General features: G+C 65.5%; 48 protein-coding genes (2 of these 48 cut by a window edge). 18 read left to right on the top strand and 30 right to left on the bottom strand.

Features of this window, described 5'->3' with window-relative positions:
• The 3 genes in view from PCA31118_RS03430 to PCA31118_RS03420 are tightly spaced (at most 24 nt apart) and all read right to left on the bottom strand, a layout consistent with a single transcriptional unit that may run on beyond the window.
• Nucleotides 1-609, bottom strand: the 5' portion of a protein-coding gene (locus PCA31118_RS03430; protein WP_150622944.1) for an MBL fold metallo-hydrolase. 273 nt of this gene lie to the left of the window's left edge; only the first 609 of its 882 coding nucleotides appear in the window; its start codon is at nucleotides 607-609; the stop codon falls past the left edge of the window.
• Between the two features lie 24 nt (nucleotides 610-633).
• A complete protein-coding gene (locus PCA31118_RS03425; protein ID WP_150622943.1) occupies nucleotides 634-960 on the bottom strand; it encodes a hypothetical protein in 327 nt (108 codons plus the stop codon).
• 1 nt (nucleotide 961) lies between these two features.
• Nucleotides 962-1,492 carry a sugar ABC transporter gene (locus tag PCA31118_RS03420; protein ID WP_150623705.1) on the bottom strand — a complete coding sequence of 177 codons (531 nt, stop codon included), beginning with the start codon at nucleotides 1,490-1,492 and terminating at the stop codon, nucleotides 962-964.
• A 150-nt stretch (nucleotides 1,493-1,642) separates the two neighbouring features.
• Here PCA31118_RS03420 and PCA31118_RS03415 point away from each other — a divergent pair, with 150 nt between their 5' ends.
• Nucleotides 1,643-2,602 (top strand): LysR substrate-binding domain-containing protein, encoded by a 960-nt coding sequence (locus tag PCA31118_RS03415; protein ID WP_150623703.1) that lies wholly within the window; start codon nucleotides 1,643-1,645, stop codon nucleotides 2,600-2,602.
• On the opposite strand, the gene PCA31118_RS03410 is transcribed toward PCA31118_RS03415, so the two are convergent.
• Nucleotides 2,577-3,293, bottom strand: coding sequence for a sulfite exporter TauE/SafE family protein (locus tag PCA31118_RS03410; protein WP_150623701.1), 717 nt, complete (start codon nucleotides 3,291-3,293; stop codon nucleotides 2,577-2,579). The two genes, PCA31118_RS03415 and PCA31118_RS03410, sit on opposite strands and share 26 nt — an antisense overlap.
• Before the next feature lie 208 nt (nucleotides 3,294-3,501).
• On the opposite strand from PCA31118_RS03410, the gene PCA31118_RS03405 reads away from it, so the two are divergent.
• The gene (locus PCA31118_RS03405) at nucleotides 3,502-4,473 is read left to right on the top strand and encodes a LysR substrate-binding domain-containing protein (RefSeq protein ID WP_150622941.1); all 972 of its coding nucleotides are present in this window, start codon (nucleotides 3,502-3,504) and stop codon (nucleotides 4,471-4,473) included.
• Here PCA31118_RS03405 and PCA31118_RS03400 read toward each other — a convergent pair.
• The 8 genes from PCA31118_RS03400 to PCA31118_RS03365 form a co-directional block, all read right to left on the bottom strand.
• A complete protein-coding gene (locus tag PCA31118_RS03400; protein ID WP_246190028.1) occupies nucleotides 4,406-5,314 on the bottom strand; it encodes a helix-turn-helix transcriptional regulator in 909 nt (302 codons plus the stop codon). The two genes, PCA31118_RS03405 and PCA31118_RS03400, sit on opposite strands and share 68 nt — an antisense overlap.
• Before the next feature lie 93 nt (nucleotides 5,315-5,407).
• Nucleotides 5,408-6,250, bottom strand: a complete 843-nt coding sequence (gene tam / locus PCA31118_RS03395; protein ID WP_150622937.1) for a trans-aconitate 2-methyltransferase — start codon at nucleotides 6,248-6,250, stop codon at nucleotides 5,408-5,410.
• Between the two features lie 44 nt (nucleotides 6,251-6,294).
• Complete coding sequence (locus PCA31118_RS26940) at nucleotides 6,295-7,143, bottom strand: anti-sigma factor family protein (protein ID WP_174990315.1); 849 nt, start codon at nucleotides 7,141-7,143, stop codon at nucleotides 6,295-6,297.
• Nucleotides 7,136-7,792 (bottom strand): RNA polymerase sigma factor, encoded by a 657-nt coding sequence (locus PCA31118_RS03385; protein WP_150622936.1) that lies wholly within the window; start codon nucleotides 7,790-7,792, stop codon nucleotides 7,136-7,138. The genes PCA31118_RS26940 and PCA31118_RS03385 overlap by 8 nt, the downstream gene beginning before the upstream one ends.
• Nucleotides 7,793-7,931: 139 nt before the next feature.
• Nucleotides 7,932-8,306, bottom strand: coding sequence for a cupredoxin domain-containing protein (locus tag PCA31118_RS03380; protein WP_150622934.1), 375 nt, complete (start codon nucleotides 8,304-8,306; stop codon nucleotides 7,932-7,934).
• Nucleotides 8,307-8,321: 15 nt separating this feature from the next.
• Nucleotides 8,322-9,332 (bottom strand): metallophosphoesterase family protein, encoded by a 1,011-nt coding sequence (locus PCA31118_RS03375; protein WP_217431242.1) that lies wholly within the window; start codon nucleotides 9,330-9,332, stop codon nucleotides 8,322-8,324.
• Between the two features lie 174 nt (nucleotides 9,333-9,506).
• Complete coding sequence (locus tag PCA31118_RS03370; protein ID WP_174990314.1) at nucleotides 9,507-10,325, bottom strand: M23 family metallopeptidase; 819 nt, start codon at nucleotides 10,323-10,325, stop codon at nucleotides 9,507-9,509.
• A gap of 347 nt (nucleotides 10,326-10,672) precedes the next feature.
• Nucleotides 10,673-11,866: an acyltransferase family protein gene (locus PCA31118_RS03365; protein ID WP_217431233.1), complete on the bottom strand. Its 1,194-nt coding sequence runs from the start codon at nucleotides 11,864-11,866 to the stop codon at nucleotides 10,673-10,675.
• A gap of 260 nt (nucleotides 11,867-12,126) precedes the next feature.
• On the opposite strand from PCA31118_RS03365, the gene PCA31118_RS03360 reads away from it, so the two are divergent.
• A complete protein-coding gene (locus tag PCA31118_RS03360; RefSeq protein ID WP_150622930.1) occupies nucleotides 12,127-12,807 on the top strand; it encodes a phosphatase PAP2 family protein in 681 nt (226 codons plus the stop codon).
• Nucleotides 12,808-12,951: 144 nt separating this feature from the next.
• Nucleotides 12,952-14,826: a PHA/PHB synthase family protein gene (locus tag PCA31118_RS03355; RefSeq protein WP_150622928.1), complete on the top strand. Its 1,875-nt coding sequence runs from the start codon at nucleotides 12,952-12,954 to the stop codon at nucleotides 14,824-14,826.
• On the opposite strand, the gene PCA31118_RS03350 is transcribed toward PCA31118_RS03355, so the two are convergent.
• Entirely contained in the window at nucleotides 14,808-15,398 is a 591-nt protein-coding gene (locus tag PCA31118_RS03350; protein WP_150622926.1) for a hypothetical protein, read from the bottom strand. The two genes, PCA31118_RS03355 and PCA31118_RS03350, sit on opposite strands and share 19 nt — an antisense overlap.
• 38 nt (nucleotides 15,399-15,436) lie before the next feature.
• Entirely contained in the window at nucleotides 15,437-16,180 is a 744-nt protein-coding gene (phbB, locus tag PCA31118_RS03345; protein WP_150622924.1) for an acetoacetyl-CoA reductase, read from the bottom strand.
• A 715-nt stretch (nucleotides 16,181-16,895) separates the two neighbouring features.
• Between phbB and PCA31118_RS03340 the strand changes: the two genes are divergently transcribed.
• From PCA31118_RS03340 to PCA31118_RS03320, 5 genes are all read left to right on the top strand, one after another.
• Nucleotides 16,896-18,101, top strand: coding sequence for an efflux RND transporter periplasmic adaptor subunit (locus PCA31118_RS03340; protein WP_150623696.1), 1,206 nt, complete (start codon nucleotides 16,896-16,898; stop codon nucleotides 18,099-18,101).
• 2 nt (nucleotides 18,102-18,103) lie between these two features.
• Complete coding sequence (locus PCA31118_RS03335; RefSeq protein WP_425495321.1) at nucleotides 18,104-21,298, top strand: efflux RND transporter permease subunit; 3,195 nt, start codon at nucleotides 18,104-18,106, stop codon at nucleotides 21,296-21,298.
• Nucleotides 21,295-22,929, top strand: coding sequence for an efflux transporter outer membrane subunit (locus PCA31118_RS03330; RefSeq protein ID WP_150622922.1), 1,635 nt, complete (start codon nucleotides 21,295-21,297; stop codon nucleotides 22,927-22,929). Before PCA31118_RS03335 ends, PCA31118_RS03330 begins: the two co-directional genes overlap by 4 nt.
• Entirely contained in the window at nucleotides 22,926-23,576 is a 651-nt protein-coding gene (locus PCA31118_RS03325) for a TetR/AcrR family transcriptional regulator (RefSeq protein WP_150622920.1), read from the top strand. The genes PCA31118_RS03330 and PCA31118_RS03325 overlap by 4 nt, the downstream gene beginning before the upstream one ends.
• Nucleotides 23,577-23,786: 210 nt before the next feature.
• Nucleotides 23,787-25,040 (top strand): NAD(P)/FAD-dependent oxidoreductase, encoded by a 1,254-nt coding sequence (locus tag PCA31118_RS03320; RefSeq protein ID WP_150622918.1) that lies wholly within the window; start codon nucleotides 23,787-23,789, stop codon nucleotides 25,038-25,040.
• A 78-nt stretch (nucleotides 25,041-25,118) separates the two neighbouring features.
• On the opposite strand, the gene PCA31118_RS03315 is transcribed toward PCA31118_RS03320, so the two are convergent.
• The 8 genes from PCA31118_RS03315 to bcsB form a co-directional block, all read right to left on the bottom strand.
• Nucleotides 25,119-26,054, bottom strand: coding sequence for a universal stress protein (locus tag PCA31118_RS03315; protein WP_174990313.1), 936 nt, complete (start codon nucleotides 26,052-26,054; stop codon nucleotides 25,119-25,121).
• Between the two features lie 276 nt (nucleotides 26,055-26,330).
• The gene (locus PCA31118_RS03310) at nucleotides 26,331-27,329 is read right to left on the bottom strand and encodes an aldo/keto reductase (protein WP_150622914.1); all 999 of its coding nucleotides are present in this window, start codon (nucleotides 27,327-27,329) and stop codon (nucleotides 26,331-26,333) included.
• 197 nt (nucleotides 27,330-27,526) lie between these two features.
• Nucleotides 27,527-29,185, bottom strand: a complete 1,659-nt coding sequence (bcsG, locus tag PCA31118_RS03305) for a cellulose biosynthesis protein BcsG (RefSeq protein ID WP_150622913.1) — start codon at nucleotides 29,183-29,185, stop codon at nucleotides 27,527-27,529.
• Between the two features lie 115 nt (nucleotides 29,186-29,300).
• Nucleotides 29,301-31,958, bottom strand: a complete 2,658-nt coding sequence (bcsA, locus tag PCA31118_RS03300; protein WP_150622911.1) for a UDP-forming cellulose synthase catalytic subunit — start codon at nucleotides 31,956-31,958, stop codon at nucleotides 29,301-29,303.
• Nucleotides 31,955-32,725: a cellulose synthase operon protein YhjQ/BcsQ gene (locus tag PCA31118_RS03295; protein ID WP_150622909.1), complete on the bottom strand. Its 771-nt coding sequence runs from the start codon at nucleotides 32,723-32,725 to the stop codon at nucleotides 31,955-31,957. Before PCA31118_RS03295 ends, bcsA begins: the two co-directional genes overlap by 4 nt.
• Nucleotides 32,726-32,832: 107 nt before the next feature.
• On the bottom strand, nucleotides 32,833-36,687 hold the full coding sequence (locus PCA31118_RS03290; protein WP_174990312.1) for a cellulose synthase subunit BcsC-related outer membrane protein: 3,855 nt from the start codon (nucleotides 36,685-36,687) through the stop codon (nucleotides 32,833-32,835).
• Nucleotides 36,672-37,904 carry a cellulose synthase complex periplasmic endoglucanase BcsZ gene (gene bcsZ / locus PCA31118_RS03285; RefSeq protein WP_174990311.1) on the bottom strand — a complete coding sequence of 411 codons (1,233 nt, stop codon included), beginning with the start codon at nucleotides 37,902-37,904 and terminating at the stop codon, nucleotides 36,672-36,674. Before bcsZ ends, PCA31118_RS03290 begins: the two co-directional genes overlap by 16 nt.
• Nucleotides 37,905-40,265 carry a cellulose biosynthesis cyclic di-GMP-binding regulatory protein BcsB gene (gene bcsB / locus PCA31118_RS03280; protein WP_150622905.1) on the bottom strand — a complete coding sequence of 787 codons (2,361 nt, stop codon included), beginning with the start codon at nucleotides 40,263-40,265 and terminating at the stop codon, nucleotides 37,905-37,907.
• A 296-nt stretch (nucleotides 40,266-40,561) separates the two neighbouring features.
• On the opposite strand from bcsB, the gene PCA31118_RS03275 reads away from it, so the two are divergent.
• The 4 genes from PCA31118_RS03275 (at nucleotide 40,562) to PCA31118_RS03260 (ending at nucleotide 44,840) form a co-directional block, all read left to right on the top strand.
• Nucleotides 40,562-40,861: a hypothetical protein gene (locus PCA31118_RS03275; RefSeq protein ID WP_150622904.1), complete on the top strand. Its 300-nt coding sequence runs from the start codon at nucleotides 40,562-40,564 to the stop codon at nucleotides 40,859-40,861.
• Nucleotides 40,862-40,867: 6 nt separating this feature from the next.
• Nucleotides 40,868-41,518, top strand: a complete 651-nt coding sequence (locus tag PCA31118_RS03270) for an HAD-IB family hydrolase (protein ID WP_150622902.1) — start codon at nucleotides 40,868-40,870, stop codon at nucleotides 41,516-41,518.
• A gap of 121 nt (nucleotides 41,519-41,639) precedes the next feature.
• Nucleotides 41,640-43,526, top strand: coding sequence for an FUSC family protein (locus tag PCA31118_RS03265; RefSeq protein ID WP_246190025.1), 1,887 nt, complete (start codon nucleotides 41,640-41,642; stop codon nucleotides 43,524-43,526).
• Nucleotides 43,527-43,676: 150 nt separating this feature from the next.
• Nucleotides 43,677-44,840, top strand: coding sequence for a methyltransferase (locus PCA31118_RS03260; RefSeq protein WP_150622900.1), 1,164 nt, complete (start codon nucleotides 43,677-43,679; stop codon nucleotides 44,838-44,840).
• Nucleotides 44,841-44,913: 73 nt separating this feature from the next.
• Here the strand turns inward: PCA31118_RS03260 and PCA31118_RS03255 are convergent, their stop codons facing one another.
• On the bottom strand, nucleotides 44,914-46,227 hold the full coding sequence (locus tag PCA31118_RS03255; protein ID WP_150622898.1) for a TIGR03862 family flavoprotein: 1,314 nt from the start codon (nucleotides 46,225-46,227) through the stop codon (nucleotides 44,914-44,916).
• A 277-nt stretch (nucleotides 46,228-46,504) separates the two neighbouring features.
• On the opposite strand from PCA31118_RS03255, the gene PCA31118_RS03250 reads away from it, so the two are divergent.
• Nucleotides 46,505-47,242, top strand: a complete 738-nt coding sequence (locus PCA31118_RS03250; protein ID WP_150622896.1) for a class I SAM-dependent methyltransferase — start codon at nucleotides 46,505-46,507, stop codon at nucleotides 47,240-47,242.
• 83 nt (nucleotides 47,243-47,325) lie between these two features.
• Here PCA31118_RS03250 and PCA31118_RS03245 read toward each other — a convergent pair whose 3' ends face one another.
• From PCA31118_RS03245 to astD, 6 genes are all read right to left on the bottom strand, one after another.
• Entirely contained in the window at nucleotides 47,326-47,517 is a 192-nt protein-coding gene (locus PCA31118_RS03245) for a DUF2964 family protein (RefSeq protein WP_150622894.1), read from the bottom strand.
• 232 nt (nucleotides 47,518-47,749) lie between these two features.
• Complete coding sequence (locus tag PCA31118_RS03240; protein WP_150622892.1) at nucleotides 47,750-47,965, bottom strand: DUF2964 family protein; 216 nt, start codon at nucleotides 47,963-47,965, stop codon at nucleotides 47,750-47,752.
• Between the two features lie 194 nt (nucleotides 47,966-48,159).
• Nucleotides 48,160-48,453 carry a DUF1488 family protein gene (locus PCA31118_RS03235; RefSeq protein WP_150622890.1) on the bottom strand — a complete coding sequence of 98 codons (294 nt, stop codon included), beginning with the start codon at nucleotides 48,451-48,453 and terminating at the stop codon, nucleotides 48,160-48,162.
• A gap of 201 nt (nucleotides 48,454-48,654) precedes the next feature.
• Nucleotides 48,655-49,221, bottom strand: a complete 567-nt coding sequence (locus tag PCA31118_RS03230) for an NADPH-dependent FMN reductase (RefSeq protein WP_150622888.1) — start codon at nucleotides 49,219-49,221, stop codon at nucleotides 48,655-48,657.
• A 60-nt stretch (nucleotides 49,222-49,281) separates the two neighbouring features.
• Nucleotides 49,282-50,664, bottom strand: a complete 1,383-nt coding sequence (gene astB / locus PCA31118_RS03225) for an N-succinylarginine dihydrolase (RefSeq protein ID WP_150622886.1) — start codon at nucleotides 50,662-50,664, stop codon at nucleotides 49,282-49,284.
• 66 nt (nucleotides 50,665-50,730) lie between these two features.
• Nucleotides 50,731-52,212 carry a succinylglutamate-semialdehyde dehydrogenase gene (astD, locus tag PCA31118_RS03220; RefSeq protein WP_150622884.1) on the bottom strand — a complete coding sequence of 494 codons (1,482 nt, stop codon included), beginning with the start codon at nucleotides 52,210-52,212 and terminating at the stop codon, nucleotides 50,731-50,733.
• Between the two features lie 227 nt (nucleotides 52,213-52,439).
• On the opposite strand from astD, the gene astE reads away from it, so the two are divergent.
• From astE to PCA31118_RS03200, 4 genes are all read left to right on the top strand, one after another.
• Nucleotides 52,440-53,498, top strand: coding sequence for a succinylglutamate desuccinylase (astE, locus tag PCA31118_RS03215; RefSeq protein WP_150622882.1), 1,059 nt, complete (start codon nucleotides 52,440-52,442; stop codon nucleotides 53,496-53,498).
• A gap of 527 nt (nucleotides 53,499-54,025) precedes the next feature.
• Nucleotides 54,026-55,672, top strand: a complete 1,647-nt coding sequence (locus tag PCA31118_RS03210) for a hypothetical protein (protein ID WP_150622880.1) — start codon at nucleotides 54,026-54,028, stop codon at nucleotides 55,670-55,672.
• A 93-nt stretch (nucleotides 55,673-55,765) separates the two neighbouring features.
• Nucleotides 55,766-56,950, top strand: coding sequence for an AI-2E family transporter YdiK (gene ydiK / locus PCA31118_RS03205; RefSeq protein ID WP_246190024.1), 1,185 nt, complete (start codon nucleotides 55,766-55,768; stop codon nucleotides 56,948-56,950).
• A 148-nt stretch (nucleotides 56,951-57,098) separates the two neighbouring features.
• Nucleotides 57,099-57,521, top strand: a complete 423-nt coding sequence (locus PCA31118_RS03200) for a hypothetical protein (RefSeq protein ID WP_150622878.1) — start codon at nucleotides 57,099-57,101, stop codon at nucleotides 57,519-57,521.
• A gap of 85 nt (nucleotides 57,522-57,606) precedes the next feature.
• Here the strand turns inward: PCA31118_RS03200 and fahA are convergent, their stop codons facing one another.
• On the bottom strand, nucleotides 57,607-57,671 hold the end of the coding sequence (gene fahA / locus PCA31118_RS03195) for a fumarylacetoacetase (protein ID WP_150622876.1). The gene runs 1,210 nt beyond the window's last position; only the last 65 of its 1,275 coding nucleotides appear in the window; its start codon lies off the right edge, out of view; the stop codon is at nucleotides 57,607-57,609.

Here is a 57,671-nt window from a genome sequence, read left to right as displayed (position 1 = left end):
CGATTCGACCAGATAACCCGTATGCCCTTCGGTGTGCCCCGGGAGCGAAACGGCTCGGATGCCGGGCAGCACCTCGCCCTGTGAGAACGGACGGAACGGACGCAGTTTTTCCCGGTAACCGTCAAACGCTGCCCGTGCGATCTGGAAGTTGCCACGTGCGCGCTCGCTCGCCCGGGCGAGATTCGCGTCGTCCTGCCAGAAACGAAGTTCGCGCTGATCCACGACAAGTTCGGCATTCGGAAACGCCACCTCCCCGAGCGGCGTCATCAACCCGCCGACGTGATCGGGATGCGCGTGCGTGAGTAACACGGTGTCGATGGTCTGCGGCGCAATACCGGCGAGCGCCAGATTGGCGCGCAAGTGTCCGCCCCATTGCCGGATACCGCCTGCACCGCTGTCGATGAGTATCGTTCGGCCCGCGCCTTGCAGCACGTAGCAGTTGATATGAATGGCTGCCGGCGTCTGCTCGCCAGCGCTGCGCTGCATGCGATCGGCCTCGGCTGCGTCGATGTTCGACAACAAGTCGAGGCTGGCCGCGAGATAGCCATCGCTGATTGCCGTGACAGTGAAGTCGCCGACCTGCCGCGTGGGAAACTGATGTTCTGACACCTTTCGACTCCTGATGCGTTGCCGCTAGTGACGTGCGTAAATATGTGACGCGTCGTAACCGAAACACCGGATACGCGCCGTGAGACCGACATGTCGGACGATGGCGTGATCCAGCGCCTCCATGAACCGGGCCATGACCTGCGGCGTACGAAACGGCTCGGCCCGATACTGGATTTCCGCGAAGGCGGGACGCCCGTGCCCGTGCCGAACGTCCACGTACACGACGTGGATGTTCTCAAGCGCCGCCCGAAGCACGTCGGTGCACAGCGCGACACACTCGTTCGAAAGCGCATTGAGCGCGGCGGGCGGCGGCATCTGTCCCGCCGGCAGATAGAAGGTGACGTTCGGCATCTCAGGCCTGCGACCGCGCGCTGGTCAGTTGCTCGCCCATCGGGGCGTAGCAGTGAACGCCTTGCGGCGGATGCGCAAACCGGTGGACATCGCGCTCGGGCAGCACCGCCAGCCACCGCTGTTCCGGAGACTTCTCCAACGCCACCGCCCGCATGGCGATGGGCGCCAGCCCCATCTCGACGAGCGGTTCGGGGCCTTCGGAACACAGCGCAAGGCGCTCCGCGGCACGGACTGCCGGGGCGAGGCCAATATCGCCGTAAAGATTCCGATGCCAGTCCGTGATGTGTTGCTGCCACCGGGCGAAGTTGCCGCCGCCCTTGTGGCGATATTCGTCCCCGGTAAGTACCGCCAGTGCGTCGATCGTATGAATGGCCAGGTACTCGGGACACCCTCGCGTGACGGCCCGGAAGCGTTGCGATGTGTAGAAACCCGTCACGGAAATCAGGGCAGGCAGCTTTTCAAGGCTGTAGAAGTCGTTCCATTCGGCTTCGCTCGCAGGATCGGCAAAGCTGCATTCCACGGTGTAGATCATCGGCATTCGTCGCTCTCAATAGATGCGCATTCGCGCTTTCATTGCAGTAACGTAATGCTAATCTTCGGATTTCCGCCTTCATAACGAATAAATGGCACCTCTCAGTGACATTTACTCAAGCTAACACAGACGACACGCGACGCCATGTCCATACGACGCAAGATTCCCAGTCACTCCGCGCTGCTCGCCTTCGAAGCCGCCGCCAGACACGGCAGCTTCGCGCGTGCGGCCGATGAGCTGGCCCGCACCGAGGGGGCCGTGAGTCGGCAAATCGGCCGACTGGAGGCGTTCCTGGGCGTCGTTCTTTTCGAGCGCGTGGGGAACCGGGTGCGGCTATTGCCCAACGGCACGCGCTACGCCGTACAAGTCCGCGAGATTCTGGACCGTCTGGAACGAGACAGTCTCTATCTGATGGGGCAACCCGTCGAGGGCGCGAGCCTCGATATCGCCGCAACGCCAACGTTCGCCACGCGCTGGCTGATCCCGCGCCTGAAGCACTTTCAGGACCGGTATCCGAATATCACGGTGCACATCGCGCAGTGCATGGAACCGTTCCTGCTGGCGGGAAGCGGGTTCGACGCGGCCATTCATTTCGAGCATCCGGCATGGGCGGGCATGCATTTGCATCCGTTGCTGGAAGAAGTCCTGATTCCCGTCTGTAGTCCGTCGCTGTTGGCGCAGGCCGGGGCAAACCCCTCGCTGGACGATCTGCCACGCCTGCATCGACGCCAAAACCCGGACGCCTGGCAGACCTATGCGCAGGCCGTCGGTATCGCCCTGACCAATTCGGCCATCGGGGCGCGGTACGACCTTCACGGCATGCTGATCGAAGCGGCGATAGCCGGACTGGGGGTGGCACTCGTGCCGCGCCTTTACGTGGGCGCAGAACTGGAGGACGGCCGGCTGGTCGCGCCATGGCCGGAAGATACGGCAGTGTCGAAAAACTTCTGCCTCGTACTCCCCGAGCCCATGGCACTAAGTCAAGGGCCGATCCGGGCGTTTGCCGAATGGCTGCTTGGCGAGGCCCACGGGAGTGAAGCGCCTGCGCCCGGAACGTGCTCGCGTGGCGGCGGGCGTCCCGGCGTCATCGCCACGCCGCACTCAGCATGACCCCGCCCGAGACGATCAGCATCGTGTCGAGCAGGCGCTGAAAGACGTTCGGGCGCATGCCTAGCACGAAGCGTTTGCCGAGCATCGTGCCCAACATGAGCGTCATACCGACGATCAGGCCATTGGCCCACGCCTGTGGCGGCAGTGCGCCGAGCCCCGAGAACATCGCGACCTTGGCCACGTAGATGAAAACCGAGCTCGCGGACTCCGCGCCGAGGAACGCGCCGCCCGACAGGCCATACGCCGCGAATGCGGGCACGCTCAGCGGCCCGGTCGACAGTACGATACCGGTCAGAAAACCGATGAAGGCGCCCACGAGTGCCAACTGCCACAACGACAGGCGCCACTGGCGGCGACGCAGGTAGTGGCGTGTCGGCACCATCGCGATGAAGAACACCCCTAGCGCGACATCCACCACGGTCGACGGCAAGCTCCACAAGGTTTTTGCCCCGAGCGCTGCCGCAGGCGCGCCGGGCGCCGAGTAGGCGAGCACCGCACGCCAGTCGATCTCGCGCCACCACGCGAATACCTTGGACAGGTTGCCGACCACCGCTGCGACAGCCATGATCGGCACGGCTTGCTTGGGGCCATACGTATAGACGAGCACGGGCAGCAACATCATCGATGATCCGGTGCCGACCACTCCACTCACCGCGCCCGCCGCCGTCCCCACAATGGCAATCATCACCATGCCCCACGCATGTCCCGCCAGAAGCCCTGCCAGCATCCCGTCCTCATCGAATATCGTTTCGCTCACATCGCATGTCCGCATGTGAACCTCGTCGTGACGATAAAACATGACGTTCGCTCACACCATCGACAAAATCGCCGCCCTTCTGTGATAAAAAGTCACAATAAGTCCGGCCGGGGTCCGGAACGTCGCTTGATATGGGTCGGGAATGTCGCGTCAATTGCCACCGTTACATGCCCTGCGGATTTTCGAAACCGCAGCACGTGCCGAGAGCCTGAGCGCTGCGGCGCAGGAGTTGTCGATTACCCACGGGGCCGTCAGCCGTCAGATTGCGCTGCTGGAGGACTGGCTCGGGCAAACGTTGTTCGTTCGCCAGGGGCAGCGCAATGTCGCGACGGATCACGCGCGTGCCTTCGCCGCCGAGATCAGCGCCGCGTTCGATCTCATCGGCGACGCCGCGCTGCGCTTCGGCAAAGCGCCCCAGACGCGCGTGGTGCGTGTCAATGCGCAAACCACGCTCGCCATGCACTGGCTGATGGCGCGCCTTCCCGGTTTTCACGCGGCGCATCCTGACGTGCAAGTCGTCGTCACCACGTCGAGCAGCGCCGACCCGGCGTTTCGCGGGGGATTCGATGTGGCGATCCGGCGGGATCCGCCGCCACGCCCGGCGTGGGAGCCCTACGACAAGCAAACGCTATTCACCGAGCGCGCGAGCGTCGTAGCCGCCCCGTCGCTGCTGGCCACCCTGCCCGTGAGGCGCTTGAGGGACATCGCGAAACACACGTTCGTTGCAACGCAAACGCGTGTCGGCGACTGGGAAACCTGGTTGGCAGCCGCCGGCGTGAGCGCGTTGCGCCCGGTGCGGTTCCATCGCTTTGATCACTATCACGTGAGTCTGCAAGCGGTGGTCGACGGACTGGGGCTGGGCATCGGCTGCACGCCCACCCTCGATCGCGAACTGGCTGCCGGGCGCCTCGTCATGCCCTTCCCCGAGATTCAGACAGACGGCGCGACCTACGTCACGCTCGTGCCGCGCGACGCCGACAAATCGAAACCGTTACGGGATTTTCTGACGTGGGTCCACGAAGCTGCGCAGGAGCCTCGGTCGAAGATTACGCGCCCGGACGCACGCTCCACTTCCCGGGCGACACGCCGAACGCGCGACGGAAGTGCCGCGTAAAGTGCGACAGATCGTTGAAGCCTTGCGCGAGTGCCACGTCCGTGGCGGACATACCGGCACGCAGCGCCGGTAGCGCACGCGACAAACGCAATTGATTTCGCCACGCGTGGGGGGCCATCCCCGTCTCCCGGGAAAACAATCGCGCCGCGTGAAATGGCGAGAGATCGACGGCTTCGGCCAGCGTCGTGAGCGACAACGATTCCGTGAGATCGGCCGATAACCTCGCCTTCATCGTCTCGACACGTACCGCATCGCGATGCATCGTTGTATGCGGCATATGCGCCTTCGCGTGCCGCACTAGCATCATCGACACGGCCTCGATCAATACGCTTTCAGCCAGCAAGGGATCCGCGCCGATCTGAAGCAGGCGATGCGCTTCGAGCAGGCATTGCATGGCCTGTGTGTCGTAGATGACGTCTTCGCCGAACCACGGCATGGCGTCGTCGGCAGCCGTGGCGTCGACTGCGGCCGTGGTGGCCGTAGCCTCGGACATGCCCGCCAGGGGATTCGTCAACTGCCGCTGCACCCCCTGGACGAATCCGACCGGCAGATAGAACACGCGATAACGCCAGCCGAAATCGGTCTCCCGCGCCCCGGTATGGACTTCGCCGGGATGGATGATGGCAATCGATCCCGCATACGCCACATGTTCTCTGCCGCGATAAGCGTAACGTTCCGCCCCGGCCACGATGCACGCGAACGTATACGCATCGTGCCAATGCGGCGCAAAGGTATGGTCGTTGTATTCGGCCGTGAGCATATCGCCGCCCGGTACGAGCGACGAGCGCCAGTACAACGGGGCGTTGCGAAACGGCTGAAATGGCAGGAGGGGTTGGAACACGGCATCCATGCCCGCTACTTTACACCGGGCGACGCACCACCGCCCGGGGGCTGGTGCGTCACGTGCATCGGCGCGCGCCGCAGGCAGGGTCGATCAGCGTGTCGCCACGACGAAGAGCCTGGGGAATGGCAGCAGGACGGTGCCGTCCGCCAATGCCGGATAAGCCTTCGCTACTTCCTCGGTGTATCGGTCAAGGAAGGCGTGGCGCGAGGCGTCGTCGAGCCGGGCAAGGAACGGGCGCAGCGCGCTGCCCTTGAACCATTCGACCACTGCCGGGGCGCCGCCTGCGAGTGGGTGGTAATAGGTGGTGCGCCAGATGTCGACACGCGAGCAAAGCGCACGAAGCATCGGAAAATAAAACGAGGCGCCGTGACGCGCGGTGCGCTCGGCCCCTTTGAGTTTGCCTGCCCAGCGCGGGTCGGCCGCGACCTCGCGCATCAGACGATGCGCAGGCTCGTCGAGATTGTCCGGTGTCTGCACCGCGAGGGAACCACCGGGCGCCAAACATTCGATCAGACGCGGGTACAGCGTTTCGTGGTCGGGCAGCCACTGCAGGACCGCGTTCGCCAGAATCACGTCGAACGGTCCGTCGTTCCATGTGCCGATATCGGCAATGTCGGCCACGTCGAAGTGAAACTGCGGCAAACGCTTGCGTGCCGCGTCGACCATATCCTGCGAGCTGTCCAGGCCATGCACTTCGGCCTGCGCATAGCGCTCGGCAAGCACTTCGGTCGAATTGCCGGGGCCGCAGCCGATATCGACGACACGCGCGACGGCGCGGCCGGGAAACTCGGGAATGGCGGCGACGAGATCGCGCACGGGACGTGTGCGCTCGTCTTCGAACTTGACGTACTGCGATGCCTGCCACGCCGGATTTGCCGGCGCGCTAATAGTGTTTGAGGTGTTCGAGGTGACAGCGGGCTGGTTCTTCGACATGAATCCACTCCATCGGGGGCTGGGCACGAGCAGCCGTCACGATATCAGTTCGCGGCCTGCAACGCCTCCACGAAAACTCGCAGATGCGACGGCTCAGCGTCGGTAATCGCCCAGTAGGTCATTCCATTGCGTCGCCAACGCGCAATCGCGTAGCCGTCCGCCCCCGTGATCGTCGGGGCGGCGGACGCCTTGTCGCGCGCGGGGAACACGTAAAGATCGATGGGATGCTGGTCGGTGCGATAGACGAGCACGGCCACCGTGCGCCCGCCGACGTAGTCAAGACGCCCTCCTGCCAACGCAAAGCCCTTGTCCGCGAGGTCGACGACCGGCGGCGCGTAATCGAGACGCCCGTTGAACCACGGTTTGACCGTGTGCCGGTCGGTCGAAACGACGTCGAGCGGATGCTGCGACAACAGCGCGCGAACGTGACTGGACACGATTTCCTGCGGTTGCAGGCCGGTCGGCGCCTGAGCCTCGGGAGCGGACGCTGGCGCCGGAGGACGTCCGACGAGCAACGCCATCGCTACCGCAAGTCCGCCAAGGATCGCGCCGCCCGCACCGCCGAACAACCACGGCGCGAGGCTTGGCCCCCATGCGGCGTCAGTGGGCTGTGCGGGCCGTACGTTCCCTGTGGGCTGTCCGGGCTGTACGGCCCCGGGGGGCGGCGTCTCGCGCTGCGGCGCTGTGTTCGACGATGACGTCGACGCTGCCTGATCCGCCATTCGCCCCGCCTTGACGAGCTCGTCCCGAAGGCGCACTCGCAGCGCGTGCGGCGGTTTGTGGTGTAGCGAACCATCGCGCAACATCTTGCCCAACGTCGTGTCGCCGCTTGATGTCGTCGATGGTGTCGATGGTGTCGATGGCTTGTCTTTCGCGTCGTCGGGCTTATTCATCGTGTGCTCCCCCAGAGGTGCCGTCCAGCGGCAGACGTGCAAGACGAGTGACCTGGGCGGATGCCGATGACGGTGCAGCCACCGATTTGTCGCGCGCCGCCAGCACGGCGGTCGCGAGCATTTGGCGGGCGCGCGCCAGTCGCGACATGACGGTGCCCGCCGGCACGCCGACGATCGTCTCGATCTCCCGGTAGCTCATATCCTCCATCTCCCGCAGGACCAGCACCTCGCGGTACAGCACGGGCAACGTGGCAAGGGCGTCGCGCACCAACGCACATTCGTCTCGACGCAATGCGAGCATCTCGGGGTCCCCCGATAAGGCATCGTCCCAGCCCGGCAACCTCACGTCGTCGTGCGCACGCTGCGCGGCTTCGTCGAACGGGGTGCCGTCCGCGGCGTCGGAGCGCCGCCGCCATTCCGTGAGCCACGTGTTGCGCACGATCGCGAGCAGCCACGCGCGTGCGTTCTCGCCCCGAAAGCCGTCAAAGAAGCGCAATGCCCGCAGATAGGCTTCCTGCACAATGTCATCGGCGTCGCTCGCGCTGCCCGATAGCCAGCGCGCGAGGTTGTACGCCGCGTCGAGGTGCGGCAAGGCCAGTGCTTCGAAGCGTCCTGACGCCTGAGCGTCCGGCTTGTCTGCGTCGGTCACCGGGATCTCCCGTATGCAGGCTGCTGCACCCGCGTGAGTGGAACTGTCGGCACGGGGCCGTCAATGTGGCTGACAGCTACGCAACGCCAGTAGGCCCATTGAATCACATCTGTCGGCTCACGTTCGCGTCGGCGGTCCGTTATTTCACGACAATCACACCCGTCATGTGGGGATGCACGGCACAGAAGTACGGATAAGTCCCCGGCTTGTCGAACGTGAATGCGAAGGTAGCGTCGGTATCGAGCGCACCCGAAGCAAATGTGCGAGGCGTGGACGAACTGGTCACGGTGTGCGGCTCGTCGTCCCGATTGGTCCACGTCACCCGGGTCCCCGCCTTGACGGTGAGTGTGGCTGGCGCAAACGTGAAGTTCTCGATATGAACGGTCGGCGTGGCCTCGGCCGCGCTCACCGGCCACGGCGAGGCGGACGTCAGCACGCTCGATAGGGTGATGGCGAGACTACCCAACCACACGCGATGTCGCGCCGCATGCGTACGCAAATGAGGGGATTTCATCACGCACCTCCCGGATCACGAAGCCAATGTGGCATCGCCGAGCGATGGCGCGCCGTCGAGCGAAGTGAAATCGACGCGCCGAATGCCTAGGGTTCGGCCCAGTTGCGAGGCCTCGACCTTGAGTGGCCCCGGCCCCGGTCCGACGCCTGGTGCCGGTTGCGGAAAGGCCGTCGACATGGCGGTTTGCAGCCGCACGCTGCCCTCCACCTTTTGCAGCACCTGATGGATATGGCCGTTGAGCACCGTAACCGACCCGAACGGACGCAACAGCGCGAGCGCACGGTCGCCATCGTCCGTCCCCCAGCCCCACGCGGGATAGACGGACCAGAGCGGCATGTGGGCGAACACCACGAGCGGCGTGCTGTGGGTGCGGCCCTTGAGGTCGGCGGCGAGCCATTCGAGTTGCGTGTCACCGAGGTAGCCCATGCCGCCGGCCTTGAGGTTCAGCACGTTCACGAGGGCGATGAAATGCACCCCCTGCTGATCGAAGCTGTACCAGCCGGCGCCACGGTTCTCGGGGGAAACGCCCGATAAGCGAGCAGAGGCGCGAGCGGAGACGCGAGCCGAGAAGCGAGAGAAGAAAGCGCGACCGTCGTCGCCAATGACATCGTGCTCGCCCGGCACGTAATGCGTCTCCAGGCCCGCACCGTTCACGATCTGTTGCGCGATGTCGAACTCTTCCGGGCGCGAGAGATGACTGACGTCACCCGTGTGCAGCATGAATGCAGGGCGCTGCGCGGCGCTGCGAATGCGCTCGATCGCCGCTTGCAGCGTGGCGGCCGGGTCCGGGTTCGGCGCCTTGTTGAAACCGATGTGGCTGTCGCTGATCTGCACGAAGGACAGCGTGTTGCCGGAGAACCCGGCGATCGCGCTCGAGCCCGGCTGAGCGGCGGATGCCTGAGCGCCGCCGAGCGACACGCCGCGCGGCACCCCGCCATCGAGGGTCCACAGGATGCCGGCGCCCGCCCATGCCAGACACGTCATCGCCCTGCGGCGCGACATCAAGGGCGACATCAAGGGCGACATTGAGGGCGACATCGGGGGCGTGGTGCCCTCGCCAAGCGCTGCGCTGTCCTCTCGTTGTGCTCGACGGCTCATGGTTCACCTCCACACGGGGCGCGGCCCGTTCGTCCCCATGACGAAGTCTGGCGCGCCGTTATCCGTAATACCGGTGGAGGGACCGTTTTATTCCCGACAGACTCAAAGCGGCGAGTAGATCCAGCGCGCCGGCGTCGGATTGGCGCTCGCGTGAGCGTGGCTGTCTGCGTGCGCTGATCCGCTCACATGCCACGACGGCACGGCATGAAGGACATTAAGGACGCTCTGGCAGCCATTGCCGCTGAATGTCGTTGCGTCGGACCGAGGATTCACGCCGCCCTTGCCCAGCAGCGGTGTCGGGTCCACCGGTACGCCTTTACGACGCAATTCGAAATGCAGGTGCGGCCCCGTCGCCATCCCCGACTGTCCGACGGCGCCAATGGTCTGTCCGGTAATGACGGCATTGCCCACGCGCAAATCACGCGCCAGCGACGATAGATGCGCGTAGACGGTCTCGCTGTCGTAACGGTGGGATATCACGACGTACCGCCCGAAACCGCGTCGCTCGTTGCCAATATGTTTCACCTTGCCGTCGGCGGCGGCGACGACCGGCGTGCCGGTGGGGGCAGCGAAGTCGATGCCATTGTGGCTGTGCGACACGCGACGGATCGGATGACGACGATGCCCAAAGTTCGACGTCATCCGCGCGTTGACCACGGGCATGATGAAAGTCTTCGCGGCGTGCGACATCTGCGGGTTCACGAGCGGCGCAAACAGGCGCGAGCGCCCCATGGCGCTCGACACAGGTGTCGGTGCAATCGTCGAGATCGTGCCGCAGACGGACTGGCGCAGAGCGACGGGTGCAGTCGTTACGGAAGGCAACGCGTGGGCGAACGCGGACGCGACTGTCAATCGCGGATGTGCGTGCAGCGGATCGCCAGCGGCCGCCAGCGCAGGCATCGGGGTGGAAAGTGCAAACAAGACCCACACGGCACGAGCACGCGTGCGCTGCCCTTGCTGGCCCCGTACACCACCATCCGACGCGGTGCAACGGCGCGCCGCAAAAGCAGAAGAGGAAAACATGGCTCGATAGACGAAATCGGAAACGACGCAGTCTACGGGCCACGCGAGCACTATTTTGTGGGAAAAGCCCTAAACAGCACGCAAACAGCGGCCAAAATTCCCCATTTTGGGACTTCGCCCGTTAAAGGGAACACGGCCGTCGCGATGCGATGGTTCATGCGCTCGCTCATGCGTTCACACATGCGGACATCGGCATCAGGAAAGGCGTCGGCGTGGTACCCATGCGCCGTCGTCGTACCTCGTCGCTACGCACCTGCTGGAGCGGCCGTCACCCGATCTCGCAGCAGGCGCCGCGCTGCCGGCGCGCTCACATGTCGATGCAGCGCGCCGCCAAGCAGCGTGCAGACGATCAGCACCGGCACGTAGACGAGGAACGTCCAGCGCATGTCACCGTTGGCAACCGCCAGATACGCCGGTGTGACCGCGAGCACGACGAACATGTGACTGAGATAGATTTCGTAACTCCACCGCCCCATTTGCGTGAGCCAGCGAAGACCGCGCGGCACGACACGTGTCGAGCCGTGGGCGGCAGCGAGCCAGAGCGCCGCGCTCACGCAGAGCAACGACATGACGTGATCGTGCATGAGGGGCCACAACACGTCACCATAGAAAACGACGGCGAGCAGACCCGCGACACCCAGCCCGGCAAGCGCCCGGGCGACCTGGCGCGGCAGCGTCACGCGCTGCATGGCGAGTGCCGTCAGCACGCCCCAGGCGATGGCGGCCATGCCGGGCAGATAGGCCTTCTCCTGCCAGATTTCGTTGCCCTGCAACGCTGAGCGTGTCCACGGCAGCGAGAGCGCAAGCGCCATGAGCGCCAGCACACGCCACGGTCCGCGCAGCAACAGGCAAAACACGGGGAACACGAGATAGAAGCACTCTTCGATGGACAGCGACCAGAGCACGTCCCATCCCCCCGGCAACCAGTTCGTGCGACCTTCGTACCAGTTCAGGGTCATGGTGAGGGCCGAGGCCAACGCGCCGGCCACCGATTGCCCCGGCTTGTCGATGACGAAGCTCGGCACGCCCAGCAGATGCATGACGCACAGTACAGCGAGCAAGGGCAGCAGCAAGGGGAAGATGCGAGCGGCACGCAGCGTGTAGAAGTGGCGCCAGCGCATTGCGTCGAGCGAGCCATACCGCGCCAGCGACCGACGCGTAATCACGAAGCCCGAGATCACGAAAAACACGAACACCGCTTCGTAACCGTTGAAGCTGATGCCCTTGATAACGCGGGTCGGCAATACGTCGCCCAGCAGGCTGGGGCCGAGCGGCAGTCGAAACTTCAGCGCGAGGTGATGAACCACCACGAACAGGATGGACAGGCCGCGCAAGAGGTCGATACCGTCGTTGCGCGAACCCGGCCGCGTCGCGTTCGGAACGGGCATGGGGGACGTGGCGGACGTGGGGGAGGTCCGGGACGTCCGGAAAAAAGCCATGGAAACTCCGGGAGTGGTGTGCGGGGGGTCACACCGCAGATATCGTACTACGGTCACCGCTCGGAGACACCCCATCGAATTCGACGGGGGTCGAGCGTGCACAGCGCGCCACTCACCGCGCGCCGAACGAATGGACAGCGCCGTTGTGCGACGCCCCAGGGTTCGCGCCGTCCCATGGCAATTTGATGACGCCATGACGGCACGCGTAAGATAGCGCTTTCGCCCGGAGCCTTCTGCTCCCGGGCCGTCTTCTGGTAGTCATGTCTAACTTCTGGATCACCATTACCGACTTCGGCAGTGCGGCCGTCACGGTGCCGCTGGCCATCGCCCTCACCCTTTGGCTGGTCTGCGCGCGCGCATGGCACACGGCGCTGGTCTGGGTCGCACTGTTCGGCGCCGGCTCATTCGTCGTGGCCGTCTCCAAGGTCATGTTCCTCGGCTGGGGACTCGGCGTGCGCGAGATCGACTTCACAGGCGTGAGCGGCCACACGATGTTCGCCGCCACCATCTACCCGGTCATGGCGTGGTTGCTGCTGCGCAAGCTTGCATGGCCTTGGCGCGCGCTCGGCGTGCTGGCCGCTGCGGCCGGGAGTGTCGCGGTCGGCGTCTCGCGCATCGCGTTGTCTGCGCACTCGGTCTCGGAGTCGGTCGCGGGGTGTCTGGTGGGCTTCTCGGTCTGGGCCGCATTTGCGTGGTTCACGCGAGGCGACGATACCCCGAATCTCAAGACGCTGCCCATGGCCGCCAGCCTGTTCGCCCTCATGATCTGGCTGCACGGCGAGAGCGTACCGACGCAACGCTGGATCACCGACATTGCACTCGTAATGTCGGGCCGGGAACAGCCGTTCAAACGCTACAGCTGGTTGGCGCGCAAGTCCGCGCCGGTGCCCTCCGCCCCCGCCCTACCGTCGCCGGTCGGCGCCCCTTCGTCCGTGCGGTGAGGCCCCGGCGGCGCGTGGCGATGACCTGTCGGCCCGCGCGCGCAACTTGTCGGAGATCAGAGTAGTCATACGTGGCGTGCGTTATATTCACCGAGACATTCACCGAAACGCCGACACATGTCGTGCGACTGAACGGAGTTCGCCATGCCTGCTCGCAGTGACAAGACGTCCCGGTCCACAAAATCGCCATCGGTGAAAGGCAACGCGGCGACGTCGCCCGCATCACCACGCCCGGCATCGCCTTCGCCTGATCCCGGCCTCCCCGCACCGCCGACATCGCTCGCCGATCACCTGGATCGCGCGGCCATGGCAACGACCGCACGCTTCACCGGCAATGTTTCCCCGGCTGCCGTCGCACTCGCGTGGACCGACTGGGCGATGCACGCCGCAACGGCACCGGGCCATCAGTTGAACGTTTGGAAGGCGTTTGCGGCCATCGACAGGCCGAACGCAGTTCAAGCGCCGCACGCCGCAAATGCCGCAAAAGCGATCGCATCGCACGAGGTGGACCGACGCTTCCGAGATCCGTCCTGGGATCGATTGCCGTTCGCGTGGCTGCGTGAACGATTCCTTCGCGCGCAGGATTTCGTCGACGAAATGACCGGGGACATTCCCGGCGTCGATCCGCATCACCGCGATGTCGTGCGTTTCATGGCCCGACAATGGCTCGACGTGTTCTCGCCAAGCAACCAATGGTGGGCGAACCCCGAAGTGCTCGCCGCAATTCGCGAAACGCAGGGGCAGAATCTCGTCAAAGGTGCCGAGCGCTGGTGGTCCGACGCGCGGGATATGGCAAGCGGCAGCGCGCCGGGCGCTGGCCCGGAAGCCTGCAAAGCGTTTCGCGTGGGGCATGAGATTGCTGCCACACCGGGCAAGGTCGTGTACCGCAATGCCTACTTCGAGTTGCTGCAATACGCGCCGGAGCAAGCCCAGACATGGCGGGAACCCGTGCTCATCGTGCCGTCCTGGCTGTTGAAGTACTACATTCTGGATCTCGAAGCGCAGCACTCGCTGGTGCGCTATCTGGTCGCACAAGGCCATAACGTCTTCATGATGTCGTGGCACAACCCCGGCCCGGAGGCCCGCGACCGGGGGCTCGAAGACTATCTGGAATCCGGTCTGCTCACCGCGTTGCGCGAGGTCCGGCGGTTGACCGGCAATGCGCCGGTGCACGCCTGCGGCTACTGCCTGGGCGGTACGCTGCTCGCTATCGGGGCCGCGACGCTGGCCCGTCAGGACAGCGAGCGCCCTGCGCGCAGTCGCGACAAGGGAGATGCCAATGCGCTCGCCAGCGTCACGCTGCTCGCGGCGCAGACGGATTTCAGCGAACCCGGAGAACTCGGCCTTTTCATCGACGCCAGTCAGGTCGCCTATCTGGAGGCGATGATGTGGCGGCAGGGGTTTATCAGTGGCGAGCAACTCGCGGGCACCTTCCAACTGCTCAATTCGCGCGATCTGATCTGGTCGCGGCTCATGCGCGACTATCTGCTTGGCACGCCGGCCCAGACCACCGACTTTACCGTCTGGAATGCCGATACGACGCGCATTCCCGCGCGGCTGCACAGCGAATGCCTGCGAGCGCTGTATCTCGACAACGCCCTGGCGACGGGTTCACTGCACGTGGGTGGGCAACCGGTCGCGCTGTCGGATATCCGGGTGCCGATGTTTGTCGTGGCGACCGAACGCGATCACATCTCGCCCTGGCGTTCCGTCTACAAGATGCATCTGCTCTATCACGCAGATCTGACGTTCGCACTCGTGTCGGGCGGCCACAATGTGGGCGTGGTCTGCGAGCCCGGGCATGCGCGTAGCCATCATCGGGTGGCCACACGCGCGGCAGGCGCCGCTTACCGCGATCCGCAGACGTGGTTCGACACCACGCCTGCCATGCAGAGCTCCTGGTGGCCCGCGTGGCAGGCGTGGCTACTGGCGCAAGGTAGCGGCAAGTCCGTCACCGCCGCCTGGCCACCGGCAAAGGCGCTCGACGACGCGCCCGGCACTTACGTGCTTGAGCGCTGAGCATGCCCGCCGCGCTTCGGCGGCACGCGGCCGTTGAGCGGCGATTGCTGCGAGACGGCAGCCTCCGTGGCCTGCGCCGCTTCGCTCGACATGCGGCGCCAAGCATCCATCGTGCCCTGCGTCGCATCGTTGAACGCCTGGAACCACTTCTGCAGCGGCGCCTCGGCCGCCTGCGTGGCGGCCCCCGCCGCCGTCCCGGCGCCGATCAGGTCGGGCAAGGTCATCGCGCCGGCCATGCCATGCTGCAACTCTTCCGTCGTCTTGCGGCAGTGCTCGGCCCAGAGCAATTGATTGTTCGCGCATACGGCCAGCCACTCGCGCCAGAACTCGTTTTGCTGCGCAAGTTGGCCATTGAGCAATTGGAGATGTGCGGTGAGCAGTCCATTGAAGTCCTTGGCGCCGCCAAGCGACTGTGCCGCCTGCGAATGGGCTTTGAGCAGGGCTTCGTCGCGTTCGACTTGCAGTTGATGCGTGCGTTGCGCGGCCTCCAGCAGAATCCCGTAAGCACCGAGCGCACTGGCTGTGCCGAGTTTGACCAACGCCAATGCCGGATTCGTTTCCTTTGACATCATGAATCTCCTAAGTAAGTAGTTAGCTGCGTCGCTACGCGTTACTCCATGTGCATGCCGCCATTGATGGCGAGGTTGCTGCCCGTGATGAACCCTGCGTCGTCGGAGACGAGGAAGGCGACAAGCGCCGCCACTTCGTCGGGCCGACCGAGACGTCCCACCGGGATCTGCGGAAGAATGCGCGATTCGAGCACTTCCTGCGGCACGGCAGTCACCATCTTGGTCGCGAGATAGCCCGGCGAGATGGTATTGACGGTCACGCCCGACTTGGCAACTTCGAGCGCGAGCGCCTTGGTGAACCCGTGCATGCCTGCCTTCGCCGCGGCGTAGTTAGCTTGTCCGAAGGCACCGCGGCTGCCGTTGACCGATGAGATATTGACGATGCGTCCCCAGCCGCGGGCGACCATGCCGCCAAAAATCGGCCGGGTCATGTTGAAAACGCTGTCCAGATTCGTGCGCAATACCGACTGCCAGTCCTCGGCCGTCATCTTGCGCAAGGTGGCGTCGCGCGTAATTCCCGCATTGTTGATGAGAATATCCACCGGACCGAAATCCGATTCGATGGCTTTCGCACAAGCCGCGCACGACGCAAAGTCGGCAACGTCGACACGATAGGCGGCGAATTCCCGGCCCGTGGCGCGCATGCGCTCGACCCAGCCCTCGCAGTCGCGATTGTTGGGGGAGCAGGTGACCGCGACGCGGTACCCGGCATCGGCAAGACGCAGGCTGATCGCCTCGCCCAAACCGCCCATGCCGCCTGTGACCAATGCTGTTCGTGTTGTCATGGCTATCCGTCTCTGGTTAACGTCTGTCGTTAAACTTCGGATACATCCAGCATAGTCGTGAACGACCGACTCGCTGTGGCAATCGACATCCCCGCATGTCACTGGCTCGACTTCGTTTGACTTCGATCAAGCCTTAGCGCCGACGCTACCCTGTCTGCACCAAAAAATGCCGCCGCCGGCATCGCTGCTCCGTGCCGCTCGCGTTGTGAAATGCCGGGTGTCTTCGCTACGATGTCGCCAGTCGTTGCAACTGGCCCGAGTGCGACTCGACGCGCATGACAACGTTCCTCGGTTGTGACAATTTGTCCCGGTGACAGCCTTCGCGACAGACGCGTCGGCACACGGACCTTACATGGTGCATTGCATGCAATATGACGATGTGCCGACACTGAATTCGCGTTCACGCCCGATGGCGCTTGCTAGGCATCGTACTCCAAATTAATTTGTTGGTAAGTCGTTCGCGACACGTCTACAACAATCCAATGACCCACCCCCTATCGATAGTCACAGGGGTGCGCAGACAACGTGTCAACGCCCGTTGCAGGGCGTGGGCAATCCATATATCATCGCCCGTAGATTTATTTCGGATCGTCGCATTGCCGCCATGACGCTCACGCGTGCGGGCACCGGCGATCTAGCCGTCAGCATCGTCAAATTCGTCGTAATCGGTTGTTTTTCCTACTGAATCCCTCACTTTGTGGGTCACGAGCGCATGATGTCCTTACTGCCCGATACCGCTCCTCGACGCCGGCTCGTGCTGGCCGTCGCCACCACCGCCATCGCTGCGGCCACGCTTGCCGCCTGCTCGCGCAAGGCGCCCCCGGAGCCGCCCCCGCGTCCGGTAGTGGCCGTTGCTGCGAAGCTCGCGGAGCAAACGCCCATTGCCTCGCTTCCCGGGCAGATCGAGGCGCGTTACACCACACCGCTGTCGTTCCGCGTCGCCGGCAAGATCGTCGATCGGTCGGTGCGTCTGGGCGACGCCGTGAAGGCCGGTCAGGTCGTTGCCCGACTCGATCCCGCCGACCTGTCGAAGAGCGCCGCGAGCGCGCGTGCGCAGCTCGACGCCGCACAGCACCAGCTCGAATACGCGACGCAAACGGTCACCCGTGATCGTGCGCAGGCGCGTGAAAACCTGATCGCGCCGGCACAACTGGAACAATCCGAGAATGCCTACGCGAGCGCGTTGGCGCAGCGCAATCAGGCCAGCCAGCAGGCCGCCCTCGCCGGCGATCAACTGAGCTACGGCAATCTGAAAGCGGATCGCGACGGGGTCATCACCGCCGAGCAGGCCGATACCGGACAAAACGTCAGTGCCGGTCAACCGGTGTACCAGTTGGCATGGACGGGCGATGTCGACGTGATCGCCGACGTGCCCGAAGTCGCGCTCGGCGCGTTCCGAATCGGACAGACGGCGACCGTCTCCTTGCCCGCTTTGCCGGGCAAGACATGGCAGGCCCGCGTGCGCGAGATCGCCCCGGCGGCCGACCCGCTGAGCCGCACCTATCGCGCCAAGCTCTCGCTGCTCTCGCCGGGCCCGGAAGTGAAGCTCGGAATGACGGCCAACGTGGCCTTCGCGCAGCCGTTGCCCGTGGTGGCCGCACCTGACGCCGCGTCCGGGCCCACGGCGGCGTCGGGCGCGCAAGCGTCGCAACCTCAGCAATCCCAGCCCCAGCAACCGATCACGCTGCCCTCCACCGCACTCTTCCACGATGGCAACCAGCCCGCCGTGTGGGTCGTCAAGGCGGACGACACGCTCGTGCTGCGACGCGTGGCCATCGTTCGCTACGGCGAGCGCACCGTCACGGTCGCAGGCGGCATTCAGCCCGGCGAGCGCATCGTCTGGCAAGGCGTGCACACGGTGACTGCCGGCGAGAAAGTTCGTGTCATTGCGCCCCTGCATCCTGAGGACTTCGCGTCATGAGCATGGAAGACGGCAAGCCCCCCGTATCTGCGGCGTCCCACGAGCCACCCGCCGCCGACCCGCAGGACTACCGCCACGAAGAGGGCCGTTTCAACCTCTCGGCATGGGCGTTGCGACATCGCGCGCTGGTGGTCTTCCTGATCGCAATGGCCACGATTTTCGGCATTCTGGCTTATTCGCGTCTTGCCCAGTCCGAAGATCCGCCATTCACATTCCGCGTGATGGTGATCCGCACGTTCTGGCCCGGCGCGACCGCCCGGCAGGTGCAGGAACAGGTCACCGACCGTATCGCCCGCAAGCTTCAGGAGATGCCCAACATCGACTTCCAGCGCAGCTATTCGCGCCCGGGCGAGTCGCTGCTGTTCTTCTCGATGAAGGACTCGGCCCCTGCGAGCGAGGTGCCCGAAGAGTGGTATCAGGTGCGCAAAAAGGTCGGCGACATCGCCGTCACGCTGCCCCCCGGCGTGCAGGGCCCGTTCTTCAACGACGAGTTCGGCGACGTCTATACGCACATCTTCACCCTGGAAGGCGATGGCTTCGGCCCGGCCCAGCTACGCGACTACGCGGACGCCCTGCGCACCGTGCTGCTGCGCGTGCCGGGCGTTGCGAAGGTCGACTACTTCGGCGATCAGGACCAGCGTATCTACGTCGAGATCAGCAACACGCAACTCACCCGGCTGGGGATCTCGCCCAACCAGATCGCCATGGCCGTCAGCGGGCAGAACGCGGTGTCGCCTGCGGGCACCATCGAAGCGCCCAACGATCGTGTCGTCGTGCGTCCGAGCGGCCAGTACCGCAATGTCGACGAACTGGCCGACACGCTCATTCGCGTGAACAACCGCACGTTCCGTCTGGGCGACATTGCGACGATCAAGCGCGGGTATGTCGATCCGCCGGTCTCCGAGATGCGCTTCGGCGGCAAGCCGGTGCTGGGCATCGGCATCACCATGCAGAAGGGGCAGGACGTCGTCCATCTGGGCAAGGCGCTGGAGAGCACCATGGGCAACCTGCGTGCACAGTTGCCCGCCGGGTTGAAGCTCACCGAGGTTGCGAGCATGTCGCAGTCGGTGTCGCATTCGGTCGACGACTTCCTCGAAGCCGTGGCCGAAGCCGTGGCGATCGTGCTGATCGTGAGCCTGGTCTCGCTCGGATTCCGCACCGGCATGGTCGTGGTGATTTCCATTCCGGTCGTGCTCGCCGTCACGTCGCTGTTCATGTACATCTTCGACATCGGCCTGCACAAGGTGTCGCTCGGCACGCTGATTCTCGCGCTGGGCCTGCTCGTGGACGATGCGATCATCGCCGTCGAAATGATGGCCGTGAAGCTCGCGCAAGGCTGGAATCGCAAGCGTGCCGCCGCCTTTGCCTATACGAGCACCGCATTTCCGATGCTCACCGGCACGCTGGTGACCGTGTCCGGCTTCCTGCCGATTGCGCTCGCGAAATCGAGCACCGGCGAGTACACGCGTTCGATCTTCGAGGTCTCGGCCATCGCCCTGCTCGCGTCGTGGCTCGCTGCGGTCGTGCTGATACCGCTGCTCGGTTACAAGATGCTGCCGGAGCGCGCGCGCGAGGCACATCACGCCGACGACCACGAGCACGAGGTCTATGACACGAAGTTCTACAACCGCCTGCGTGGCTGGCTGACGTGGTGCATCGAGCGCAAGATCATCGTGCTCGCCATCACTGTGGTGCTGTTCCTGATTGCGATGGCGGGCTTCTCGCTCGTGCCGCAGCAATTCTTCCCGAGCTCCGATCGCCCCGAGTTGATGGTGGATCTGCGCCTGCAGGAAGGTGCGTCGTATCAGGCCACGCTGCGTGAGACCGAGCGTCTGGAGAAGCTGCTCGAAGGCCGCAAGGAGATCGATCACACGGTGAGCTTCGTCGGCACGGGCGCCCCCCGCTTCTACTTGCCGCTCGACCAGCAATTGCCCACGCCCAACTTTGCCCAGCTCGTGATTACCGCCAAATCGGTGGAAGAACGCGAAGCGCTCGCACAGTGGCTGGAGCCGAAACTTCGCGAGGCGATGCCGGGCGTGCGCACGCGCTTGTCGCGTCTGGAGAACGGACCGCCAGTCGGATTCCCGGTGCAGTTCCGCGTGAGCGGCGACGATATCGGCACGGTGCGCAAGATCTCCGAGCAAGTGGCGGATGTCATGCGCAGCAACGGCGACACCGTCGACGTCCAGTTCGACTGGGACGAACCCTCGCAGCGCTCCGTACGCTTCGAAGTCGACCAGCAGAAGGCGCGGGCCCTGGGCGTGAGCTCTTCGGACATCGCGAATTTCATCGCCATGACACTCACCGGCTACGACATCAGCCAGTACCGCGAGCGCGACAAGCTGATCGCCATTACGCTGCGCTCGCCCAAGGCAGAGCGTGTCGACCCGGCGAAGCTCGCCACGCTCGCCATGCCGACGCCGAACGGTCCCGTGCCGCTCGCCACGCTCGGCCGGGTGGTCGACGAACTGGAGTACGGCGTGATCTGGGAGCGTGACCGTCAGCCGACGATCACCGTGCGCTCGGACGTGCGCGCCGGCAAGCAAGGTATCGACGTGACCGAAGCCGTCTTCAAACAACTCGGCGACATTCGCAAGGCGCTGCCGGTCGGCTATCGCATCGAGATCGGCGGGTCGGTCGAAGAGTCGGGCAAGGGACAGGCGTCGATCAACGCGCAGATGCCCATCATGATCATTGCCGTGCTCACGCTGCTGATGATTCAGTTGCAGAGCTTCGCGCGGACCATGCTGGTCGTGCTGACCGCGCCGCTGGGCATGATCGGCGTGGTCGCCACGCTACTGCTGTTCGGTAAACCGTTCGGCTTCGTCGCCATGCTCGGCGTGATCGCCATGTTCGGCATCATCATGCGCAACTCGGTGATCCTGGTCGACCAGATCGAACAGGACGTTGCCGCCGGCCACCCGCGCTTCGACGCCATCGTCAGCGCCACGGTGCGACGTTTCCGCCCGATTACGCTGACGGCGGCGGCCGCTGTGCTCGCGCTGATCCCGCTGTTGCGCAGCAACTTTTTCGGTCCGATGGCGACGGCGCTCATGGGCGGTATCACCAGCGCGACTATCCTGACTGTATTTTTCCTGCCGGCGCTGTATGCCACGGCGTTCCGCGTGCGTCACGACGAACGTGCCTCGCATGCGCAGCGTCCGTCCGCGCCCAGCCCGCAAGGAGACCGCTCATGACTTTGCGCTTCCCTTTGCGCTCATCCTCGCGCCTGCCCTCGCGCGCCCCGGTGCGTCCCGTGACCGATGATGTCCGGGGTCGCTGGAACATCCCGACAGTCCGGCAGGCCGTGCTGCTGCCAATTCTGCCGATCTTGCCGCTCTGGCTCGGCGCCTGCTCGTTCACCCCGGGCGACACGCCGCCTGCCATGCCTGCGCCGGCGCACTACGGGGTGAACGCCACGCCCACGCAGACGGTCACCGCGCAAGGCGCCTCGCAGCGCTTCGACGTCGGCGCACCGCCGGTGAAGGCCTGGTGGCAAGCGTATCGCTCGGACAAACTCAACGCGCTCGTCGAGGAGGGCCTGCGCAACAGCCCCAACCTGTCATCTGCCGATCACTCGCTCCAGGCGGCGCGCGAGCAGTTGAAGGCGCAGATCGGCTCGTCGTTGTTCCCCTCGATCGACATCGGCGGCGAAGCGGCGCGCGAGCGAAATCTCGGCATCCCGAATCTGCGCCCGCCGACCGCGCTGTACAACATGTTCGTCGGTCAGATTCAGGCGCGCTACACCTTCGACTTCTTCGGCGCGTCGCGTTTTGCCAATGCGTCGCTCGCCGCGCAGGTCGATCAGCAGGCGTTCCAGCTGACGTCGGCGCGTCAGGCGCTCGCGGCAAATATCGTGTCCGGCGCGATCGGCGCATCGGTGCTGGGCGCTCAGGTCAAGGCGACCGAACGCCTCGTCGAACTCGCTCAGGCGGACGCCACCGACATGGCGCGCCGCGAAGCGCTCGGTGCCGTCTCGCGTGCCGATGCGCTGGCGTCGGCGCAGAACGCCGAGTCGCTCGCGGCGTCCCTGCCCGGCCTGCGGGCCCAGTGGCAATCCACGCGTCATGCGCTGGCCGTGCTGCTCGGTCGCACGCCGGACCAGGCGCCGGACGATCTGGCGCTGGGCGAACTCAAGGTGCCCGACACGGTGCCGGTGGTGGTGCCGTCGACGCTGCTGCAATCGCGCCCGGACGTGCAGGCCGCCGAGATGGCGCTCAAGGCGGCGTCAGCGGAAGTCGGCGTGGCAACGGCGCAGATGTTCCCCAGCCTGTCCCTGAGTGCATCGATGGGCAAAGGCGGGTTCAACTGGGCGACGGTCATGTCCAACGCCGGTTCCCTATGGAGCGTGGCGGCGTCGATTTCGCAGCCAATCTTCCACGGCGGCGCATTGCTCGCGCAGCGTCGTGCGGCACAGGCAACTTACGAGGCCGCCGTCGACCAGTACAAGCAAACGGTGCTCACCGCGTTCAAGAACGTGGCGGACACATTGGCGTCGCTCGAAGCCGACAATACGTCGTTGCTGCACGCGGACAACGCCAGCGCAGCGGCCGAGCAGATCTACCGCGATACGGCGGCCCGGGTAAGGCTCGGCGCCTTGCCGGTGTCATCGGCGCGCATGCGGGAGCAGCAGTACTGGAACGCCTATCTGACGACAGTGCGTGCAACCGGCGCCCGTTTGTCGGATACTGCGCTACTGTTTTACGCAATGGGGGTGCCGCCCGAGCCGGTTGCCGATGGGGCAATGCCGGACACCGGGGCGGCAGCCAGCGCAACGGCCCCGGCCGATTCCAGGTCGCCCCCGTCGCAAGACGTAGCCCGACGATGACCGCCACACCCACCACCCGGGGCCGACGCCCCAAACACCTGCCCGATGGCCGCGCCGCCCTGCTCGAAGCGGCCATCGACGCTTTCTCGCGCCTCGGATACGACGGCGCCAATCTGCGCGGCATCGCCGCGGCGGCGAAAGTCGATGCGAGCCTCGTGCGCGTGCACTTCGGCTCGAAGGAGCAACTCTGGCGCGCGTGCGTCGATTCGCTCGAAGCCGCGCTCGCGGCCCCAGTCGCCATGCTCAAGGCGACCGCAGACGACACGACGCGTCCCGTGCGAGACCGCCTGCGCGACGCCATCGCGCTCATTGCGGCCTACGCCGCGCAGCATCCCGAACACAAGTGTTTCATTTCGCTGCATGCCACGGAGACGGGCGAGCGAGGCGCGGTGCTTTACCGCCACCTGCTCGAGCCCGTCTACCAATGCATGGAGAAACTCATCGTCGAGGGCATGGCCGCGGGCGTGATCCGGGCCGAGCATCCCGCGATGTACTTCTGTGTGCTGGCGCACGCACTGCATCCGCCGCCCGGCTCGCCCGTGCTGATGCAGGTGATTGCACCTGAAGTCGGCGGCGAGGCCTTCGGGCCCGCCCTGCTCCGGCAGATCGAGATGGTGTTCTTCACCCCGGCGCACACCGAGCGCTGAGGAGCGCTGAGCCGGCGCCGATCCTGAAGGGACGGCACTGTTGCGAATCGGCCAAACACGCCAAACCACGGCGCGCAAACGCCATCCGGCGGTATCCGGGACGCCGCCGGCGTGCCGATGCATTACACTGACGGCCAAATTCGTTGCGCTGTCAGCGCGCGTGCATTGCGATTTCCTTCCACCCATTGCGCTTCCTTCGTTTTCATCCTCATGTCCGAAGCTACCTCCACCACCGTCATTCTCGGTGCCGGCCAGGCCGGCGGCGAGACCGCACTCGCCCTGCGCCAGCTCGGCTACACGGGCCGCATCGTACTCGCCGGCAGCGAAACGCATCTGCCGTATCGCCGCCCCCCACTCTCCAAGGCATTCCTCGCCGGTCAGGCCGACGAGGCCAGCCTGCTGATCCGTCCGGCCGACGCCTGGGAGAAGGCAGAGATCGACGTGCGCCTGGGCGTCACCGCAACGGCCATCGACCGCGCGGCACGCACCGTTTCGTTCGACGACGGACGAACGCAACACTACGATCATCTCGTGCTCGCCCTGGGCGGCCGTGTGCGGCCCTTGCCGATTCCCGGTGGCGATGCCCCCAACGTCTACTACCTGCGCAATATCGCCGACGCGCAACGTCTTCGCGAAGCGCTTGCACCGGGCAAACGCGTTGTGGTCGTCGGTGGCGGTTACATCGGACTGGAAGTCGCGGCAAGTGCCGTCAAGGCCGGGGCATCGGTGACGGTGCTCGAAGCGGCGCCGCGTCTGCTCGCGCGTGTGGCCGAAGCGGATCTCGCAGGCTTCTTCGCCACACTGCACCGTGAGAACGGAGTGGACGTTCAGGTGGGTGTGGGTGTCACTGCGCTTGAGCAGGGCGCCGAGGGTCGGGTGGTTGGCGTGGTGGCGGGCGAGAAGCGTCTGGACGCGGATGTCGTGGTCGTGGGTATCGGTTTGATTCCGAACGCCGAACTCGCGCAGGCCGCCGGGCTCGCGGTCGACAACGGCATCGTAGTGGACGAATTCGCGCGCACCAGCGACCCCGCCATTCTGGCCGTGGGCGATTGCGCCCATCACGTTCACCCGGCGCTGGGCCGTCGCATTCGTCTGGAGTCGGTGCCCAGCGCCAGCGAAATGGCCAAGGTGGCCGCCAGCGTGATCCACGGCGATGCGCCGAAGGCCGTCGCTACCGCGCCGTGGTTCTGGTCGGATCAGTTCAACGCCAAGCTGCAAATGGTCGGCATGACCGACGGGCACGACGCCGTGGTCGAGCGCCGTCTGCCCGACGCGCAGGGGGCCGCCGTGTTCATGCTCTTCTATCTGCGCGAAGGCGCCGTCGTGGCCGCGGCGAGCATCAATCGCGCCCAGGAATTCCTCGCCGCGCGCGAGCTCGTGGGCCGTCGGGCCGTGGTGGATCCGGCGCGTCTGGCTGACGCCGCCACACCGCTCAAGACACTGCTCACCGAGGTGACGGGCTGACGCGCACGTTGTCAGCCCCTGCGGCGCACGTGCGGCATCGCTGCCGCGACATGCGCTGCACCTCCGCTGCGCGTGCCGTCAGGCCGACGGCGCGTGAGCGGGTAACAGCAGTACCGGGCGGCCCGCATGCCGGGCCGTATCTTCCGCCACGCTACCCAGCGTGAAGCGTCGGAAACCGCGCCGTCCGTGCGTGCCCAGCACGATCACATCGACATCGGCGTCCTTGCCCGCAGCGATGATCTGGTCGGCCACCCCCTCGCCCACCGGTTGAATCTCCCGCATCTCGATCTCGCCCGGCACTTCCGCCTCCTTGAGACGCTTCTCCGCCCAGAGGCGCACCTGTTCGCCCACCGCGCGCACGGCGTCGAGCAGCGGTTCGGGATCGAAACCGGCGAGAAACGGCCCCGGCAGGTCGAGCACGTGAACCACGCGCATCGATGCGCCGTGGGTTCGCGCCAATGCCAGCGCATATTCGAACGCCTGACGCGCCGTATCGCTGTCGTCCAGTGCAACGAGAATGCGCGCATAGTGACCGCCCGAGCGCAACGGCAGATGCGGACGCGCTTCGCCCGCCACGAGCATCACAGGGACCTCGGCGCTGCGCAGGATCTGTTCGGCGACACTGCCCAGCATGGCGCGTCGCACGCCGCTGCGGCCATGCGTGCCCACCACGATGATGTCTGCGCCCCACTCGATGGCTTCGCGCGTCATGGCCTCGGGAACCGTTTCCCCGGTCGTGCGCAGATCGAGCAGATGCGCCTGCGCATCGAACCCCTCTTCGCGCAGATACAGCACCGCGCGCGCGAGATGCTCCTCGCCTTCGCGTTGCATGTCGCGGCGCACCTGCTCCAGATCGATGAGCTTGCTAAACGCCGCCGTCAGCAGATTGACCGGATCTTCTACCGTATGAATCACGCGGATCACATCGCCGTTGCGCGCAAAGGCGGCGGCCTCGCGCAGTGCGCGGCGCGACGATTCGCTACCATCCGTCGCCAGCAGAATGCGTTTTGTCATGAGCAGCCTCGCGTTGGAAGTCGAAGGAATGCCATGCGCGGGCGACGTCATCTCGATGTTCCGGCTGACAAACCCGCGTGACGTTCCCACTATACCGCCCGATCGAGCACAAAGGCCACCCCGCATCGGGCGCACCGAGGTTTCCCCGCGATCCCTTTGATGCAACGCAAAAACGCCACAGGCCCGGCATGGCGGGCCTGTGGCGTCAGGCGGAAGGCGTCTGAGGTGAGAGTTGAGATTTGAAACGCGCTACATCATTGCGCGCCTGTCGGTCGTTCAGCGCGCGGCGTCGCCCCAACGATAGGCGTGCGACGCGTCGTCGAGTGTCGCTTTCAGTTCCGGCGGCAGCGTGTAATCGATCGTCCCTAGCGTCTCGGCCAACTGTTCCACGCGGCTCGCACCAATGATCGCGGACGTGACGACCGGATTCGCCAGCACCCACGCGAGCGACAGGCGGGTGAGCGATTCCCCGGCGTCCTTTGCAATGCCCTTGAGCGTTTCGATGGTCTCGAACTCGCGTTCGTGCCAGTAGCGCTGCTGATACATCGCGCCGGCTTTGCCCACCGTTGCGGCCGTGAAGCGCCCCTCGGTCGGCGCGGCGTCGTGACGGTACTTGCCGGTGAGCAGCCCGCCGGCGAGCGGGTTGTAGGGAATGACAGCAAGCCCTTCTTCCCTCGCGAGCGGCAGCAATTCGCGCTCGATCTGGCGGAACAACAGGTTGTAGCGCGGCTGCACCGAAACGAAGCGGGTCAGGCGCAGCGTATCGGCGCGGCCGAGCGCACGTGCGAGGCGATAGGCGAGAAAGTTCGACACACCGACGTAACGCGCCCGCCCCGACTTCACGATGATGTCGAGGGCTTCGAGTGTCTCGTCGATGGGCGTATCGGTGTCGTCGGAGTGGAGTTGATAGAGATCGACATAATCGGTGCCGATGCGCGCGAGCGACGCGTCGATGGCGCTCAGCAAATGCTTGCGCGACGCTCCTTTGTCCCACGGCGACGGTCCCATCTCGCCGCAAGCCTTCGTGGCGACGATGAACTGATCGCGACGGCCTTTGAGCCAGCGCCCCACGATCTCCTCGGTACGTCCGACGAGCGACGTGTCGGCACCGAGCGGGTAGACGTCGGCGAGGTCGATGAAATTGACGCCCGCCTCGGCAGTGCGATCGAGAATGGCGTGGCTGGCAGCTTCTTCGGTTTGCAGACCAAAGGTCATCGTGCCCAGGCACAGGCGGGAAACGGTCAGGCCGGTGCGGCCGAATTTCGTGTATTGCACGGTAACTCCCGGAGGTTGCGAAGGATGCAGGATCTCTGGCGGCCCGGTGCGGCCGAGTGTGACGCAAGGTCACGAGATGCGACAGCACAAAGCGCAATGCCCGCGCGCGCGGGCAAGGTGCACAGTATGCGCGATTCCGTAAAAATGCGCGCGGCGTCGAGGTGGGCTCGGGCCGCGTGCGCCGTCAACTGACCGACCTACTCCAGCGACTTCAGGTCGAGCCAGACACCGTCCGCACCGCGAATGAGCATCTTGCCGCCGTACTTCATGACAGTCGTCTGCTCGTTGGCCGAGACGAAAGCGGTCTGAGGCAGGTCGCTCGCGTACTGCGCCAGATCGGGTGTGCCGGCAAACGGGTTGTTGGCGATCAATTTCGAGATGAGCGTCATCATCGCCAGATAGCTCGTGGGCGTGGAAATCGAGACCGGCGTGCCGTGCGAGGCCGCCGCGCCGTCGCCAAATCCCACAAGCTTCACCGCCACCGGCACATGCGTGATTTCCGCCAGGGGAATTTCACGCATGCCGGAGATCTGCAATTTGCTGCCGCGCAGCGCTGCGCCATGTTCCGGCACGAACACCACGACGGCTTTGCGCCCCGACCTGGCAATCGTGTCGATGAACTGACCGAAGTCGTCGAACATTGTCCTGGCGCGCAGCGGATAGCTCTGCACGCTGCTGAGTTTCGAGCCTTCCAGACGATTGCCGTCATGCAGCGAGATGGTGTTGTAGTACAGCGCCACGCGCTTGTCCGGTTGCGACATGCGCTGCTTCCACCACGCTTGCAGCACGTCGCCGTCGGAGCGAATCGGCGTTTCGTCGAACGCGCGCATCGACACGCGGGCGTGCGTGTTGTCGAAGGGTGCGACGCCCGGCACATTGAAGTTCTGCTGAACTTCCTGCATGAAGTTGTCGAAGTGTCCGTCGTGATTCATGGCGAGCGACGGGGTAAAGCCCAGGTTCTTGAGGTCACTCATCACGTAGCACTGCGGGCCTGCCGGGTCGTACAAGGCCTTGTGCGCGGGCTGACCACATCCTGCGCGAAGCACGCGAATCGCTGCCGGTCCACTGTAGCTGGCGGCGGAATTGAAATTCTTGAAGATGAAGTCGAACTTCGAGAGCAGCGGCAGGTTATCGAGATTGTCGACGTCGAGGTCGTCCTGCGCGAGGGAGCAGACGTGCAGGAAGATGATGTCGTAGTCCGGCCCCGCACCGGCTTGCGCAGGCAAGGAGACGGAACGGGTCAGCTCACGTGAGTAAAAGCTGTTGAGCGCCGCGTTCGGGTTCGCGCCCAACGGCACTTCGCCGTCGCCGGTCAGGAACTCGCTGCTGGCGGCCGTGGCTCCGCCCCCTGCTGCCCCGCCCGCCACCCCAGCCGCTCCAGCCGCCCCCGCCGTCAGTGCCGTCGTGTCGCCCTGTGCCGCAACCACCGGCGACACGGAGACGAGCGTCCCCACGCGCAGCACGCCCGGCACGATCAGCAACGCGAGCAGCACGAACGTGGTCACGCGTACCCAGCGATTCACGATCCAGTACGCCAGCACCATGATCGCCAGCAATAGCCAGTCACGTGCAGGGACGAAGCGTCCGAGGAGTTCGACGATGTACGAGAAGCGGAATTGCAGCAGCGCGGGCAACTGCTCGACGAAACGCGCGAACGGCGGCAGGTTGGAGTCGTAGTAGAGCAGCGCCGCGCCTATCGGGATCGCGATCACCTGCCGCAAGATGCGCGCCCAGCGCGGGCGCAACCTCACGACCAGACAGAGGGCGAAGAGGAAGTTCGGCAGCACGTGAAAGCCGATGATGCCCGCCCACAGCAGCAACAGCTTCAGAATGAAATAGAGGTTCCAGATGCCCATCGTATGGTTCCCTTGGGTAGCCGCGCCGTCGTCGGCTCACGTTCCGTCGATGTCTTCATTGTCTCGCCCGGCTCGCCGCTGTCTCGAAAATCCGTGGATGCGCCGGGACGTTCCGTCACGTATGCCGCTCGCCCCGCAATCGGTTCTGCCAGCGCGTGACCAGCTTGCTCAACAGGTAATTGGCGAGCACCTGATACCCACGCAGGCCCATTGCCAGCATTTCGAACAGCGCCCGGATCGGTTCGTCGCGTGTGCGTTCGGCGTCCCAGTCGCGCCACGCGTCGGCCCGCCCGAAGGTGAATTGCACGAGGTGCTTGTCCTGTTCCGCGGTGAGCGGCATGAACGCCAGGAACAGATCGTGCCCGCGCGCGCCGACCACGCTCACCGGGAACCCGTACTCGGTCGCGCCACGCGCAAGCGCGACATGCGCCTCGGTGCCGACAGCGGGATCGATAGGGGCCGGCAGCACGAGCGCGAGGCCGCCGCCCGAGAAGTCCCGCGTGTGGCACGCCATCGTGCGGCCGTCGGGCAAGTACAGCGTCGCCGGCATGCGCATCGACACGCGGTGCGTGCGGCGCACCTGCTTGACTTCGGTAGCCACCGCCACCGCTGCCCCCAGCACCGCGAGGTTGAACATCACCCACAACAGGTTGAAGATCAGCGCACCGGACTCATGGGCGGGACCGTAGAAGTACCGCAGGATGCCGGCGAGAAAGCCCGCCACGTTAAAGCCCAGCAGCACCAGATACGGCTTCGAAATACTCCAGTCGAAGAAACTCTGCTCGATCAGCCCGCCCTTGGCCGTCACGTTGAACTTGCCATAGCGGGGATTGATGAACGCCACCGTCGTCGGTAGCGCCACGTACCAGGCGAGTACGGCTTCGTAGACGTCCGACCAGAAAGAGTGGCGATACTTGCCCTGAATGCGCGAATTCGCAATGTTGGCGTGCGCGATGTGAGGCAGCACGTAAGCGCAGATGCTCAACGCCGCCGCTTGCACGATGTGCAGCCCGAAGAACAGATAGCAGATCGGGGCGAGCAGAAAAATGATGCGCGGAATGCCGTAGAAGAAGTGCAGCATGCCGTTCGCGTAACAAATGCGCTGACCGAATTTCAGGCCGCGTCCGAACAGCGGATTGTCGACGCGGAAGATCTGCGCCATGCCTCGCGCCCAGCGAATGCGCTGCCCGACGTGGCCCGAGAGTGACTCCGTCGCGAGACCTGCGGCCTGCACCACTTTCAGATACACCGTATTCCAGCCGCGCCGGTGCATCTTGAGGGCGGTGTGGGCGTCCTCGGTCACGGTCTCCACGGCCACACCGCCGACTTCGTCGAGCGCCGTACGACGCAACACCGCGCACGATCCGCAGAAGAAGGATGCGTTCCAGAAGTCGTTGCCGTCCTGCACGATGCCGTAGAACAGACGCCCTTCGTTTGGCACTGCGCCACGCGTGGCGAGGTTGCGCTCGAACGGATCGTCGGAGAAGAAATGGTGCGGGGTCTGGACCAGCGAGCAGCGCTCATCCTTGAGAAACGAGCCCATGGTCGTTTGCAGGAACGAGCGCACGGGAATGTGATCGCAATCGAAAATGGCGATGAACTCGCCCGTCGTCTTGCCGAGCGCATGGTTGATGTTGCCCGCCTTGGCATGGCGATTGTCGGGACGGGTGACGTAGTGCACACCGGCGAGCGCGGCGAACTCGCGCATCTCCTCGCGACGCCCGTCGTCGAGCAGATAGATATTGAGCTTTTCCGGCGGCCAGTCGATGCCGCACGCGGCGTAGACTGTCGGGCGCACCACGTCCAGCCCTTCGTTGTAGGTCGGGATGTAGATGTCGACGCTCGGCCACAGACGCGTGTCCGGGGGCAGCGGCGTGATGCGCCGGTGCAACGGCCAGACCGTCTGGATGTACCCGAACAGCAGAATCATCCACGTGTACATTTCTGCGGCGACCAGGGTGTAGCCGACGGCGGCTTCCGCCACCGTGTCGAACGCCAGCGATTGCGTCAGACGCCACCACACATAGCGCACAGTCGACGTGAGCGACAGGCCGATTAGCACCAGCACGGAGTATTGACTGTCGAGCCGCCGGAACACGAGCGCCAGCGTCAGCGTGCAGATCGAGAACAGGAGTTGCGAGAAGGGATCGAACGGCGTCGTCACGATCCAGAACACGCCGATGAGTCCCAGCAGCGCGACGACGCTCGACGTCACCCGCCACTGCATGACGCTTTCGAGCTTCTTGTCGAAGCGGTGCGCCAGTTCGGCCGGCGTGTCGGGCGGAATGCCGAAGAGTGTCTGCACCAGCCATAGACGCAACCGCTCGTTACCCGAGCGGAAGGCAAGCCATGCGGTATAAGGCGGAAACGCTGGTCGATGGCCGGGGCGCCGCCAGAACATGGCGCCGACCATCCGCCAGAAGCTCGCATCGGCGGGCACGTCGAGCCGTTGCGTCACACGGTCGTTGGCCCAGGCAAGCGCACGCCCCGGATAGTCGGGGCGTCCCCTGCGCGCCGGCTGGAACACGAGACGCAGCCACCAGTCGCGCCATTCGTCGAGTTGACGAACATCCAGCCGCACCGCCAGACGCGCCACGAGATGATCCGTGGCTTGCGAGATCCGCAGACGATGCGCGGGCGAGCGCACCGTAGCAGCGAGCAGCCATTGCGCGATACCCGGCGTGCGACCGTCCGGCCGAGTTGGCACGCGGAGTCGCACGGCGAGCATTTCCCGGCCGAGTCGATACAGGGAAGCGAGTGCGTCGGTGATCATGTGCCCGCGTCTCCTCGGCCGCCCGGGTCGTTCGGCGCCGTGGCGCGCGCAAGCCATGCCTCGAGATGGACGAAGTCGAGGGCGGCCTGAGAACCGTCGGCCGCTCTGGCCAACGAGCCACCATTGGCCGCGGCCATCCCGATAGCGTCGTCGCGGTGAATGCGCACCGGTACGACGGCGTCGCCGCCACGCGCCTGAATCAGATGCAGCAGGTCGTTGTTCAGCGGCGAGTTCGATGCCGCCAGATTCGGCACCATCTGCGCGCGCCCGGCACAGGCCGTCATCAGATCGGGCTGCGTGACGTAGCCGGTTGTCGTGACCGGCACCACGCCGAGCACCCGGTCGGCCGCGGCAATCGCGGCCTGTGCGATGCGGTCCGGCAAGCGCTGCGTGTCGATGAAGACGCGCGTGCCCGTCGGCAGCCCCAGGGCGTCGAGCTGGCGGCGCAGGCCCCCGCCGTCCCCATGCAGCCATTCGCCGAGCGCCGCCAGTTGCCTGGTGTCCGTGCGCCCGGCAGGCAGCAACGGCACGCCTTCGGGCGTGTCGCGCAGCACGGTGCGCCAGGCATCGGGCGCAACACCGGCGGACAACACGCCCTGCTCACACGTTTCACGCAGCCCCAACAGCGCGCCGATGCTGTTCTGAGCATCGAGTTCGAGCACGGCGACGGGCGTTCCGGCATGCGCCAGTTGGGCGGCCAGATGGGCCGTGACGGTGCTTCGTCCTGCACCGCCTGCACTTGAGACGACGGCAATGAGCGTCAGCATGGGCCCTCCCCGGCCCGTCGGGCCGTCGCCGGCGCATGGACCGTCGTACGTTGGATATCCACGCAAAGACGAGCTACGCAAAGACTATCGACGCAAAGATTCATGGGTCAGTAGCTCCAGATCGGTCGTACCGGCGAGGGCGGCATCGGTACGTCACCGCGACGGGCGTCGAAGTGATAACGCATGTAGACGAGGAAGCGGTTCGGCGCATAGTAATCCGAGCGCTCGAACTGGACCTGACCGCCAATCACCCAGTGTCGATTGACCCAGTATTCCGCGCGACCCAGGATCGAGAAGCCCACACCGAACCCGCCGCCGGAGCCATACGTCAGATCGCCACTGGCGTCTTGCAATGCGCCGTTGGTCGGGAAGTACGGCATCGACTTTTCCTGACTTTGCGAGAACGATACCGAGCCGCGCAGATAGTACGACCAGCGTTGCGTGCGTCCGTACCATTCCAGCGGCAGCGTGAGCGACACATAGGTCTGCGGGCTGTAGTAGCCGCCGTGCCCATATGTGTAGTAGCGCTCGTTTTGCGCGAAGCTGTCGAAGAACAGCGTGACACCGGTATTCATGCGCATGTCGCGCTTGTAGATGAGCGGCAGGTCGACACCGGCGCGCGCCGAGACCTCCGAGTTGTTCAGCACGTTCTCGCCGGTCAGACGCGCGACGCTCGCCTCGCCGAAAATTCCCCATTTCGGGAAGTCGCGCGAGGCGTGGAACGTGATCGCGTCGCGCCGCACGCCGCCCCATTTGCCGTCACCGAAGATCTCGGGCAGCGGCAGATTGGCGCCTGCGTATGACACCATGCTACCGGTCATCGGGCGCCGCGAGACGTCGACCCAGTAGTTGTAGCGTCCGAGATTGCCGAACAAGCGCACGCCACCCGTCACGTAGGAAATGGGGAAACCGATCGGCGTATGGCCGATGTCGGCCCGGATCCAGTCGTTCTCGTAGCCGAGCATGAGCGCCTGTCCGTGTGCCTTCTGGCGCTTCGTGCCATAGTCGCTAAGCACGCCGGGATTCGCGGCGCGAAACGACGGCACGTTGAGCAACGGCAGCGTGCCGAACTGGGAAGTGCCGTTAAGCGGCAAGTCGCCCGAATCCGCGCTGACGTAGTCCGTCTGCGCGAACACGTGGCCGTCGTAGCCCACCGCGTACTGGCCGTACAGCGGCACCGCGCGGGCATTGAACATCGAAATGCCGCCGTCGCCCTTCTTCTCGTCGATTTCGTACCCCGCGGCCACGTAGCTGTTGCGACGGGATTCGAGGGAGTCGATCGCCGACTCGGCCGACGTCAAGCCGTCGTATCCCGGCAGCGCCCCCTGCACGATCTCTTCCTTGCGTGCCTGATCGTACCAACCCTTCGCCTCGTGGTAACGGCGCTGCGACTGGGCGATGCGCCCACGCTGCACCGTGACGGCCGACGTGTCGGGGAACTGCGTGCGCAGTTTGTCGTTGAGTGCGATGGCTTCGTCATAACGCTCCATCGCCGTGAGGCGCCGCACGGCGGCGAGTTGCGTCCACACGTCGTCCGGCGGGGCTTCGGCCAGCGCCCGGTCGAGCTCGCGATTGGCCGCGTCGTCGTCCTGCATCTCATAGAGCACGCGCACGAGCGACAAGCGCGCATCCTGATTGGTCGGGTCCTGACGGATCTGGTCTTCGGCGATCTTTCGCGCGTCGTCGTACCGGCGCTGATCGAAATAGATGTCGCCCAGCGTCGATAGCGCGCGCTTGTCGGGCGGCTGGCGCGAGAGCAGCGGTTCGAGCTTGCGTTGCGCCGTATCGAAGTCGCCCAGCGCACGCGCCCGGTCGGCCTGACGCAACGCCAGACGATCCTGGAGGTCCTGCCACTCGTCGCGCTGGTCCTCGCCCAGCGTGGCGGGGTCCATGCTCGCGAGAAAGCCGCCCAGCTCGGCGTCGCGCTCGGCGGTGTTGAGCAATTCGGCGTAGCGCAGCTGTGCATCGGGCTGCGGCTTGTCCGCATGCGCCGCCAGCCAGTCGCGCATGAGCGCAAGCCCCTGCTCCGGCTGACCGGCCGACACACGGGCACGCGCCACTTCCCCGATCAGTTCCGGATCGTCGCCCGCCATCGTCAGGGCCTCGCCATAGCGACGCTCGCTTTCCTCATCGTTACCGGCAGCATGCGCTTCTCGTGCCAGACGTGCTGTGTCGCGAATCGCGAGCGTCGTCTGCATCCGTTTGATCGACGGTGTGACATTCGCCGCAGGAATTTGCGCGAGCGAGGCGCGGGCGCCGGCCTCGTCGTCGATGACGTTCAGGTAGATGGCCTGCGCGTAGAGCATCTGCGCGCGGTCGTCCGCTTCGAGTGGCTGTCGCATGCCCTCTGCCATCACGTCGCGCCCGATGTCCGGAAGCCAGAGTTTGCGGTAAAGGCTGGCAAGCGAGTAGCGTGTCCAGGCGTTACCGGGATCGAGCGCAACGGCGCGCTCCAGTGCCGCGAGCGCCGGGCCGTTATGGCCTTCGGCGATGGCGCGGTCCGCATCGTCCGACAACGCGGCGGCCTCCGCCTTGTCGAAGCGCGCCTTGTCCTGCGGGAAACGCCGACGCAGATCGCCGAGTAGATTCGCCAGCTCGGTGCGACGTTGTTGACGGGAGTACAGGGTGATCATGCCGCGCAACGCCGTGTCGTTGTCGGGCTCGATCTTCAGTGCTTGCTGGAACAGCTTTTCGGCGTCATCGTCACGCTTGTCGTCGAGGGCGATGTCGCCGAGTAGCGCCAGACCGTCGGGATTGTTCGGATCGCTCGCCAGCGCGCCGCGCACGAGACGCTCGGCATCGGCAAGGCGTCCGGCGTCGCGCGCAGCGCGCGCCTCGGCCATGGCGCCCCAGAACTGCGATGTCCTGAGCAGACTGCGCCATTTGCCCGCATTGTCCGGGTCCTTGCGCAATGCCTGCGCGAACAGTTCCTGCGCGCCTTTATGATCGCCCTGACGCATTTTCACCAATCCCAGCGAACCCAGCAGTTCGCCATCGTTGGGACGTTTGACGCGGGCCGCGTCCAGCGATTTTTCCGCGTCGTTCAGACGCCCCTGATCGAGCGCCTTGATGCCCGCCTGTCGCGCCTTGTACGCCGGATCGTTGAGCATGCGCGTGCGCGCCGCCTGCTGCGCGTTCAACTTGTCGTAAGCGGCGCGAATGTCGGCGTCGTTGGGCGCGAGGGCAAGGTAGCGCTGATACAGCGGCAGCCACGCGAGGTTGCCGTCGGCTTTCGAGAGGCCCTTCTGCCAGAGCGGCAGCAAGGCATTCAAGTCGGCATTGGGACGCGCAGCCAGCTCCGCCACCATGCGCGTGCCCGCGAGACGGCTCGACGGTCGGTCGATCATCAGCTCCGCCAGCGATAGTGAGGCGCGCGAATCCTCGGGTGAGGCCTTCGACAGATTTGCCAGCCCCTGCTGCGCTGCGGGCCAGCCGTTGGTCGCATTCGCTTGCGCGCGGTAGTACTCCACCCCGAGGTCGCCGGTGGGTGGGCCGTCCGGAAACAGCGCCTTGTATTCGGCAAATGCGGCGTCTGCCTGACCGCTGCGCTGCAACAGCCGTGCGCGGGCGATGCGCGACTTGTCGACCGTGTTGATGCGAATGACGTCCGCCAGCGCGCGGGTCGCCGGTGAGTTGGGATAGCGCGCACGCAACGTCTGCAATGCCTTGTTGGCGTCCTGCGGCTTGTTCTCTTCGATATCGATCTGCCCACGCAGCGAGAGCGCATCCGGCTGATCGGGCTGCACGAGCAACGCCTTGTCCAGCGCGGCGCGGGCGAGGTCGTTGCGATGACGCGAATGCCAAAGCCTTGCACTGGCCAGCAGATTGCCGACATCGCGGTTCGCCGCCACGGCGTCGGATCTTGCCGACGCGCCGGGCGCCGGCGCGGCACGCACGTGTTCCGCACCGGCTGCCATCAGCAGGCATGTCATGCAGGCGGAACGGATCAGCGTTTGGCGCAAACCGCCTCCCATGGCAATTGCAGCGTACCGTCGGCGGCAAAGCGAAAGCGCGCGTCGTGCCAGCCGAGTCCGAACAGTGAGAGTACCGAGCTGTAGTAACCCGGTGGCGACTGCCCATCGAGCGAGCGGGCGCGCTCGGCCTGCGCGCGCGCGAGCGCCGTATCGCCCACCGACTGCAACAGCGGCACGAGCGCCGCCGAGAAGCCGGCTCCGCCGCTGCGCGTTGCCGTGCCGTCGCGCGTGTTGACCCGCTCGGGCGGTGCACCGTGCGTGGCGACATACTTCAACATGCCGTCGAAGGTGTGCGTCAGCGCGCGCGCGTCGTCGCTGCCCGGGGCGAGCATGCCGGCCCAAAGATAGACGCGTATAGCGTTGTAACTGCCTTCGCCCTGCGTCTCGGGGTCGATCTCGAAACCGCGTCCGGCGCGATACATCGCCCACTCCGGCGCGAAGCCGAGCGGCGGGGCCGATAGCGTGATCTGCCTGAGCGAAGACGTGACGAGCTGTCCCCAGCCGCTATCGGGAAAGAGGCCCGCGAGGCGCCGCACCACCTGCATCGGCACGTAGCTGGGATTCAGTCGCCAAAGATCCTTGGCGGGATGAAAACCGACGGGCGCCGGCAGCAATGTGCGCCCGAGCCCCGGAATGAAGTCCGTCTCTTCCGAGACGATGCGGCGCGCCACCAACGCCCCGAGTGCGGTGTAGCGTCGCACGCGCCAGAGGCGTCCGGCCTCGCCCAGTGCGTAGGCGATCCACATGTCGGCGTCGCTCGCCGGATTGCTGTCGAGCACCGCCCACTTGCCGTCGTCCGTTTTTCCCCACAGCCAGGCCGGCAGATGCGCCGTCAGATCGCCTTGCGCGAGATTGTTGACGGTCCAGTCGAGCACCTTGTCGAATGTCGTACGGTCGTTGGCGATGACAGCGAACATCAGCGCATACGCCTGCCCTTCGGAGACCGTGCGCAGATCCGGCGTGCTGTGATCGATCACGCGACCATCGTCGCTGAGAAAGCCCGACTTGAATCGCGCCCATTCCGGCCAGTCGACGGACGGGCACACGGGCGCAGGATTCGTCTGCGCCTTCGCGGTAGCGTCGGGAGTGCCGGGAGCGCCACGAGCGCTGGGCGTCATGCCGGCGAGCACCGGGCCCGCACCACAGGCGACGAGCGCCCGCAGCACGGCCCGACGGCGCCGCCCGGGAGCATCGGCGCGCGTCATTTACTTCTCCAGCCGACGCGCGGCGCGACGCTGCAACCACCCGAAGCATTTGAGCGCAATCGCGAACGCCGCCAGCAACGCCACCAGACCGACCAGAATCGGATGACTCGAGAGGTGGTAGCGAATGCGCGTCCACCAGCTCACATCGCCCACGAAATAGGTCTTCCCAAGCCGATAGGACGCCGTGCGATCGCCATTGATCACCGCCAGATCGCCGTGAATAGCATCGCGCTGTGTATCGACGGCGTCGACCACACTGAGCAGCGCGTCGTCGCTCGACGCGTTGATCGCCACCACCGAGCGTGACCCGGTCACCGGCGATTCGAACCCCACCAGCGCCGCGAGCGGGCCTTGCGACTGGGCGTCCAGGCGGGTCGGGCCGATGCGACTGGCCGCGAGCGCGGAGCCGGTCGCACCGTCACCGCGATATCCCTGCGGCTGCGACTGCATGACACGACGCGTCTGATCGATCACGAGCGGCAGACTCTTGCCCCACTTGGTCAACAGATCGGCCCCGTCCTTACCGCCGACGATCAACAGGTCACGATCCTTGAAACGATCGGTTTGCGTGGTGTCGAGCACCTCGAAGCGGTCGGCGTAGACGCCGGTCGAGCGGCCGAACTGCCCCAGCGTCGAGAACACGGTTTCGAGCTCGGCCTTGTCGGGCGTCTTCGAGATGACGACAGCGGTCTGCGCGAGGTCCGCGTACTTCGTGAACGGAAAGCCGCTGCCCGCGAAGAAGTTCAGATTCGGCATCTCGGCGTAATGCGGCAGGCCGCTGAAGTCGATGGTCGAGTCGGCGTCGATGGCCGAACGCGCAGCGTTGGTGATCGTCTGGCTGCACAGGCCTTCCTTGTGCGGCTCCATCGCGAACTGGAACGACAGCGAGTTGCGCGAGGCCACCTGGAAGGCCGGAATGCGAACGTCCTTGCGATCTGCCATCGTGCCGTCGGAGAGCAACTCGACGAGCATGTGGCTCTTGTCGCTGCTCGCGCCCGCCGAGCGCAGACGGTAGGCGCGCACGAACTGGTCGTTGATCGACACGCTCATGGACGAGTCGTCGGCCTTGACCGGTGGCGTGTAGCGGTACTTCAGGTCCATCGGCACGCCGGTGTTCTCCCACGTCAGCAGGTCGGCGGGCAGATTGAGCTGAATGCGGATCGGCCACGGCATGTAGCCGCTTGCCTGCAAGTCGCTCGGGTTCTCGATCAGTTCGCCCAGCTTCACGGGACGATCGGTGCGCACCCACCGCGGCGCGTCGTAGGCGGCGCGCGGCAGCAGCGGCTCGAGCGCTGCGATGCGGGCCGACTCGCCCGAGAGCACCGCGCGGCCCGAGACGAGCGCGAGCGCCGCCGTCTCCAGGTCCTTGGCATCGCGCCCTTGCATCACCAGCAGCTTGAGCGACGGATCGTTCGGATTGGACACCATGCGCAGCGTCGGGCCGTCCACCTTGGGCAGATCGAGCCCCGGCAGCATCGTGTCGTTCGTCACGAACGCAATGGCATGCTTCGTCGGCAAAGCGCTCACGCTGACCGGAAAGCGCGTTCGCCGATAGTCGCCGATCGCGCCGGCCCACGTCGCCACCACACCGGCCGCATGCACGACTGCGAGCGACGGCTGGGCGCCGAAAACGAACGGGATCGATTGATCGCGATTGTCGTGGCGATCGAAGAACGGCGCCGGCAGCGTCGACAGATCGTTGCGCAGCGTGAGCGGCTGGGTGCTGGTGACGATCTCGCTTTGGGGACTGATGTCGGCCCACAGGCTGGAGTGCATCGGGTCTTCGCACTCCATCGTGTAATGCCCGATGAGCACGATGCGCACGCGATTGAAGCCGGAGAGCATTCGCGCATCGAGCGGAATTTCGCGCAGGAGATTCTTGCCGCCGTCCTGCTTGTTGAACGGCAACGTCGCGATCAACTCCTCGTTCAGATATACCTTGAGTTGCGAGAGATCGGGGATCAGCGCCGGGGAATAGGTGTAACGCAGCCGAAGCAGCGCCGAGGCCACCGACTGATCGAGTCGGATTCCGAAATTGACATCGCCCGATCCCTCCGTGCCGCGCAGGCGCAAGCCGTTCGTCTGCCCCAACTGGGCGAACGTGACGGTGCGCTGGCTCGTGCCCGGGGCCGCCGGGGTCAGCGGCATGACGGCGGCGGCGGTGCCGCTCGCATCCGACGCGGCGGCGGACGCCGTCTCGGGTACGGCAGTAGCGCCGGCTGGCACCGGCGCTTTACCCGTGCGGCCTGCCGTTGGCGCTGCTCCCGCAAGCATGATGGCGCCGGGATCCATCGCTGCGGCGACTAGCAGACAGATGGCTGAGACCTTCGTGTAACGCGACCAGGACGCTCGAAGCTGCATGGGGTGTGCCTCGTCTGTTCTTGCGCTGCATGTTCGCCACACCCTTACGCGCAACACCCCAACACCTCGATGACCAACGTTTCATCACGTCGTTGTCAGGCAATCCTGAGATCGCCAAGGCGCGGCGGGACAGCATTGCTCGTGTGACCGGATATGGCACGTTGCGCCATGCTAGCTTGCCTCGGTGTCAATGAGCAAGCGGGTCTTGAGGGTAGTGTGTCGTGCGGCAGGTACATCGGTCGTCCGGTCGGCACGGCGATTGCTCTTGCGGCGACGCAACGTATAGAATGCCCGGCATGACCTCACACGCTCCCTCGGAATCCTCGTCCGCCGTTGCCGGTCCGGCCGCCGCACATGCTGCCGAGCAAGCCGCCGACGCGATGATCGAACGTCGCTACCCGTCGGACATCGACCGATTGCGTGAGGTCGTGGGCGTCGACGTGTTGCCGTTCTACCGCGACGAGCAGGCCATCCTCGCCAGTCAGCAGGCGAGCGAACGCTGGCCGCATCTGGTCGCAGTTGCGAATTCCCGCATCGGGGCCGCCGGGGCCACTGCAATCTCCGCGAATCCGCCACGTTCGGGCGCCGCGAACTGATTTCGCATGCGAGACGCATCCATCGTCGCCGCCTTCGACTTCGACGGCACGATTTCCACCACCGACAGTCTTCGGGTCTTCGTGCGCAGCACGGTCGGCACACCTCGTTTCGTGACAGGCGCCCTGGTGGCGTCCCCCTGGCTGGTCGGCGCTGCACTGGGTCTCGTTGACCGGGGAACGGCCAAAGCGGCGTTCCTCCGGACAACGATCGGCGGACGTTCTCGCGCGCAACTGGAAGTCGATGTCAGACGATTCCTACAAGATCGACTACCGGAATTGATACGTCCCGAGATGCTCGCGCGTGTGCGCCAGCACCGCGCGCTCGGGCACCGGGTCGTACTCGTGAGCGCGTCACCCGGTCTGTACCTGCGACCCTGGGCGGCGTCCGTCGGCATCGAGACGGTGCTTAGTACCGAACTGGCGTTCGACGCAAACGACCGCTTCGACGGCGCCTTCGCCAAACCGAACTGCTGGGGGCCGGAAAAAGTGCGACGCCTTGATGCGTGGTGGAAAGACATGCCCCCTCGCGTGCTCTTCGCCTACGGCGATAGTCGGGGCGACAGGGAGATGGCCGAGCGCGCCGACTACGCGTGGATCCGAGGCCAGGGAAAACTGATGCCGCTGACGGACGCCGACGCGCCGCAGCGCATGGCGTAACGAGCGCGGTGGCACGATGACGACGCCGCAACGCCCCGCATCACGTCCTCCTTCGTCTCCTTCGTCTCCTTCTTCTCCGCCGCCTCCGCTTCCCCCTCCTCCCGGCCGCCGCGTCGCCTGGATGTCGCGACTTGCCCGCCTGGAGCCGGTCGCCTTCTCCCGCTGGGATGCGGTGCACGCGGCACTCTCGGTGGCGGTGCCGACAGCGATCGGCGCGGCGATCGGTTACGGGGCCGACGCCTCGTTGATCGCGCTCGGTGCGCTGCCCGCCATCACCGGCGACCGCACCGGCCCGTATCGCGCGCGCGCCCGCTCCATACTCATCACGGTGCTGACCGGCGTCGCGGGCTTTCACGCAGGCATGCTGATCCACGACATCGGCCTCGCGCATCCGTGGCTTGCCCATGTGTTGCTGCAAATCGCCATTCTGTTACTGAGCTTCGTCGGGACATTCGGCAACGTCGCCTCCGCCGCCACGTTGCAGGGGGCCGTCTATCTCGTCGTCGGCTGGGGACTTGCCCTACCGCCGCCCGAGTGGCGAGCCCCGTTGCTGCTGGCGGCCGGCGGCGTGTTCAGCGTATTGCTCATGGCGGTGCATTGGGTGAGACATCCCGGTGCCGCCGAGCGCGATGCCGTTGCCGCCATCTATCAGCAACTCGCCAACGTGCTCGATGCAAGCGGAACACCGCGCGTGCGGCTCGCGCGCCGGTCGTTGGAAAACGCCATCGCGGCCGCCTACGACACGTTGCTCACCGCCCGCGCGAGTACCGCAACCGGTTGGGATATTCTGGAGCGGCGCGCAGCGCAGATCCTCGCCGCCGAGCCGGTCACGTCGGCCGTCATCGGATTGGCGCAGAGCGACCAGCCGGTGCCCGCGCCCTTGGGCAAGGCGTTGTACAACCTGGCGCGAAGCATTGCACGCGATCGCCCCGTCGACATCGATGCGGCGATCGCCACGGCAAAGGACAACCATGCGCCGGCGCTTGCCAACGCGCTGCATCGCGCCGAGCCGCTGCTCACGGGGACCGTGCATGCGGCCGAGGCCCCGCTCGTCGCACTGGCACGCCATCAGGCGCGTGCAACGGCGCAATCACGCTGGATGCCGAAGTGGCCATGGCCCGATGTCTGGCGCTACCTCGTTCGCATCGGCCTGTGCGTGCTGGTGGCACAGATCTTTATCGCCGTGACGGCGCTGCCCCGGTCCTATTGGGTACCCCTGATCGTCGTGATCATTTTCAAGCCGAACTACGGCTCCGTTTTCGCCAGGGCGTTGCAAAGCGGCGTGGGCAGTATCGTCGGTGTGGCACTTTCGGCAGCGGTCGTCGCCGTCGACCGGAATGGCTGGTTCAATCTCGCGACCTTGATTCCGCTCGCGGCATGTCTGCCATGGGCATTGCGTCGCAACTACGGACTGTTCAGCGCGCTGTTGCTGCCGATCTTGATGCTCGTGATGGGGGCATTGCAGCCGGGCAGTCAGGACATTGCGGTGGCCCGGTTTGTGGACGCCGTCGCCGCGTGCGCCATCGTGCTTCTGGTTGGCTATCTGCCGTGGGCGAAGTGGGAACGACGCCAGTTGGACGAACGCGTGGCGAACGCGCTCGATGCGCTGGGGCGCTACGCCGCACTGGCGGACACGCATGACGGCGATGCGGCGTTCGCAGCCCGACGCGCTGCCTACAAGGCGCTTGACGACACACGCATTGCCTTGCAGCGGGCGCTGTCGGAGCCGCCGCTCGTGAGCCGACGCGCCGCACGCTGGTGGCCGGCGCTCGTGTCGCTGGAGCGTGTGGCGAATGCCATCACGGACACCGTCCCGCAGGGTGACGATCACAGCGCGCCGGTCCATCCTGCCGCCGCCATTCTGACGCACATGGCTGCCGCGCTTCGCCATGGCGGGCCCGTGCCGGTGTTGCCGGACGCTCCGATCGACGGCGTCGATCCCATTCTGGACGGTGTGCTTCGCGAGGCCATCGGCATGCTCTTCAGCACGCCGGACACCCCGGAATGAGGACCATCTGAGGACCATCTGAGGGCCGTCTGAGCGCTGTCCATGCGCGTGCGCGCCGGCCCGATTTCCGGACGACGTCGCGGCAACGCAGGCATAATGCGGGCTTACGGCGCACCTCGGTGTGCCGCCACGCTCCTCCAAAGACACAGCATGAATGAATTCCCGACGCTAGCCTGGACCGAAGACGGTCGCCCCGTCACCGCCCGCTGGCGCTCAGAAGCCGGCGTGACGCCGGCGCGTCGCGTCGAAGTCGTCGACGACACGATCACGGCGGACGAAGCCTACCATCTCGCCTGCGGCGGCACCGCGCTGCTGTACCGGGGCGACTATCAGAACGCACGACAGTTGATGCAAGCGATGGCGCGTCGCATCGATCGTCCACCGCATCGTGCGCGCCGCAAACCGGGCGCCAAGGATGCGCCGGCACCCAGCCCGGCCGACGCGTTTCACAAGCACCGCATGGCGCAGGCACAGCGCGCCCGCATTCTCGGCATGGTCCTGATTCCGCTCGACGCCGACTATGGCATTCCGCTGCGCCGCGCGCCGGACGTGCGCGAAGCCTGCACACAGGCCTGGGGCGCGCCGGACGGTCTCGCGTGCGTGGCCTCGCTGCGGGAGATTCTCGGTCTGATCGGCGCGCATGAATGGCGCAAGAAAGGGGTCGCAATTCCGGCGCTCGGCGGGGCAACCATCCACCCGTGGTACGGCGTGTTTTCACCGGTGCGCGGCGAGTACCTGCAACTCATCGAACAGGCGCCGTTGCCCTCGACCGCCCTCGCCTTCGATGTCGGCACGGGCACGGGCGTGATCGCCGCCTTGCTCGCACGTCGTGGCGTGCAACAAGTCGTGGGTACCGACCGGGATCCCCGTGCGCTGGCCTGCGCGCGCGAAAACATGGCGCGACTCGGTTACGAGCGTTCGGTGAAAATCGTCGACGCCGATCTGTTCCCTGACGGCAAGGCGCCGCTGATCGTCTGCAATCCGCCGTGGTTGCCCGCAAAGGCCAATGCCCCGATCGAGCACGCCATCTACGATCCCGAGAGCCAGATGCTCAAGGGCTTCCTGAACGGACTCGCCGAGCATCTGAGCCCCGGCGGCGAAGGCTGGCTGGTGATGTCGGATCTGGCCGAGCATCTGGGTCTGCGTACGCGCGAGACGCTCTTGTCGTGGATTCACGGCGCGGGCCTCGTGGTGCTGGCGCGCCACGACGTGCGGCCTCATCATCCGAAAGCCACCGATACCAACGACCCGTTGCACGCGGCCCGACGCGCCGAGGTTACGTCACTCTGGCGACTGGGCGTGCGCCCGGCGTGACGGGCGTGACTGGCGTGACCGACATGAGCGGCGTGAGCGGCGTGATCGGCGTGAGCGGCACCGCCGGACGCGGTCACTGCCGCGTATCGAGAGAGGCAAGATAGGCGAGATAGGCCGCAGCACCGTCTGCGGCCACACACGCACTGGCGAAGCAGGCGGTCAACAGATAACCGCCCGTGGGGGCTTCCCAATCGAGCATTTCGCCCGCGCAAAACACGCCCGGCAGCGTTCTGATCATCAAGCGCTCATCGAGCGCCTCGAGTGCTACACCCCCCGCGCTGCTGATGACCTCCGCGATCGGTCGCGTTCTGAGCAATGTGAGCGGCAGGCGCTTGATGCCCGCGGCGAGCGCCGCCGGATCGTTGAACGTCTCGCGCGGCAAGCACTCGCGCAGCAGCGCCGCCTTGACGCCCGCAATGCCGAGACGACTTTGCAGGTGACTCGCCATCGAGCGCGACCCGCGCGGGCGGGACACTTCCGCCATGACGCGCTCGGGCGTCCAGTCCGGCAGCAAATCCAGAAAAATCTGCGCGCTGCCGTGCTGGCGAATCGTGTCGCGAATCGGTGCGCACATCGCATACACGAGACTGCCCTCGATGCCATGCTCGGATATGACGAACTCGCCCTGACGCGTGGTGCCGTCGGGCAACGTCATCGTGACCGACTTCACGGGATGTCCCGCAAACCGCTCTCGCATCAGCGGTGTCCAGTCCGTCTCGAATCCGGCATTGGCGGGAATCAGCGGCGCGACATTAACACCGTGCTCGCGAAGGGACGGCACCCACGAGGCATCGGAGCCCAATTGCGGCCAGCTCGCGCCGCCCAGAGTCAGCACCAGCGCTTTGGCGCGCACACGGCGCTCACCGCCCGGCGTCGCGAATCGCAGATTGTCCGGGCCGGCGGATTCATTTTCCTCCCATCCGAGCCAGCGATGCCGCACATGCAAGCGCACCCCGGCAGCGCGCAGGCGCGACAGCCATGCGCGCAACAACGGCGCCGCTTTCATGTCGACGGGGAAGACCCGCCCGGACGTGCCGACAAAGGTATCGATGCCGAGCCGATGCGCCCAGGACCGCACGTCGTTGGCGCTGAACCGGTGCAGCCACCGGCCAACGGCGTCCGCGCGCTTGCCATAACGGCTCACGAAGGGCTCGGCAGGCTCACTGTGCGTGAGGTTCATGCCGCCCTTGCCCGCCATCAGGAACTTGCGGCCGACCGACGGCATCGCGTCGTAGACGTCCACACGCCACCCCGCCGCGGACAAGACCTCTGCCGCCATCAGTCCCGCCGGTCCGGCACCGATGACGGCGACATCGATCACGTCGACGGTACTTTCGGTGCTGTCGGCGCTACCGACCTGCCCGACGCCATCCGCCAGAGCAGGCATCGGTGGGCGAGACGCTGTGTTCGGGGTAGGAGATGGGGGCATGCTTGGATGTGTTGTTGCGGGAGGACTCGGCTCGCGCCGGGCGCGCAGCGAAGGCCGACATTGTCCCACATCGGTGACACCGAAACACGGACGGACGACGTGCAATGCTTCATTGGCGTTATCTTTGGCGTTATCTTTGGCGTTATCTTTGGCGTTATCTTTGGCGTGACCTTTGGCGTGACCTTTGGCGTTAAAATCGCACCCCGCATTTTTCAACCGCCCCCTGGAGTCACGTATGTCGTCAGCCAAATCCGCGTCGATGGGACGCACCGCCTACGCCAGTTTCGCCACGCGCTACGCCGAGATGGCCGTCACAAAGCCTCATAACGCCCTGTATGAGCGTCCGGCGACGCGCGCATTGCTGGGCGACGTCGCCGGCCTGCACGTGCTGGACGCCGGATGCGGTCCCGGCATCAACAGCGCCTGGCTTATCGAACAAGGGGCAACGGTGCATGGCATCGATGTCACGCCGGAGATGATCGACCTCGCGCGTGAGAGGTGCAACGGCATGCCCGCAACGTTCGACGTTCAGGACCTCGGCACCCCGTTCACCTCGCTGGCCGACGACAGCTTCGATGCCATCGTCAGCGCCCTCGCCCTCGACTACGTCGAAGACCTTGCGCCGACATTCCGCGAATTCGCGCGCGTCGCAAAACCCGGCGCCACACTGGTCTGGTCGATGGGCCACCCGATGCGCGACTGGCTCGACGAGCGCACGCGGCGCAATCGCACCTACTTCGAGACGACGCGCTTCGGCATGTACTGGAGTGGTTTCGGCGAACCGAAACCGTACGTGGAGTCATACCGTCGGCCGCTCGCCGGAATTCTGAATGCGGCAGCCGACGCCGGCTGGCAACTCGATCGGATGGTCGAACCGCTGCCGTTGCCGGAGATGAAGACGGTCAGCCCGCGACTCTACGACGAGCTCTCTCAGGCGCCGGCATTCATGTGCTTGCGCGCCCGACTCGTCTGAATTGCGTGCGGGGCAGATTGAGGCCATGCAGCGGGTTCCCTGCAGCACGTCGGCGAGCGTGACCGAAGCGTCCATGCCGCCCGTCAGGACTCGTCGCGAGCCCCCCAGGGGATAAGCATCGTGGCCGTGCATGTCGCGCCTGCCAGCACGGCCGCCACGCCATAGCGCGAGACCTCGGGCAAGTTGAACAGCAGGCCGTGGATAGTGGCGAAAATGCCTCCCAGCATGACGAATGCTGCGACGGAGGCAATGACGACGCGGGTATCGGAACACATACGCCACCTCACAACGAGGCCACGCCCGTTGCGAAGCGGAAAGTGGCGACCGCGAGATCCGGCGATCCCCCGACGTGCCAGGAATGCGACACGCGAGGGGGCGGATCCGGGGTGGCTTCGACGGCGTCCCTCACTTTCAGTGTAGGACGCCGGGCAGCAAAGCGTTAGACGATCACGCGCGATGTGACAGGTTCACCGGCTTGGTGGCTTGGCGGCTTGGCGACGCCGCGACTCACGTCTTGCGCTTGGCATCGGCCTCGCTCTCTTCGTCGCGCGGCCAGGGCGTGAGCATGACGACGATGAACAGAATGCCGAACAGCACCGTGATGACGCCCCCGTGCATGACGTGCGATTTGTCGTAGAGCAGACCGTGGATGGTGGCGAATGCGCCGCCAAGCGTCATGAAGGCCGCGATCGAGGCAATGACGACGCGAAATTCCGAGCCCATAGCGACTCCTTATAGTTATCGGCGATGGTACCGCTCATGTAACCTCTTTAGCGGCAACATCAGTGTACGCCGATCCCCTTGGCTCGCCAATTGAGTCGCATGCCTAAACAAACGGGCATTGACGCGCGTCAACGCCCGTGACCGGAGACATTCCCTCCATAGGAGGCTTCAGGCCTGAATCGGCGAAGTGCCGCTCAGCGGCGAGCTTCGTGCTGCTGCGCCCAACGGAAGTGCCCACTGCGAAGCAGCACGGGGCCAGGCAGGCCCATGGCCAGATACTCGCGCGTGAGTGCGTGGATGCGGCTGCGTCCATGCTCGAAGGCATGAAGCAGATCGTCGGCCCGTGCGGAATGGGCATGAAAGTGTGATTCGAGCGCTTCGGCCGAGACGGCACAATCGATGGGGCGGCCATTGACGACAACCGCAAACTCGATCGTCAGGTCTTCGTAGTTGAACATGGGACGGTGATCCGGAAACTCGATTTGCATGGCGGCACCCCCGGTTGACGAAAGGACGCAGACGACGTGTCGGCCGACACGTTCCATCCAGCATAGTGCATGGTCGGCCGAACCGATAATGACGTCGCTTATCGGTTCGGCCGGATCGATTGGATAAGGTTCCGGACGACGGCATACTTCATAAAAAACCTGAAGAATTGTCCGTAACCTGTTGATTTTTATTAAACTACGTTACGCCTTCGTTTTGCACGCATCGAGGAAGCCGACGAATCCCGCAATGAAATCGGCCAGTTGCTGACGCACCGCGTCGTCCTGAAGGTTGCCGTCCACGTCGACGACCTTGTTCGCGTGCGACACCATCAGACGCCCTTGCCACCAAGGGGTCGTTTGGAGCGTGCGTAACACGGGCAGCCAGGCATTCTGGCTAAGGATGGTGCCGAAGCCGCCCGGCGAAGCCCCCATGATCGCCACCGGCTTGTCGCGGAATACTCGCGCGCTATCCGCAGGCGGACGCGATAGCCAATCGAGGGCGTTCTTGAACACGCCCGGCATGCCGTTGTTGTACTCGGGGGTAGCGAGCAACAGGCCGTCCGCCTGTGCGATGGCGTCCTTGAGCGCGGTGACCGCTGCCGGAATCCCCTCACTCGCCTCCACGTCGCCGTCGTAGAGCGGAATCCCGTGCAACGTCCGCACATCGAGCGTGACGCCGGCCGGCGCCAGCGACTTCGCCGCCACCAGCAGCGCGGTGTTGTATGAGCCCTTTCGCAGGCTGCCGGACAAACCAATGATCGTCGTCATGGAATCGACTCCTTTCGTGTCGGATCGGGAAAGACAAGCGTCGCGACGTGCCGTGACGGCTCAACGAGCCATTGCCGCACGGGACGCGTCGCGCTGGAATGGATAAAGACTGCCCAGACCGAGCAGTCGTGTGAGTTCATCGAGCGCCGTGCGGGATTCGTCGAGCAATCCGGGATCGGCAAGATCGTCTACGGCCAGCCGATCGCGATAGTGACGCTTCACCCAGTCCGTGAGGCATGCATGGCGCGCGTCGTCCATCCATAGTCCGGCGTGCGCCGCCTGGCGCTCCTCCTGCGTGAGCACCACGCGCAGACGCAGACAGGCCGGACCGCCCCCGTTGCGCATACTCTCGCGCAAATCGAATACGTGGAGTTCGCGAATCGGGCCACCGCTGGCCACCAAGGATTCCAGATAGCGCCACACCGCCGGACGCTCGCGACACTCTTGCGGCACCACCAGCCGCATGCCGCCGCCCGCCTCCGGCGCACGCGCGAGCAACTGACTGTTGAAGAGGTAGCTGCCGACGGCATCCTCCACCGAGACGTCGTCCGCCGATACCTCGACAACCTCCAGTTGCGTGCCGCGGGCGGCCAGCCGCTCTCGCAGCGTGGCCAGCACCATCGGCTGATCGACGAAGGCCTGCGCGTGGCAAAACAGCACATTGCCGTTACCGACGGCGATCACGTCGTTATGAAAGACACCGGCATCGATGGCATCGGGATGCTGCTGAGCAAACACGACGTCCGTGTCGCTCAGACCGTGCAACCGGGCAATGGCCTGGCTCGCCTGCAACGTTTGACGCGCCGGAAACCGGCGCGGTGCAGGCGTGCTGGCGAGATCGTCACGACCGTAGACGAAGAACTCGACGCCGCGCTCGCCATAAGCGCCGCACAGCCGCGTATGGTTGGCCGCGCCCTCGTCGCCGAGCGACGGCCAGCCCGGCAACGCATCATGGTGTGCGAAGCGGGATTCGTCGGGAAAGGCCGCCCGCAGAATACGCGACGTCGTCTCGTGTTCAATGGCGCGATGCAACTTGCTGCAAAGGTTCGCGGCAGTGAAGTGCACTCGGGCGTCGGAGGTGTCCGCCGAAGGGCTCACGGTGGCGGCGTTGGCCGTCCACATGCTGGCCGCCGAGCAGGCGGCGCCCAGCAGGCCCGGCGCCGTGCGGGCTGCTTCACGAATGACCGTCTTGTCGTCGCCCGTAAATCCGAGGGTGCGCAACAACCCGACCGACGGACGCTCCTGCGGCGGCAAAACCCCCTGGGCGTAGCCGAGATCGGCCAGCGCTTTCATCTTCGCGAGCCCTTGCAGCGCGGCGTCCCTGGGATTGGAGACGCGGTTGGCATTGTTCGCCGAAGCGACGTTGCCGAACGATAACCCCGCGTAGTTGTGCGTGGGGCCGACCAGTCCGTCGAAGTTGGCTTCGAGGGCAAAGCGCGTCATATCTGTTCCTGAAGAAGGCGGAATCGGTCGATTCCGTGTGACTTATTGTGCGGCATTGTGCCCGAATCAGCGCGCGTCAAAATCCAGTCCGGGACTCAGCCGCTCCGGTAGCACTGCGCGCGGCGATTCCATCGAGGCAATCGGGTACGCGCAATAGTCCGCGGCGTACCAGGCACTGGGTCGGTGATTGCCCGACAGGCCGACGCCACCGAACGGCGCTGCGCCAGCCGCGCCCGTCGTCGGCCGATTCCAGTTGACGACACCGGCGCGAATCTCAGCGAGAAACTGTTCATACCGGGCGGGATCGTCGGACAGTAACCCGGCGGCCAGACCGTAGCGCGTGCGATTCGCGAGAGCAATGGCCTCATCGAACGTGTCGTATCGAATCATTTGCAGCAGCGGGCCGAAATACTCATCGTCGGGCAATGCACCGCGCGCGGCGGGCGCGCTCACGTCGATGAGCCCCGGCGTGAGCAGCGCCGAGCGGCCATCCGGCTGGGACAACGCCAGAATGATGCGCGCGCCCAGCGACATCAAATCGGCTTGTGCGGCCGTCATGCGACGTGCCGCCTGCAACGACACGACGGCGCCCATGAACGGTTGAGGCTCGGCGTCGTAGCGACCGACACTGATACGCTGCGTGACATGCGTCAGACGCTCGATGAAGGCGTCGCCTTGCGCCCCACGCGGCACGAGCAAGCGCCGGGCGCACGTGCAACGCTGTCCGGCGGAAAGGAATGCCGACTGGATGGTCAGGTGTACGGCAGCGTCGACGTCTTGCGGCGCGTCGACGACCAGCGGATTGTTGCCGCCCATCTCCAGCGCGAGGATCTTGTCCGGCCGTCCTGCGAACTGCTGGTGCAGCGCGCGCCCTGTGGCAGAGCTGCCCGTGAAGCACACGCCATCGATATCGGAATGAGCGGCCAGCGCCGCGCCCGTCTCGCGCCCGCCTTGCACGAGATTGATGACGCCGGGCGGCAGCCCCGCTTCGACCCAGCAGTCGAGCGTGCGTGCCGCCACGCCCGGGGCAAGTTCACTCGGCTTGAAGACGACCGTATTGCCCGCCAGCAACGCCGGGACGATATGACCGTTGGGCAGATGCCCCGGGAAGTTGTACGGGCCGAACACGGCCATGACGCCGTGCGCGCGATGACGGACCACGCTTTCGCCGTCGGCGACCGCGGTTCGGCGCTCCCCCGTGCGCTCCTCATACGCGCGCGCTGAATGCGTGATCTTGGCGGACATCGTCGCCACTTCGGTGCGGGCTTCCCACAGCGGCTTGCCCGTCTCGCGACCGATCGCATCGGCCAGCGTTTCGGTGTTGGCGGCAACGATGGCCGCGAAGCGCTGCAAAACGGCGAGCCGCGCATCCACACCCAGGCGCGCCCAATCACGTTGCGCGCGCCGCGCGGCCTGGACGGCGGCATCGACATCGGCGGCACTGCCCGCGCGCCCTTGCCAGACGACATCGCCCGACATGGGATCGAGAGAGCGGAATTGCGCACCGCCGGCGCTGCGCCAGACACCTTCGATATACAGATCGGTCATGAACGGCAATCCCGGGGGGCACGCCCGATAGTGCGGCGTGCGATGCGGATCATGATGACATGGATTCGGCAGCCGGAACAATGCGGTGACGTCGGGGCTCGGGCATTCCCGGCAAACCGTTGTCGACCGGATTCGCGCAGCGCGCGACGACTCTCCCGCCCTGCACGCGCATAGACACACATAGACACGCATAGAATACGGCGTTAAGTTTCCGGAGATTTCTCATCATGAACGATGTCCCTCGTTCGGCACTACACCACTGGCTCAGCGACGTCCTCGATTCGCGCGATCATCGCCACGACACCGGCATCGACCCCTGCGGCGTGCGGTGGAAACGGCATGCCGAAGGCGTACTGGAACTGGCGCCTGCCGCTCCATCCCCACACGCCGCCGACGCCGTGGCGCAGACCGGCCATCGCTACGATGCCATCCTGTCCTGCGGCATTCACGGCGACGAGACGGCGCCCATCGAAATTGTCGACGGGATCCTGCGCGACATTGCCGATGGTCGCCTCACGTTGCGCGAGCGCGTGCTCGTCGTCCTCGGCAATCCCGATGCGGTACGGGCCGGCAAACGCTACCTGGAGTACGACCTGAACCGCTTGTTTCAGGGCGCGCACGCGAAGCGCCCCGAGTCGCCGGCCGTGCAGCGTGCGCGCGAGCTTGAAGTGATCGTCGGGGAGTTCTTCGGCGAGGTGGGCGGGGTGGGCGGCGTGCGTCGCGCGCGCCGTCACGTCGACATGCACACTGCCATTCGCGCCTCGTTGTTCCAGCGCTTTGCCGTCGTGCCGGGCACGCCCCGGCATCCGCCCACCGACGAGTGGTTCGACACGCTCGGGGCGGCCGACATCGAGGCAACGATGCGTACCGAACAGCCGTCGATTACGTTTTCCTATTTCACCTGCGCACGTTTCGGCGCGCAAAGCTGCACGCTCGAGCTGGGCAAGGTCGCGCCGTTCGGTCAAAACCGGCTCGAAGATTTTTCCGGCATCGATGCCGCGCTGCGCCGTTGGCTGTCCGGCGGCGAAATGACGGCACGCGACGATGGACAAGTGCGTCACCCGAAACGCTTTCGCGTCGCCGCGGAAATCGTGCGGCGCACCGACGCTTTCGTGCTCGATGTACCCGCCGATACGCCGAACTTCACGCCGTATCCGGCGGGCACCGTCCTCGCGCGCGACGGCGAGACCGTCTACACCGTTTCTCATCCGGAAGAACGCATCGTGTTTCCCAATCCGAATGTGGCCAATGGGCTGCGTGCAGGCGTCATGGTCGTGCCGGAGTAGCGATTGCTCGCGAGTGTCGGGCCACGGTAGTTTTGCAGCAGTCTGCTGCGGCTTACTGTGGCTTACTGCGGATCGCTCCGGGTCGCTGCGGTTTGCGTGATCGCCGGCGCAATGTCAGGCGCGGTTGGCCGGGACGGCTACGCAGCATCGCGAATGAACGTTTTTAAACGCCTGTCCGGGCGTCGTCGGCGCGCGGGGATGCAGGTAGCATCGCCCACTTCATTTCTCCTGCGAAACGGAAACGGCGGCTTGCGGCTCGGGCAAAGGAAATCGCGCGTGTGCGGCCGTCCATCGACGACATGCCTCAGGACTTCTCTTGCGCCGCCCCTGTTTTTCCCCGCACTCACGGCCTGACTATCGAGCGCCCGATGTTGGATGCGAGATCCGGGACGCGGTGCCATCTCGTCGAAGACTTTTCGCGTGCACAACAAAGCGCAGTCGCGTTGCGACAAAGCCGAAGCGTCAGCCGGCACGCGAGTGTGGCGCAACCGATCGCGCGCGAACATAGAATCGAGCCGACCCGTGCGATGCCCCAGATAAGCGGCGCTGCTGCCTGCCGTGCCGCGCCGGGCAGTGCCGCGCAAATTTACGTCATGCTTCGCGACGAGATCGCCATTCCTGCGCTGCGCCGCTTCGAGCGCGCGCATCGTGGCGCCACGCATGCCTGCCGTCATCCCGCCCGCCCCGCCGCCGTGACCGGCACTCCGCCGTGGTTCGATGACCTCCTGCCCCACCTGCGCACCGAGGCGCAGCTTCTCGCGCAACGCGGGCTGAGCGTCGACAAGGTGCGCCGACGATTCGACGCGCTCGTGCGTCATGAGCATCCGGGCGTGTCATGGCGGGCGATGCGCACCGGGCTGGAGCGCGACGCATTCCCATTCGCGCTCGGCGCCACCCTCCTGTCGGTTCTGGTCGATACGGTCGACCCCAAGCGCCGGTTGGCGATGATGTGGCCTCCGATCGAAGCGCTTGGCGTGGTGTTGATCAACATTGTCGGTATGGCGCGCTTTAACGCAGCGCATCCGTCCTGGGCGAGCCGGTTGGGGCAAGTCACGCCGACGCAGGCGCTGGAGTCCATCAGCGCAACGTTACGCAATCCGGTGCGCGACGTGGCCGCGCACGTTGTGGGTTTCGTGTTCTGCTATGGCGTGGTTCGCAATCTGGCACGACTCGGCGCCGAAGCGGGATTGTCTGCTGCGCTGCCGGGCATCATGGCCAGCCGATTCGGCAACACGATCCACTCATGCCTGGAAATCCTGCTGTGCCCGATTCCGGGGGCATTTCTCGGGCCGATCGTCGATCGCATTGCCCTTGCGCCGGAAGACGCGAGACTCGAACCGTTGCTGCAAGACCGCTTCGGGGATCTGATCTGCCAGATGAGCGACGACATGCCGCCCGGCGCGTCCACGCCGTTCTGGCGATCCTTTCGCACGCATCTCGTCGAGCTGCTGCAATCGAGTGCTCCGAAGGCCATCTGGCTCACGCTGTCGCTCGGGTTCTATTTCCTGTCGACATTTCACCGCGCGCTCACGCAGCTCAACGCAGACGACGTCGCCTCCGATCGCTATCCCGTGACTTCGGGAAACACGACGATACCGGCAACGACCGCCATGCCCTGCACGATGGCCACGATGGACACAGCTTCCGAGCCGAACGACAGCGCCGGTATCGACTGGCACTCACAGGCAGTGCTCAGCGTGCTCTACGGTCTGATCGCGACGTTCGTATCGATGCAGGGCATCTCCGCGCGACACGATGCCATTGCCACGGCATACCTGCGCCGACGGGGCCGCCCGAAGATCAGCACCGCCACGGTCACGTCGCAAGGCGACTCGGGACATTCGTCCGCCGGATCCCAGTCGGATCTGCCCGACAGCCCGGCCAGCGAGTCCGCCCCGACTCGTGCATTGCGGCGCCCCCGCCCCTCGGACAACACACGCATACCGGATTGCGACACCTCCGGTGACACTTCGGGCGACGATTCCGTCTTCTTGCCGATGGAAACCACCCACCGCGTGTCGTCCGACAACAAATCGGGGCCACTGCGTGCTGCCGACATGCCTCAGACGCGAAAACACGGCACGTCCGTCGCTCCCTTGGGAATTTATCGCGAGACGTCGCGCGAAGGCGACAGTGAGCCCGTCGACGCCGCCGAATGCCGCACGCCTTTGTGACGAAGTGTTGCCCGCACTTGCCGTGACTGCGCCGGCATGGCATCTTGCTCTCCAAGCGCGTTCTTTGCGCATGACAACCCGGCCGGAGCGCCTATGCTGAACACCACGCCGAGCGAACTCGCCCGCAATCTGCTGATCGTGCTGGTCCTTGGACTGTTGATCGTCGGCACGTTATGGGTGCTGTTGCCGTTCCTGCCAGCTTTCATCTGGGCCGTCACGATCGTCGCTTCCACATGGCCGCTGCTCGTTGGTCTGCAACGCCGCCTGTGGGGCAAGCGATGGCTCGCCACCACCGTCATGATCCTTGGCATGCTCATCATCGTGGTCGCGCCCCTGTCGGCCGCCATCGGTACGCTCATCGGGCATGCGGCGGACATTAGCGATCAGGTCCATTCGATCGGTCAGCACGGCCTGCCAATGCCGCCCGACTGGCTGGCCCGGATTCCCGTGGTCGGCCAGCGCGCGAGCGACGAATGGCAGGCGCTGGCGGCTGCGGGCCCCGGCGGGCTGGTGTCCCGGATTCAGCCTTACGCGGTGAAGGCCGCCTCGTGGGGATTCGCCAAATTGGGGTCGATCGGCCTGCTGGTGGTTCACCTCGGCCTCACGCTCATCATCTCCGGCATTCTCTTCATGCAAGGCGAGCGTGCAGCACGCGCGTTGATCCGGATTGCGCGTCGCCTCGGTGGCGATCGCGGCGAAGAGTCCGTTCGGCTGGCCGGCATGTCGATTCGCGCCGTGGCGCTGGGCATCGTTGTCACCGCCGTGACACAATCGCTGCTCGGCGGCCTCGGACTCTGGCTCACCGGCGTGCCGTTGTCGGGATTTTTGACGGCATTGATGCTCGTGCTGTGCATCGCGCAGATCGGACCGTTCCCGGTGCTGCTCTCGAGCGTGGCATGGCTGTACTGGCAGGACAGTCCAACGCTCGCGACCCTCCTGCTGGTGCTCTCGGTCATTATCGGCATGCTGGATAACGTGATGCGCCCGATGCTCATTCGCCGCGGCGCCGATCTGCCGATGACGCTGATCCTCGCGGGCGTGCTCGGCGGCATGCTCACCTTCGGCATCGTCGGGCTGTTCGTCGGACCTGTCATTCTCGCCGTGACCTATACGCTGCTGATGGCCTGGATCAATGAAGGCCTGAACCGGCCTGCCACGGCACCGGCCGGTGCGCCGCTGAGCGCATCGGGCACCGAATCGGCGTTGCCGGACGGCGGGACCCAGGCCCCCCAGGAAACGCTGGCGCCGGCAGCGTCCGACGGCCACAAACGTCGATGAGACGTGCCGTGCCCGCCATGCTTCGGTAAGTCCGCAGGGTGCGTTCGTCACGCGCCCCGTACCCATTTTTCGGATTCCTTCACCTGTCGCGCGCCGCCGTGCCGTGGCTAAATGTCTCCCACACTCACACGTTTGCCGGAGACACCGAATGCCACGCTCGACGCCCCACTCGAAGCCGACTTCATGCGCCAGCGCCGCCTGCGCCCCTTCCGCCCCTTGCGCCCCTTGCGCCGCCCCCTCGGCAGGCCCGCCCGCCACGCAACCGGCACGCCAGAATCGACAGACACGCACGTTGCGCGTGCCGCGCCGTGCCCGCCTCGGCGACCCGCCGCTGCTGCGGCGCGTGGCGAACGAACTGGCTTACACCCCAACGCGATGCCGCGTCACGGCGAGCCTTCTCGTCGCACGCGTCAATCCATGGTGGCAGCGTCTGCCGCTCGTTGCCGAGCGCCCGCCCAATGCGGGAGACGCAGCAGTTGCCTCGCCAAAAGCAAACGCGCCGACCGGTGAACCGGTACGACGCGTTGCATACACCGCGGCGATCAAACAGGCGTCGGCCTGCCTTTCTTAGTGCGCGCCACTGGGCCCCACTGGGCCCCACTGGACCTCAGTGGGCGCCAGGGAAGTCCTGCTGGCCCGAGTGAGCGCGCCGCATTTCAGCGTGCCTTGGCAGGCAGGATCTTGCCGGATACCTCACCGAAGCCGACACGGTAGCCGTCGC

This window comes from Pandoraea captiosa, from assembly GCF_902459775.1.
GTDB classification, from domain to species: domain Bacteria; phylum Pseudomonadota; class Gammaproteobacteria; order Burkholderiales; family Burkholderiaceae; genus Pandoraea; species Pandoraea captiosa.
The sequence above is the reverse complement of the archived record's forward strand: the minus strand, read 5'-3'. Positions and strand labels throughout refer to the sequence as shown.

Coding starts and splice junctions, on each gene's coding strand:
- PCA31118_RS03405 (WP_150622941.1), top strand. CDS start 3,502: ATGTCGCGTCAATTGCCACCGTTACATGCCCTGCGGATTTTCGAAACC.
- PCA31118_RS03340 (WP_150623696.1), top strand. CDS start 16,896: ATGTCCTTACTGCCCGATACCGCTCCTCGACGCCGGCTCGTGCTGGCC.
- phbB (WP_150622924.1), bottom strand. CDS start 16,180: ATGACAACACGAACAGCATTGGTCACAGGCGGCATGGGCGGTTTGGGC.
- bcsB (WP_150622905.1), bottom strand. CDS start 40,265: ATGCAGCTTCGAGCGTCCTGGTCGCGTTACACGAAGGTCTCAGCCATC.
- PCA31118_RS03260 (WP_150622900.1), top strand. CDS start 43,677: ATGAATGAATTCCCGACGCTAGCCTGGACCGAAGACGGTCGCCCCGTC.
- bcsG (WP_150622913.1), bottom strand. CDS start 29,185: ATGGGCATCTGGAACCTCTATTTCATTCTGAAGCTGTTGCTGCTGTGG.
- PCA31118_RS03325 (WP_150622920.1), top strand. CDS start 22,926: ATGACCGCCACACCCACCACCCGGGGCCGACGCCCCAAACACCTGCCC.
- bcsZ (WP_174990311.1), bottom strand. CDS start 37,904: ATGACGCGCGCCGATGCTCCCGGGCGGCGCCGTCGGGCCGTGCTGCGG.
- PCA31118_RS03365 (WP_217431233.1), bottom strand. CDS start 11,866: ATGGCTTTTTTCCGGACGTCCCGGACCTCCCCCACGTCCGCCACGTCC.
- PCA31118_RS03410 (WP_150623701.1), bottom strand. CDS start 3,293: ATGGTGATGATTGCCATTGTGGGGACGGCGGCGGGCGCGGTGAGTGGA.
- PCA31118_RS03335 (WP_425495321.1), top strand. CDS start 18,104: ATGGAAGACGGCAAGCCCCCCGTATCTGCGGCGTCCCACGAGCCACCC.
- PCA31118_RS03315 (WP_174990313.1), bottom strand. CDS start 26,054: ATGACAAAACGCATTCTGCTGGCGACGGATGGTAGCGAATCGTCGCGC.
- PCA31118_RS03275 (WP_150622904.1), top strand. CDS start 40,562: ATGACCTCACACGCTCCCTCGGAATCCTCGTCCGCCGTTGCCGGTCCG.
- PCA31118_RS03200 (WP_150622878.1), top strand. CDS start 57,099: ATGCCACGCTCGACGCCCCACTCGAAGCCGACTTCATGCGCCAGCGCC.
- PCA31118_RS03235 (WP_150622890.1), bottom strand. CDS start 48,453: ATGCAAATCGAGTTTCCGGATCACCGTCCCATGTTCAACTACGAAGAC.
- PCA31118_RS03240 (WP_150622892.1), bottom strand. CDS start 47,965: ATGGGCTCGGAATTTCGCGTCGTCATTGCCTCGATCGCGGCCTTCATG.
- PCA31118_RS03255 (WP_150622898.1), bottom strand. CDS start 46,227: ATGCCTGCTCTGGCGGATGGCGTCGGGCAGGTCGGTAGCGCCGACAGC.
- PCA31118_RS03330 (WP_150622922.1), top strand. CDS start 21,295: ATGACTTTGCGCTTCCCTTTGCGCTCATCCTCGCGCCTGCCCTCGCGC.
- PCA31118_RS03230 (WP_150622888.1), bottom strand. CDS start 49,221: ATGACGACGATCATTGGTTTGTCCGGCAGCCTGCGAAAGGGCTCATAC.
- astD (WP_150622884.1), bottom strand. CDS start 52,212: ATGACCGATCTGTATATCGAAGGTGTCTGGCGCAGCGCCGGCGGTGCG.
- tam (WP_150622937.1), bottom strand. CDS start 6,250: ATGTCGAAGAACCAGCCCGCTGTCACCTCGAACACCTCAAACACTATT.
- PCA31118_RS03425 (WP_150622943.1), bottom strand. CDS start 960: ATGCCGAACGTCACCTTCTATCTGCCGGCGGGACAGATGCCGCCGCCC.
- PCA31118_RS03250 (WP_150622896.1), top strand. CDS start 46,505: ATGTCGTCAGCCAAATCCGCGTCGATGGGACGCACCGCCTACGCCAGT.
- PCA31118_RS03355 (WP_150622928.1), top strand. CDS start 12,952: ATGCCTGCTCGCAGTGACAAGACGTCCCGGTCCACAAAATCGCCATCG.
- PCA31118_RS03245 (WP_150622894.1), bottom strand. CDS start 47,517: ATGTGTTCCGATACCCGCGTCGTCATTGCCTCCGTCGCAGCATTCGTC.
- PCA31118_RS03375 (WP_217431242.1), bottom strand. CDS start 9,332: ATGTCGCCCTTGATGTCGCCCTTGATGTCGCGCCGCAGGGCGATGACG.
- ydiK (WP_246190024.1), top strand. CDS start 55,766: ATGCTGAACACCACGCCGAGCGAACTCGCCCGCAATCTGCTGATCGTG.
- PCA31118_RS03350 (WP_150622926.1), bottom strand. CDS start 15,398: ATGATGTCAAAGGAAACGAATCCGGCATTGGCGTTGGTCAAACTCGGC.
- PCA31118_RS03420 (WP_150623705.1), bottom strand. CDS start 1,492: ATGATCTACACCGTGGAATGCAGCTTTGCCGATCCTGCGAGCGAAGCC.
- PCA31118_RS03265 (WP_246190025.1), top strand. CDS start 41,640: ATGTCGCGACTTGCCCGCCTGGAGCCGGTCGCCTTCTCCCGCTGGGAT.
- bcsA (WP_150622911.1), bottom strand. CDS start 31,958: ATGATCACCGACGCACTCGCTTCCCTGTATCGACTCGGCCGGGAAATG.
- PCA31118_RS03210 (WP_150622880.1), top strand. CDS start 54,026: ATGCCCCAGATAAGCGGCGCTGCTGCCTGCCGTGCCGCGCCGGGCAGT.
- PCA31118_RS03360 (WP_150622930.1), top strand. CDS start 12,127: ATGTCTAACTTCTGGATCACCATTACCGACTTCGGCAGTGCGGCCGTC.
- PCA31118_RS26940 (WP_174990315.1), bottom strand. CDS start 7,143: ATGAATAAGCCCGACGACGCGAAAGACAAGCCATCGACACCATCGACA.
- astB (WP_150622886.1), bottom strand. CDS start 50,664: ATGACGCGCTTTGCCCTCGAAGCCAACTTCGACGGACTGGTCGGCCCC.
- astE (WP_150622882.1), top strand. CDS start 52,440: ATGAACGATGTCCCTCGTTCGGCACTACACCACTGGCTCAGCGACGTC.
- PCA31118_RS03320 (WP_150622918.1), top strand. CDS start 23,787: ATGTCCGAAGCTACCTCCACCACCGTCATTCTCGGTGCCGGCCAGGCC.
- PCA31118_RS03270 (WP_150622902.1), top strand. CDS start 40,868: ATGCGAGACGCATCCATCGTCGCCGCCTTCGACTTCGACGGCACGATT.
- PCA31118_RS03295 (WP_150622909.1), bottom strand. CDS start 32,725: ATGCTGACGCTCATTGCCGTCGTCTCAAGTGCAGGCGGTGCAGGACGA.
- PCA31118_RS03380 (WP_150622934.1), bottom strand. CDS start 8,306: ATGAAATCCCCTCATTTGCGTACGCATGCGGCGCGACATCGCGTGTGG.